The 57671-nt window shown below is 43.7% G+C and carries 51 protein-coding genes and 5 tRNA genes (1 of these 56 running past the window's edge); 33 read left to right on the forward strand and 23 right to left on the reverse strand.

The features are described 5' to 3' along the window. Positions 1-234: 234 nt before the first annotated feature. The 12 genes from murJ to FS373_RS00060 all read left to right on the forward strand — a co-directional run bounded on the left by murJ (position 235) and on the right by FS373_RS00060 (position 14312). A complete protein-coding gene (murJ, locus tag FS373_RS00005; protein ID WP_152828822.1) occupies positions 235-1794 on the forward strand; it encodes a murein biosynthesis integral membrane protein MurJ in 1560 nt (519 codons plus the stop codon). Positions 1795-1980: 186 nt separating this feature from the next. Then, positions 1981-2916 carry a bifunctional riboflavin kinase/FAD synthetase gene (ribF, locus tag FS373_RS00010; protein ID WP_144047678.1) on the forward strand — a complete coding sequence of 312 codons (936 nt, stop codon included), beginning with the start codon at positions 1981-1983 and terminating at the stop codon, positions 2914-2916. A 31-nt stretch (positions 2917-2947) separates the two neighbouring features. Beyond that, on the forward strand, positions 2948-5770 hold the full coding sequence (ileS, locus tag FS373_RS00015; protein ID WP_152828823.1) for an isoleucine--tRNA ligase: 2823 nt from the start codon (positions 2948-2950) through the stop codon (positions 5768-5770). Positions 5771-5909: 139 nt separating this feature from the next. Further along, complete coding sequence (gene lspA / locus FS373_RS00020) at positions 5910-6440, forward strand: signal peptidase II (RefSeq protein ID WP_144047676.1); 531 nt, start codon at positions 5910-5912, stop codon at positions 6438-6440. Between the two features lie 5 nt (positions 6441-6445). Next, positions 6446-6868 (forward strand): FKBP-type peptidyl-prolyl cis-trans isomerase, encoded by a 423-nt coding sequence (gene fkpB, locus FS373_RS00025; RefSeq protein WP_144047675.1) that lies wholly within the window; start codon positions 6446-6448, stop codon positions 6866-6868. Between the two features lie 3 nt (positions 6869-6871). Further along, a complete protein-coding gene (gene ispH, locus FS373_RS00030; protein ID WP_144047674.1) occupies positions 6872-7819 on the forward strand; it encodes a 4-hydroxy-3-methylbut-2-enyl diphosphate reductase in 948 nt (315 codons plus the stop codon). 242 nt (positions 7820-8061) lie between these two features. Continuing rightward, the gene (pilV, locus tag FS373_RS00035; RefSeq protein ID WP_144047673.1) at positions 8062-8628 is read left to right on the forward strand and encodes a type IV pilus modification protein PilV; all 567 of its coding nucleotides are present in this window, start codon (positions 8062-8064) and stop codon (positions 8626-8628) included. A gap of 13 nt (positions 8629-8641) precedes the next feature. Next, the gene (locus FS373_RS00040; protein ID WP_152828824.1) at positions 8642-9625 is read left to right on the forward strand and encodes a PilW family protein; all 984 of its coding nucleotides are present in this window, start codon (positions 8642-8644) and stop codon (positions 9623-9625) included. A gap of 8 nt (positions 9626-9633) precedes the next feature. Further along, entirely contained in the window at positions 9634-10065 is a 432-nt protein-coding gene (locus tag FS373_RS00045; protein WP_144047672.1) for a pilus assembly PilX family protein, read from the forward strand. A 2-nt stretch (positions 10066-10067) separates the two neighbouring features. Then, on the forward strand, positions 10068-13580 hold the full coding sequence (locus tag FS373_RS00050; RefSeq protein WP_152828825.1) for a pilus assembly protein: 3513 nt from the start codon (positions 10068-10070) through the stop codon (positions 13578-13580). A 28-nt stretch (positions 13581-13608) separates the two neighbouring features. Further along, positions 13609-13998 carry a type IV pilin protein gene (locus tag FS373_RS00055; RefSeq protein WP_144047671.1) on the forward strand — a complete coding sequence of 130 codons (390 nt, stop codon included), beginning with the start codon at positions 13609-13611 and terminating at the stop codon, positions 13996-13998. Continuing rightward, positions 13995-14312, forward strand: a complete 318-nt coding sequence (locus tag FS373_RS00060) for a TapY2 family type IVa secretion system protein (RefSeq protein WP_144047670.1) — start codon at positions 13995-13997, stop codon at positions 14310-14312. The genes FS373_RS00055 and FS373_RS00060 overlap by 4 nt, the downstream gene beginning before the upstream one ends. 2 nt (positions 14313-14314) lie before the next feature. On the opposite strand, the gene FS373_RS00065 is transcribed toward FS373_RS00060, so the two are convergent. Then, on the reverse strand, positions 14315-14821 hold the full coding sequence (locus tag FS373_RS00065; protein WP_144047669.1) for a GspH/FimT family pseudopilin: 507 nt from the start codon (positions 14819-14821) through the stop codon (positions 14315-14317). Between the two features lie 162 nt (positions 14822-14983). After that, positions 14984-15493 carry a GspH/FimT family pseudopilin gene (locus FS373_RS00070; RefSeq protein ID WP_144047668.1) on the reverse strand — a complete coding sequence of 170 codons (510 nt, stop codon included), beginning with the start codon at positions 15491-15493 and terminating at the stop codon, positions 14984-14986. A gap of 256 nt (positions 15494-15749) precedes the next feature. On the opposite strand from FS373_RS00070, the gene FS373_RS00075 reads away from it, so the two are divergent. After that, positions 15750-16088 (forward strand): P-II family nitrogen regulator, encoded by a 339-nt coding sequence (locus tag FS373_RS00075; RefSeq protein WP_144047667.1) that lies wholly within the window; start codon positions 15750-15752, stop codon positions 16086-16088. Positions 16089-16197: 109 nt separating this feature from the next. Here FS373_RS00075 and FS373_RS00080 read toward each other — a convergent pair whose 3' ends face one another. Continuing rightward, on the reverse strand, positions 16198-17211 hold the full coding sequence (locus FS373_RS00080; RefSeq protein ID WP_144047666.1) for a LacI family DNA-binding transcriptional regulator: 1014 nt from the start codon (positions 17209-17211) through the stop codon (positions 16198-16200). A gap of 433 nt (positions 17212-17644) precedes the next feature. Between FS373_RS00080 and FS373_RS00085 the strand changes: the two genes are divergently transcribed. From FS373_RS00085 to FS373_RS00095, 3 genes are all read left to right on the forward strand, one after another. Beyond that, positions 17645-20281 (forward strand): TonB-dependent receptor, encoded by a 2637-nt coding sequence (locus tag FS373_RS00085; protein WP_144047665.1) that lies wholly within the window; start codon positions 17645-17647, stop codon positions 20279-20281. 103 nt (positions 20282-20384) lie between these two features. Beyond that, positions 20385-21086 (forward strand): SapC family protein, encoded by a 702-nt coding sequence (locus FS373_RS00090; protein WP_144047664.1) that lies wholly within the window; start codon positions 20385-20387, stop codon positions 21084-21086. A 15-nt stretch (positions 21087-21101) separates the two neighbouring features. Further along, positions 21102-22655: a tryptophan halogenase family protein gene (locus FS373_RS00095; protein WP_144047663.1), complete on the forward strand. Its 1554-nt coding sequence runs from the start codon at positions 21102-21104 to the stop codon at positions 22653-22655. A gap of 46 nt (positions 22656-22701) precedes the next feature. Here the strand turns inward: FS373_RS00095 and FS373_RS00100 are convergent, their stop codons facing one another. Continuing rightward, positions 22702-24210 carry a tryptophan halogenase family protein gene (locus tag FS373_RS00100; RefSeq protein ID WP_144047662.1) on the reverse strand — a complete coding sequence of 503 codons (1509 nt, stop codon included), beginning with the start codon at positions 24208-24210 and terminating at the stop codon, positions 22702-22704. A gap of 12 nt (positions 24211-24222) precedes the next feature. Continuing rightward, positions 24223-25113 (reverse strand): sulfite exporter TauE/SafE family protein, encoded by an 891-nt coding sequence (locus FS373_RS00105; RefSeq protein WP_144047661.1) that lies wholly within the window; start codon positions 25111-25113, stop codon positions 24223-24225. A gap of 882 nt (positions 25114-25995) precedes the next feature. Between FS373_RS00105 and FS373_RS00110 the strand changes: the two genes are divergently transcribed. The 5 genes from FS373_RS00110 to nagP all read left to right on the forward strand — a co-directional run bounded on the left by FS373_RS00110 (position 25996) and on the right by nagP (position 33712). Then, the gene (locus tag FS373_RS00110) at positions 25996-28662 is read left to right on the forward strand and encodes a family 20 glycosylhydrolase (protein ID WP_152828826.1); all 2667 of its coding nucleotides are present in this window, start codon (positions 25996-25998) and stop codon (positions 28660-28662) included. A gap of 223 nt (positions 28663-28885) precedes the next feature. Beyond that, positions 28886-29788 (forward strand): N-acetylglucosamine kinase, encoded by a 903-nt coding sequence (gene nagK, locus FS373_RS00115; protein ID WP_144047659.1) that lies wholly within the window; start codon positions 28886-28888, stop codon positions 29786-29788. Further along, a complete protein-coding gene (gene nagA / locus FS373_RS00120; RefSeq protein WP_144047658.1) occupies positions 29785-30918 on the forward strand; it encodes an N-acetylglucosamine-6-phosphate deacetylase in 1134 nt (377 codons plus the stop codon). The genes nagK and nagA overlap by 4 nt, the downstream gene beginning before the upstream one ends. A gap of 122 nt (positions 30919-31040) precedes the next feature. After that, positions 31041-32177: a transmembrane glucosamine N-acetyltransferase NagX gene (nagX, locus tag FS373_RS00125; protein WP_144047657.1), complete on the forward strand. Its 1137-nt coding sequence runs from the start codon at positions 31041-31043 to the stop codon at positions 32175-32177. A gap of 227 nt (positions 32178-32404) precedes the next feature. Beyond that, entirely contained in the window at positions 32405-33712 is a 1308-nt protein-coding gene (gene nagP / locus FS373_RS00130; protein WP_407695610.1) for an N-acetylglucosamine MFS transporter NagP, read from the forward strand. Between the two features lie 343 nt (positions 33713-34055). Here the strand turns inward: nagP and FS373_RS00135 are convergent. The 5 genes from FS373_RS00135 to FS373_RS00155 all read right to left on the reverse strand — a co-directional run bounded on the left by FS373_RS00135 (position 34056) and on the right by FS373_RS00155 (position 35147). Further along, positions 34056-34155 (reverse strand) — tRNA-OTHER (locus FS373_RS00135). 193 nt (positions 34156-34348) lie between these two features. Then, positions 34349-34424, reverse strand: a tRNA-Thr gene (locus tag FS373_RS00140). A 36-nt stretch (positions 34425-34460) separates the two neighbouring features. After that, positions 34461-34536, reverse strand: a tRNA-Phe gene (locus FS373_RS00145). A 452-nt stretch (positions 34537-34988) separates the two neighbouring features. Next, positions 34989-35064: transfer RNA gene (locus tag FS373_RS00150), tRNA-Thr, on the reverse strand. 7 nt (positions 35065-35071) lie between these two features. After that, positions 35072-35147: transfer RNA gene (locus FS373_RS00155), tRNA-Phe, on the reverse strand. Positions 35148-35604: 457 nt separating this feature from the next. On the opposite strand from FS373_RS00155, the gene FS373_RS00160 reads away from it, so the two are divergent. Together FS373_RS00160 and FS373_RS00165 are read left to right on the forward strand one after the other, a co-directional pair. After that, positions 35605-36153, forward strand: a complete 549-nt coding sequence (locus tag FS373_RS00160; RefSeq protein WP_144047656.1) for a cytochrome b — start codon at positions 35605-35607, stop codon at positions 36151-36153. Between the two features lie 103 nt (positions 36154-36256). Beyond that, positions 36257-36847: a YceI family protein gene (locus FS373_RS00165; RefSeq protein ID WP_144047655.1), complete on the forward strand. Its 591-nt coding sequence runs from the start codon at positions 36257-36259 to the stop codon at positions 36845-36847. Between the two features lie 53 nt (positions 36848-36900). Here FS373_RS00165 and FS373_RS00170 read toward each other — a convergent pair whose 3' ends face one another. Both FS373_RS00170 and mutY read right to left on the reverse strand, forming a co-directional pair. Beyond that, positions 36901-37179 (reverse strand): oxidative damage protection protein, encoded by a 279-nt coding sequence (locus tag FS373_RS00170; RefSeq protein WP_144047654.1) that lies wholly within the window; start codon positions 37177-37179, stop codon positions 36901-36903. Between the two features lie 2 nt (positions 37180-37181). Continuing rightward, positions 37182-38267 (reverse strand): A/G-specific adenine glycosylase, encoded by a 1086-nt coding sequence (gene mutY, locus FS373_RS00175; protein WP_144047653.1) that lies wholly within the window; start codon positions 38265-38267, stop codon positions 37182-37184. A 298-nt stretch (positions 38268-38565) separates the two neighbouring features. Between mutY and trmB the strand changes: the two genes are divergently transcribed. From trmB to FS373_RS00200, 5 genes are all read left to right on the forward strand, one after another. Next, the gene (trmB, locus tag FS373_RS00180; protein ID WP_144047652.1) at positions 38566-39282 is read left to right on the forward strand and encodes a tRNA (guanosine(46)-N7)-methyltransferase TrmB; all 717 of its coding nucleotides are present in this window, start codon (positions 38566-38568) and stop codon (positions 39280-39282) included. Between the two features lie 82 nt (positions 39283-39364). Next, positions 39365-39688 (forward strand): YggL family protein, encoded by a 324-nt coding sequence (locus FS373_RS00185; protein ID WP_144047651.1) that lies wholly within the window; start codon positions 39365-39367, stop codon positions 39686-39688. Next, positions 39688-40602, forward strand: coding sequence for a glutaminase B (gene glsB, locus FS373_RS00190; RefSeq protein ID WP_144047650.1), 915 nt, complete (start codon positions 39688-39690; stop codon positions 40600-40602). Before FS373_RS00185 ends, glsB begins: the two co-directional genes overlap by 1 nt. 267 nt (positions 40603-40869) lie before the next feature. Then, on the forward strand, positions 40870-41703 hold the full coding sequence (locus FS373_RS00195) for a YggN family protein (RefSeq protein ID WP_144047649.1): 834 nt from the start codon (positions 40870-40872) through the stop codon (positions 41701-41703). A 404-nt stretch (positions 41704-42107) separates the two neighbouring features. After that, entirely contained in the window at positions 42108-43049 is a 942-nt protein-coding gene (locus tag FS373_RS00200) for a LysR family transcriptional regulator (RefSeq protein WP_144047648.1), read from the forward strand. Positions 43050-43641: 592 nt separating this feature from the next. On the opposite strand, the gene FS373_RS00205 is transcribed toward FS373_RS00200, so the two are convergent. The 7 genes from FS373_RS00205 to FS373_RS00235 form a co-directional block, all read right to left on the reverse strand. After that, positions 43642-45492, reverse strand: coding sequence for a DUF885 domain-containing protein (locus FS373_RS00205; protein ID WP_152828828.1), 1851 nt, complete (start codon positions 45490-45492; stop codon positions 43642-43644). A gap of 257 nt (positions 45493-45749) precedes the next feature. Next, positions 45750-46886, reverse strand: coding sequence for a radical SAM family heme chaperone HemW (gene hemW, locus FS373_RS00210; RefSeq protein ID WP_144047646.1), 1137 nt, complete (start codon positions 46884-46886; stop codon positions 45750-45752). A 302-nt stretch (positions 46887-47188) separates the two neighbouring features. Then, positions 47189-47791, reverse strand: a complete 603-nt coding sequence (rdgB, locus tag FS373_RS00215; RefSeq protein WP_152828829.1) for an RdgB/HAM1 family non-canonical purine NTP pyrophosphatase — start codon at positions 47789-47791, stop codon at positions 47189-47191. Between the two features lie 148 nt (positions 47792-47939). Further along, positions 47940-48374: a DUF4426 domain-containing protein gene (locus tag FS373_RS00220; protein WP_144047644.1), complete on the reverse strand. Its 435-nt coding sequence runs from the start codon at positions 48372-48374 to the stop codon at positions 47940-47942. Positions 48375-48546: 172 nt separating this feature from the next. Next, entirely contained in the window at positions 48547-49095 is a 549-nt protein-coding gene (locus FS373_RS00225; protein WP_144047643.1) for a YggT family protein, read from the reverse strand. Positions 49096-49154: 59 nt separating this feature from the next. Further along, the gene (proC, locus tag FS373_RS00230) at positions 49155-49973 is read right to left on the reverse strand and encodes a pyrroline-5-carboxylate reductase (RefSeq protein ID WP_144047642.1); all 819 of its coding nucleotides are present in this window, start codon (positions 49971-49973) and stop codon (positions 49155-49157) included. A gap of 129 nt (positions 49974-50102) precedes the next feature. Next, positions 50103-50798 carry a YggS family pyridoxal phosphate-dependent enzyme gene (locus tag FS373_RS00235; RefSeq protein ID WP_144047641.1) on the reverse strand — a complete coding sequence of 232 codons (696 nt, stop codon included), beginning with the start codon at positions 50796-50798 and terminating at the stop codon, positions 50103-50105. A gap of 36 nt (positions 50799-50834) precedes the next feature. Between FS373_RS00235 and FS373_RS00240 the strand changes: the two genes are divergently transcribed. The 3 genes from FS373_RS00240 (at position 50835) to FS373_RS00250 (ending at position 54280) form a co-directional block, all read left to right on the forward strand. Next, entirely contained in the window at positions 50835-51872 is a 1038-nt protein-coding gene (locus FS373_RS00240) for a type IV pilus twitching motility protein PilT (protein ID WP_144047640.1), read from the forward strand. Positions 51873-51895: 23 nt separating this feature from the next. Then, positions 51896-53008, forward strand: a complete 1113-nt coding sequence (locus FS373_RS00245; RefSeq protein ID WP_152828830.1) for a PilT/PilU family type 4a pilus ATPase — start codon at positions 51896-51898, stop codon at positions 53006-53008. A gap of 168 nt (positions 53009-53176) precedes the next feature. Continuing rightward, positions 53177-54280: a porin gene (locus FS373_RS00250; protein WP_144047639.1), complete on the forward strand. Its 1104-nt coding sequence runs from the start codon at positions 53177-53179 to the stop codon at positions 54278-54280. Between the two features lie 110 nt (positions 54281-54390). Here the strand turns inward: FS373_RS00250 and ruvX are convergent, their stop codons facing one another. The 4 genes from ruvX to FS373_RS00270 form a co-directional block, all read right to left on the reverse strand. Beyond that, positions 54391-54813 (reverse strand): Holliday junction resolvase RuvX, encoded by a 423-nt coding sequence (ruvX, locus tag FS373_RS00255; RefSeq protein WP_144047638.1) that lies wholly within the window; start codon positions 54811-54813, stop codon positions 54391-54393. A 42-nt stretch (positions 54814-54855) separates the two neighbouring features. Beyond that, positions 54856-55416, reverse strand: a complete 561-nt coding sequence (locus tag FS373_RS00260) for a YqgE/AlgH family protein (RefSeq protein WP_144047637.1) — start codon at positions 55414-55416, stop codon at positions 54856-54858. Positions 55417-55484: 68 nt separating this feature from the next. Next, on the reverse strand, positions 55485-55814 hold the full coding sequence (yciH, locus tag FS373_RS00265) for a stress response translation initiation inhibitor YciH (RefSeq protein WP_144047636.1): 330 nt from the start codon (positions 55812-55814) through the stop codon (positions 55485-55487). A gap of 202 nt (positions 55815-56016) precedes the next feature. Then, complete coding sequence (locus FS373_RS00270; protein WP_144047635.1) at positions 56017-56334, reverse strand: hypothetical protein; 318 nt, start codon at positions 56332-56334, stop codon at positions 56017-56019. Between the two features lie 193 nt (positions 56335-56527). Here FS373_RS00270 and FS373_RS00275 point away from each other — a divergent pair, with 193 nt between their 5' ends. Both FS373_RS00275 and FS373_RS00280 read left to right on the forward strand, forming a co-directional pair. After that, positions 56528-57088 carry a DUF4136 domain-containing protein gene (locus tag FS373_RS00275; protein ID WP_144047634.1) on the forward strand — a complete coding sequence of 187 codons (561 nt, stop codon included), beginning with the start codon at positions 56528-56530 and terminating at the stop codon, positions 57086-57088. Positions 57089-57305: 217 nt separating this feature from the next. Next, positions 57306-57671, forward strand: partial view of a DUF924 family protein gene (locus FS373_RS00280; protein ID WP_144047633.1) — the 5' portion only. Its footprint extends 108 nt past the window's final position; only the first 366 of its 474 coding nucleotides appear in the window; its start codon is at positions 57306-57308; its stop codon lies off the right edge, out of view.

Genomic DNA, 57671 nt, shown 5'->3' on the forward strand with positions numbered 1-57671 from the left:
AATAGGGTTAGATATTTTAAAGGTCGGGAATATGCCTCTTTTTTGTCATTTTGTCAATGACAATGATTGAATCTTTATCTTAAAGATAAATTAATCCAACCAGACTTGGCTATCTTCAACCTAACTCGTGTAATATGGTGCGCAATTCTAGCAGTAATTGTTAGCCAGTGACAGGGGGAAAATCAATTCTTGAGACTACTCGCCTGAAATGTACCGCTCAGATCAGGGGGTGTTTTGAGTAAAGCTTTATTTAAGTCAGGCATGATAGTGAGTGCTATGACGTTGATTTCTCGTGTGTTGGGTTTAGTCAGAGATGTGGTTATCGCCAATCTTATGGGTGCTGGAACCAGCGCTGATGTTTTTTTCTTCGCTAATAAAATTCCAAATTTTCTAAGACGTCTTTTCGCTGAAGGTGCTTTTGCTCAGGCATTCGTTCCGGTTTTAACTGAATATCAACAGAAACAGACTTCCGAAGAGATTAGAGACCTACTGTCTAAGGTCGCGGGGACATTAGGCGTTATCATTACTGTGGTTACGCTAGTTGGTGTTATCGCTTCTCCGGTATTAACGGCGCTTTTCGGTGGCGGCTGGTTTCTTGCCTGGATGAATGGAGAGCCTGATGGGGCTAAATTTGAGTTAGCATCCTTGATGTTGAAGATAACTTTTCCCTATCTCTGGTTTATTACCTTTACCGCCCTTGCTGGCTCTATTTTAAACAGCCGAGGGCGATTCGCCGTGTCGGCATTTACGCCGGTATTTTTAAATATCGCCATTATCGGTGCCGCTATCTTTCTCGCACCTCGTATGGAACAGGCCGAGATTGGACTGGCTATTGGTGTATTTGTTGGTGGTTTAATTCAGTTTTTGTTTCAAATCCCTTTTCTCTTAAAAGAAAAAGCCTTAGTCAAACCCAGCTGGGGTTGGAAACACCCTGGTGTGACTAAAATTCGTACCTTGATGATACCTGCACTCTTTGGTGTGTCTGTCTCTCAGATAAACCTGTTATTAGATACTTTCATTGCCAGCTTTCTGATGACGGGCTCTATCAGTTATCTCTATTATGCCGATCGCTTGCTCGAGTTCCCCCTAGGTTTGTTTGGTATCGCAATCGCAACGGTTATTTTGCCGGCTCTGTCTAAGAAGCATATCAATGCCGAAGGCAAGGGGTTTGAGTCCACCATGGATTGGGGGGTGAAAGCCATCTTATTTCTGGGGATGCCTGCCATGTGTGGTTTGATTGTGCTGGCTAAACCTATGTTGATGGTGTTGTTTATGCGTGGTGAGTTTACTCTGCATCATGTTGAAATGGCGTCATATAGCTTAGTGGCTTACGGCTGTGGCTTACTGAGCTTCATGTTGATTAAGGTGTTGGCGCCTGGTTACTATTCGAGGCAAGACACTAGGACACCGGTACGCTATGGCATCATAGCTATGGTCAGCAATATGGTGTTTAACCTGATCCTTGCTTTTCCCTTTGGTTATGTCGGTTTAGCCATGGCAACTTCGATGTCTGCACTACTCAATGCGGGTTTACTTTATCGTGGCCTGCATAAGGCTGGTGTCTATAGAGTGAGTAGGCAAACTGGTTTTTTCTTTATCAAGGCGCTGTTGTCTTGTGGTGTCATGGTCGGTTTACTGCTGTCCTTTCTTCCGTCCCAAGAAGTGTGGGTAGGACAGGTGTTTCATGAACGAGCCTCGACCTTGCTATTACTCATAGGGGGAGGTGGAGCTAGCTACCTTATCACTCTGGTGATTTTTGGAGTCAGGCCCTGGAAAATAAAAACTGGCTTGTAATTCTGTGAATTCATGTCAGACATTGAGTCCAGCGAGCCGTTAAATGCCTCCTTAATTTTGGAGGCATTTTACTCTTTGATTGTTTATTAAAATCGACATCAATTATCTCAGGGAAAGATCCTTGCTGATTATCCTCTTCAGCTGGTATATAATCCGCCCACTCAGGCCTGCTAGTTATGTAATGTAATGGAACTAATCCGCGGTATACACAATATTTTACCTGCACATCACGGTTGTGTTCTCACTATCGGCAATTTTGATGGCGTGCATCGAGGCCATGCTGAAGTCATCGCTAAGTTAGTCAAGAAGGCGAGACAGTTAAATGTCCCCGCAACCTTGATGACGTTTGAGCCTCAGCCGCAAGAGATGTTCAGAGGTGATAATGCGCCAGCTAGGCTCAGTACTCTCAGAGATAAAATTATTTTACTCGAAGAGTTGGGGATCGACAGGTTAGTATGCATTAACTTCAATGCTAATTTTGCTGATCTATCGGCGCAGGACTTTATCGACAAATTATTGGTTGAGTCCCTTGGGGTTAAGTACCTGGTCATAGGGGATGACTTTTGCTTCGGTAAGCAGCGCAAAGGTAACTTTAAGATGCTTCAATCGGCAGGAGAAAAACACCAGTTTGCCGTGGTGAGTACCCAAAGTTTCGTTTTAGGCGACAAACGAGTCAGCTCCACCGAGATTAGAAATCAGTTGGCGAAAGGCAACTTGGAACAAGCAAGGCGTCTACTCGGCCATCCTTTTACCTTGTGTGGTAAAGTTGCCCATGGGGAAAAACTCGGCAGGACTTTAGGCTTTCCTACTGCCAATATAGCGCTTAAACGTCAAGTGTCTCCAGTTAGGGGGGTATTTGCCGTTAAGATGTATTGGGATGACAGTGATATTTATGATGGCGTGGCCAATGTGGGTTTTAGACCGACAGTAAATGGTCAGGTCTGTCAGTTAGAAGTACACCTGTTTGATTTTGATGATGATCTTTATGGTCGTACCGTCGAAGTTGAGTTGGTTGCTAAGATTAGAGATGAACAGCCATTCAAATCATTGGATGCGCTGAAAAAACAAATTAACAATGACGCTGACAAAGCCAAGGCTCTGCTTGGCAATGATGCAGGCTAACTGCTTGGCTAAAATTAATGGTATAGGATCAATGAGCGACTATAAATCTACTTTGAATTTGCCGGAAACTGAGTTTCCGATGCGTGGTAATCTGGCTAATCGTGAGCCAGAGATGTTGAAATCCTGGGCAGCAGACGGGCTGTATCAAAAGATCCGTGATAGCCGTATTGGCCGTACACCATTTATTTTGCATGATGGTCCTCCTTATGCCAACGGCGATATTCATATCGGTCACTCAGTTAATAAGATCCTCAAAGATATTATTGTAAAATCTAAGACGCTATCCGGTTTCGATGCGCCTTATATTCCGGGCTGGGATTGTCATGGTCTACCTATCGAGCTAAAAGTTGAGCAGAAAGTGGGTAAGCCTGGTCATAAGGTTACCGCTAGCGAATTCCGCGAGAAGTGTCGTGAATATGCGGCTAAGCAAGTCGATGGTCAACGTGATGGTTTTATCCGTCTCGGGGTGTTTGCCGATTGGTATAAACCTTATCTGACTATGGATTTCGGTACCGAAGCCAACATAGTGCGCTCACTGTCTAAGGTGATCGAAAGTGGTCACTTGCATAAAGGTGTCAAGCCCGTGCATTGGTGTACCGATTGTGGTTCGGCACTAGCAGAAGCTGAAGTTGAATATGAAGATAAGAAGTCTCCGGCTATCGATGTTGCTTTTGTTGCAACAGATAAAGCAGCACTGCTGGCGAAGTTTGGTGACGTCGAGATTGAAACTGATGTCTCTATGGTTATCTGGACTACGACCCCTTGGACCTTACCTGCAAACCGCGCACTTTCAATCGCAGCGGATATTGACTATTCACTGGTTGAGTTTGTTAAAGACGATGCTACCAGAGTCATTATCTTAGCTGAGGCACTTGTAGAGTCTTGTATGGAGCGTTATGGGGTCGATTCTCATAAGGTATTAGCTCAAGTTAAAGGCCAAGAATTAGAGCTTTTACGCTTTAACCATCCTTTCTATGGCTTCGATGTGCCAGTTATCTTAGGCGACCATGTCACTGTCGATTCGGGTACGGGTATTGTTCATACTGCACCGGGTCACGGTCAAGACGATTTCATTATTGGTCTGAAATATGGTTTAGAAGTTGCTAATCCAGTCGGCGATAATGGCGTTTATAAGTCAGACACTGAAATTTTTGCTGGACAGCACGTATTTAAAGCCAATGCGAATGTGGTGACTCTTCTTGAAGAGAAGGGCGCCTTAATCAAGCACGAGAGTATTCTTCACAGTTATCCTCATTGTTGGAGACACAAGACTCCTATTATCTTTAGAGCGACACCTCAGTGGTTTATCTCTATGGACAACAAAGGCCTGAGAAAGCAAGCTTTGGGCGAAATCGAGAAGACTAAATGGATCCCTGATTGGGGTCAGAGCCGAATCGAGAAAATGGTAGAGAACCGTCCGGATTGGTGTATCTCGCGTCAGCGTACCTGGGGCGTTCCTATTACTTTGTTCGTTCACCGTGAAACCGAAGACTTGCATCCTGATAGCATCTCCTTGATGGAGCGCGTTGCTAACAAGATCGAACAGAAGGGCATTCAAGCCTGGTGGGATCTTGATGCGGCAGAGCTTCTGGGTGACGAAGCAGACCAATACCGTAAGGTGACTGACACCTTAGATGTCTGGTTTGACTCTGGTTCTTCATTCTCATCGGTCGTTGCTGCTCGCCCTGAATATCAGGGGCACGGTATAGATCTTTATCTGGAAGGCAGCGATCAGCATCGTGGCTGGTTTATGTCATCTTTGATGATATCGACTGCGATGAATGGTAAAGCGCCATATAAGCAAGTGCTTACTCATGGATTCACCGTCGACGGCAAAGGCCGTAAGATGTCAAAATCTGTGGGCAATGTGATTGCTCCGCAAACTATCACCAATAAGCTAGGTGCAGATATTTTACGCCTCTGGGTTGCTGGCACTGATTATAGCGGTGAGATGACGGTTTCTGATGAGATCCTCAAGCGTAGCGCCGATTCCTATCGTCGAATTCGTAATACTACGCGTTTCTTGTTAGCTAACATCAATGGTTTCGATCCGGTAAAAGACGCGGTAGCCATTGAAGATATGGTTGCCCTGGATCGTTGGGTGGTACGTCGCGCTGCAGCTTTGCAGGAGGAGTTGCTGGAAGCCTACGAGCAGTATAACTTCCACACCGTGACCCAGAAGCTAATGCAGTTCTGTTCGGTTGAGTTAGGTAGTTTCTATCTCGATATCATCAAGGATAGACAGTACACGGCTAAAGGCGATAGTCATGCACGTCGTAGTTGCCAGACTGCACTTTATTTGATTTCTGAGGCTATGGTACGTTGGATCGCACCTATTCTATCTTTCACAGCCGATGAGATCTGGAAGCTACTTCCTGGTGAGCGAGATGCTTATGTATTTACTCAAGAGTGGTTCGATGGACTTAAGTCGGTAACTCTAGAGTCAGATCTTAGTGATGGGTTGTGGGAGCAGTTGCTTAGCGTCCGTGGTGAAGTCAACAAGGTTATTGAGCAAGCCAGACGTGAAAAGCTGATCGGTGGTTCATTGGAAGCTGAGATCACCCTATATGCCGATGAAGCGTTATCTATAGCGCTAAACAGTCTGGGTGATGAGTTAAGATTCGTTCTGCTGACGTCTAAGACACAAGTACTTGCTTTATCAGCAGCGCCAAATGATGCGATTGAAACTGAGCTTGCATCGCTTAAACTTGGCTGGTCGAAGTCTGAAGCTGCAAAATGTGAGCGCTGCTGGCATCACAGGGAAGACGTTGCTCAGGTTGAAGCACATCCAACTCTTTGTACTCGTTGTGTTACTAACATCGAAGGCGAGGGTGAAGTTCGTCAGTTTGCCTAACTTGCTATGCTAAGAGCCTGATAAATGTGTCAGGCTTAATACTTTGATGGACAGTGGCTTGAGTATTTCAGCTGCATTATATATTTGAACTATGGAAAGTGACGCTGCTATGCGTCATTTTTTTTAAGAGGAAGGCCCTATGCCAACTAATTGGAAAGAGAGCGGTATACGCTGGTACTGGGTGGTTGTACTGGTATTTATTGCCGATCAAGTCTCTAAGCAATGGGTCTTAGCTAACTTTGATCTTTATGAGTCTGTACAGCTATTATCTGTGTTTAATTTTACCTATGTGCGTAACTATGGGGCAGCATTCAGTTTCTTGAGTGATGCCGGTGGTTGGCAGAAATGGTTATTTACCTTTATCGCAGTGGGCTTTAGCGCCTTGCTGACGTTCTGGTTGAGAAAACAGCCAGCGCAGATGTGGCGACTCAATCTTGCCTATACTTTAGTTATCGGTGGTGCCTTAGGTAATCTTATCGATCGCCTGCAACATGGATACGTGGTCGATTTCTTGGATTTTTATTGGAATAAGAGTCACTTTCCAGCGTTTAATATTGCAGATTCTGCAATTTGTGTCGGAGCTGCACTTATTATTGTGGACTCATTTATCTCAGATCGCCTCGAGAAACAGAAAAAAGCGCAAGATGAAAAAAGTGCTGCAAAGGAGTAATTGAATTGACTGATGTACGTTCTATTTTATGTCATATGAATATCGTGCTTGAAGATGGCTCTACCGCCGATAGCACCAAGGCTTCTGGTAAACCTGCGAGGCTTAATATCGGTGATGAAAGTTTAAGCCCGGCTTTTGAGGCACAGATAAACTCCTTGGAAGAGGGTGATAGCCATAGCTTCACCCTAGAAGCTGTCGATGCCTTTGGTGAGTCTAATCCAGATGCAATTCATTATATGGATAGAAGTAAGTTTCCCGGGGATATGGAACTCGAACCTGGTGTTATTGTGAGTTTCGGTGGGCCGGGTGGCAGTGAGATCCCTGGCATAGTTCGTGAAGTGGCTGGTGATTCGGTGACGGTCGATCTTAATCATCCTTTAGCGGGTCAGGTACTTACGTTTGAGCTAGAAGTGATACAGGTACTTTAGTGTATGAATAAAGCAAATAGTCTACAGATAAAACTTGCCAATCCCAGAGGCTTCTGTGCCGGTGTCGATAGAGCCATCAGCATAGTCGAGCGTGCACTCGAGCTGTTTTCTCCACCTATCTATGTTCGTCATGAAGTGGTGCATAACCGTTATGTGGTCGAGAATCTTAAAGAGCGCGGCGCCGTATTTGTCGAGGAACTGGATCAGGTCCCCGATGACAGTATTGTTATCTTTAGTGCACATGGTGTATCACAGGCTGTGAGAGCCGAAGCTAAGCGTCGCGGCCTTAAGGTGTTCGATGCGACTTGCCCTCTGGTAACTAAGGTTCATCTTCAGGTCACTCGGGCCAGTCGTAAAGGAGTCGAATGTATCCTTATTGGGCATGCCGGACACCCGGAGGTTGAAGGCACCATGGGTCAGTACGATAACCCTAAAGGGGGCGTATTGCTGGTCGAATCACCAGCAGATGTCGAGTCTCTTGTGGTTAAAAACCCAGATAATTTGTGTTTCGTCACTCAAACTACCCTGTCTATGGATGACACTGCTGGTGTCATAGCTGCGTTGCAGAAGCGATTCCCATCTATCGAAGGGCCGCGTAAAGATGATATCTGTTATGCCACACAAAATAGACAGGATGCGGTTCGTAACGTAGCCGATGATGTAGATCTGTTTATTGTTGTAGGGTCACAAAATAGTTCTAACTCGAATCGTCTAAGAGAGCTGGCTCAGAAGCGTGGCACAGAAGCGCATCTGGTAGACAATGCAGATGATATAAACGCGACTTGGTTCACTAATGTGACTAAAGTGGCGGTAACTGCGGGTGCATCGGCTCCTGAAGTACTGGTTAAGCAAGTTATTGATGCTATTGCCGAGTTAGCACCAAGCGTGATAACAGAAGTCGAGGGGCGCAAAGAAGATACCGTCTTTGCTGTGCCTGCGGAGCTGAGATAGAAACCACAGAAAAACTGATGGTTACCATAAAAAAGGAGGCTTAGGCCTCCTTTTTTATGGTCTGAAATTTACGTAGAGTCTAACAAGTAGCATTCTTAGACACTAATATTACTAGCGGGCAACATTCGACTAAACTATGATTAACCTATATCATAGTTTAGAATGCTAACTTACAGATTTATAACAGGTAAGTTATCAATTAAAGCGTCAAATATGTGGCGATTGAAGGGAGTTTGACGCTAATGAATCATAAATCCAACGGATTCTCACTTGTTGAAGTTTTAGTCTCATTAGTCATTCTCGTGATTGGCTTGATTGGTATTTTTAATTTACATCTGGTTGCCAAGAGAGGCAGCTTCGAATCTTTCCAACAGACACAAGCATCCTATTATGCCATCGATATTATCAATCGAATGAAGCTCAATAGAAGCCAGTTAGTTGGCTATGCAGGTACTTATGCCGGCAATCTGTCTGAACCCAGTCAGTCTTGTGATGTTGCTCTTAATGTTGGCGGTGGCAATGCAGGCATCACCTGTACGAATGTTCAGACTCGTGCATGGGATTTATACGGCTGGGAGCAGTCGATGAATGGGGTGGGTGAAACCAAAGGTACCCGCTCTATTGGTGGTTTGGACACTCCGACTGCCTGTATCCAGGTATCAGGTACTGGTGACGTATTAGTTGTGATGACCTGGAGAGGAATTCGTGCTGTTTCCGATGGTGCAGCCAACGCTGCAGATTTTGTTAAATCTTGCGGCACAGCAAACAAACGCAGAAGAGCCTATTCAATCAGTACGGTGATTATCTAGTTTGGTTAATTTTATGAGTAATAAATTAAAAGTTCAGCAAGGCTTATCTTTAGTGGAGTTGATGGTAGCTATGGTTATCTCACTGTTTTTAAGTGCTGGCCTGTTTTCAATGTTTAATATGTCGGCCACGAATGTGATAACGACCAGTCAATTTAATCAGTTGCAGGAGAATGGCCGCATTGCGCTGGCTTTGATGGAGCGTGATATTAGTCAGCTTGGTTTCATGGCGGATATGACAGGTACCGATTTTATTATAGGGACTAATACCCAGATCAATGCTGTTGCCATTCCCGCCGGCAATGATTGCATCGGGGGGGGGGCTAATAACGCGAGTCTGCCAAATAATAATCCGGCTCATTTTCGGCGACTTTGGGGGTATGAAGAAGGGGCTTCACTCGAGTCGTTTGCCTGTTTGACTGGGGTTTTGACTTCGACAGATGTTTTACAGATCAAACGATTAGTCGGCCCTTCTGTTGCAGTGCCTAATGATAATAATCGCTATTACATGGGGACTACTGCAAACCAGGCGGTAATTTTCAGCGGTGACCAAGTCACCCCGGCGATGAACAACGGTCGCTTCTGGGAGTATCAACATCATATTTACTATATACAGGAAGACGATGGAGTCCCGGTACTGCGACGCCGCGTGCTGAGAAATGGTGGTATGAAAACTTCGGGCAGTTACGAACAACTTGTGGAGGGGATCGAGAATATTCGAGTGCTCTATGGTTTCGATAACGATGGTGATGATACCGCCGATAGTTTTATGCCTGTACAAAATGTCACTAATTTAATGTGGGATAACGAGTTATTTCAACGTCTCGTAGCCCTGAGGATATTCATATTAGTCAGATCAGTCGATGAGGATCGAAATTTTACTAGCGAGTCCCGTTATCAGTTGGGTGACAAAATCATCGCTGCCGCTAATGACCATTATAGAAGAAAGGTGGTTTCAACCACCATAGTACTCGAAAATCCGGTATTGATAAGGAACTAGGGGAAATCATGAAGAAACAAGAAGGTATGGTACTTTTTTTCTCCTTGATAATACTGATCATCATGACCGTTATTGGCGTTGCACTCGCCGTTAATTCTAGCCAGTCGATGAAGATGGCTGGTGCCGGCTCAGAACGTGTCGAAGCCATGTCTGCTGCTCAAGGAGCACAAGATAGGGTGGTAGCAAATAACCAAGGGGCAACCATGGCTAACATAGCCGGCACTATGACAGTGGTTGACGCGGCTTTAGGGGTTACTAATACTCTAAGTCCCTTAGCTGATGGAGATGTTAACTGCCAGAGAAGCACAAAAGCTAGCTCGGCGAATCTAGTAAGTTGTAGACGGATAGAGGTTTCCAGCGTTGCAACATTTGGTAAGAAAAATTTGGGGCAATTGACCGTCGTCGCTGGCGTTGAACAGGAAGTATTAACCGGGAGTTAGTTATGTGGATTAAACGTTTTCTATGTGCCGTTATCGTGGGTTTAGGCATGATATCGGGAGTGACTCATGGAGATGATACTGAACTCTATGTATTTGAGTCATCAGCACGTTCCGGTGCAAGACCGCAGGTTCTGATAATCTTCGATAATTCTGGAAGCATGGATACGAGTGAGTATACGGAGACTTTTTACGATCGCGGAGAAACCGTCAATGATTCGACAAAACTCTATTACAGTAAAGGTGGTGTTGGGGTTCCGGAAGTCGATAGTAATAACTATATTCTCCAAAGTGTAAATGGTTGTAAAACGTCAAAAGTATATCTGGAATCTTATGGTTTTTTTACCGGTTTTATTAGGGAATATGGCTTTACAGGTGAAAATGGTACCTGGACAGAGTTACCCGATGAGCTAGGCAGTATAGTTTCACATGTGGATTGCTTCGAAGATTTCGAAGATGCTGCAGCTTTACAATTCAGCAATGCTACTGGGATTTTCGATGGTTTTCCTGTAGACAGTTTAGGTTCGAAATCTTCGCCAATTCCTTATACCAATGTAACTAGCAGTTCATCATCTTCAGATAAAACCGCAGCTCTTGATAAAGCATTTCTGACAAAGTTTGGTATAGGTAAATCTGTTACTTTTTACACACAAACTTATATTGATTGGTATCACAGCACGAAAAGTAAGCGCTGGACGACTCGAATGGAAATTGCCAAGCGAGTCATGGAAGACACTGTTGTCACGACACCCAGTGTTGATTTTGGATTATCGGTATTTAATTATAATACAGGTCGAACTAGTGATGGTGGGCGCATAATCTCAGGAATACAGAGACGAAATGCAGCCAGTAAAAAGACATTAGTTGAAACGATTAATAATTTAGATGCTGATACTTGGACACCGCTTTGTGAAACCTTGTATGAGGCCTATCGTTACTTTTCTGGGGGTAAGGTTAAGTTTGCTAAAGAAGCAGGAAGTTTAAATCCAGAACGAGATAGAAGTGTCGAGGATGGTAACTATTATATCTCTCCATTTGGTGAAACTCAGTGTTCGAATCGCTCTTATGTCGTTTATGTTACCGATGGTTCTCCTACTCGTGATTCGGCAGCGAATAGTCTTGTTAAGAATATGTCTGGTTATCGCTCAGCCGATAGGGAGGATGGTAGTTACCTTCCTGCACTTGCGAGTATATTAAATCGCAAGGATGTGAACACAAATTTAGAGGGTGATCAATTTGTTAGTACTTTTACCATCGGATTTAGTGATGGTGCCGATGACGCTGCTCCCATATTGAAGAAAACGGCAGACTTAGGCGGAGGTGCATACTTTGCTGCAAAGGATGCGACTCAATTGCAAAGTGCACTCTCACAAGTTTTCTCACAGATTTTAGAGGTCAATGCGAGCTTCACTTCACCTTCCATTGCAAGTAATAACTTCGATAGAACTCAAACATTTGATTCTGTTTACTACGCCATGTTCTTGCCCAATAAAGGACCTCGTTGGATGGGCAATATCAAGAAGTTTAGGGTGACAGGTAGTGGTGATATCGTCGATAAAAATGGTGCCCTTGCAATAGGTACAGACGGTAACCTTAAAGCATCCTCGTGCTCATATTGGACCCCAAATTCAGTCTGCTCAGGTTCTAGTGGAGGAGGTGATGGTAATGATGTCCGAGTCGGCGGAGCCGCACATACTTTGAGGGGGGCTGCTGTAAGGACACTTTATGGTAACTTAGGTACAGGTGGCTCGTTAAAATCACTCACAAAAAGTAATGCTTCCAGTGCTGCTGGCGGCGACAGTGCATTAGCTGCGTATATGGGAGTTAATAGCACTGAACTCAATAAGCTATTTGATTGGGCTAAAGGTAAAGATGTAGACGATGATGACAACGACAATAGCACCAGTGATATTCGTGACGATGTACTAGGTGATCCGCTGCACTCAAAGCCGTTGGCCATTAACTTCGGAAGCTCATCATCACCTGACCTGCGAATATTGGTGGGGACAAATCATGGCTTCTTACATATGTTTAAGGACTCGGGAGATTCAGTCGCTGAGTCATGGGCATTTATGCCCTATGAGTTGTTACCTAATTTAGTCGAATTACGAGCGAATGTTCCCACCGGAGTACACTCAGTCTATGGGATGGATAGCCCTCCAGTGGCCTATGTGAAAACGGGCTCAGGCGGAATAGAGAAGGCTTGGGTATTTACAGGGATGCGCCGTGGAGGCAAGTCTTACTATGCTATCGATATTACTAGTCCTGATTCTCCTAGTTATATGTGGAAAATTGATTCAGATAGTGCAGGCATGAGTGAGCTTGGTCAAACTTGGTCAGAACCTGTTATTACCCTTATCCCAGGCTGGCCAATAGGTAATACCGATCCGGAAACTGCTTCACCTGTACTTATTTTTGGTGCAGGTTATTCTCCTTCATCAAAAGATCCTGCTGCTGTCGGTTTACCTGATGCGCAAGGTCGCGGTGTATTTATTGTCGATGCTAAAACAGGAGTGTTAGTACACGCTTTTGGACCTACTTCAGACACCAAAATGACCCAGATGCCTGGGATTAGCGACAGTATCCCTAACTCTGTCGCTGTGTTAGATGCCAATGGTGACCGATTAACCGACAGAATATATGCGACCGATACAGGTGGTAATGTTTGGCGTATGGATCTGCCTAGCGGCAGCCCTAAAGACTCGACTAATCCATGGACAGTATTTAAGTTTGCCGACCTTGGCGGTGGAACTTTAGCCTCTGATAGACGATTTTTTTCAGAACCTGCAGTGGCACAAACGGTATTCACCAATCTGTCTGAAGTTGATGTGACTATTGGCGAAACCACGACTAAAACTAAAACATATCAGAATGTCGCTTATGATGCGGTAGTCGTTGGCACTGGTCATAGGCCTCATCCGACAGATACTTCGCGCTCAGATATGTTCTACATGCTTCAGGACCGACATGTCATATCCCGCTCATTCAACGGGGCACCCGGTAATGAAGTACCGGAAACACTGACTTTAGCTAATCTTTATAATGTGACATCAGCAGCCCCTTCCTCTGATGCTGATAATATCAGCTTCGGTTTAAAGCGAGGCTGGTATTATGGTTTTGGTGGTGTTGGTGAGAAGAGTCTGGCTGGTGCTTCAATCATTGAAGGCCGAGTTTTCTTTACTTCATATGTTCCCGGGGACACGGCTTCGAGTACTCAATGCCTAGTCTCTGGTGTAGGACGACTTTATGGGTTTGATCTTCATAAGGGGACTCGTTCCTATACTCATGAATATCTTGAAATGGGAGAGAGAGTGCCGGATACCCCTCAATTGGTTATTCCTCCGAACGGAAATGGAGATTCCTATATGTACCTGATTGGCATCGGTGCAGCCGGTGATGAGATGAAAAAAGCTGACGGTGGTGGTGGTGGTGGCGGTGATGGTTGCCCTCCAGGTGATGAAAAATGCGTGGGTGGTGGGTTAGGTGTGAACCGTATTTATTACCATATTAACGAGTAATGATTGCAATATGATGAGTGAAAATCGGATGAATAAAATTAAAGGTTTTAGTTTAATTGAGTTGATGATTGCAGTGGCTATTATGGGGATTTTAGCCGCTGTGATCTATCCAACTTATACAGACTTTGTCGCTAAGGGAGGCCGAGCCGATGGTTTAGCCGCGGTAATGCGAGTCGCCAACCTACAAGAGCAGTTTTATCTGGATAACAGGCAATATGCTACAGATATGAATGATCTAAACCTAGGTGCAGATCCCTATGTTATTGATAGTGGATTATATAGCGTAGATTCAACAGGAACGACTAGCTTTATCGTCGTAGCAACGGCTCAAGGGAAGCAGGCTAGTCGAGATAGCGCATGTATCACTATTCAGATTAATGATATCGGAGAAAAGTCACCTGCGGAGTGTTGGGAATGAATAAGTCACAGTTAACATATTTAATATTTTCTTTTATTGCATTTGCACTATTAGTTAACTCGTCATCTGTTAATGCGGATGATAAAAAAGCTGAAAAACTTGAATATAAGTGCTATTTGAAGACGACTAAGGGTTATGAAATTGCTTTCTATAGATGGGAGGTAAAGAATTTCACAAGGAACATGGCCAAATTGCCGTCAAGAAAGCTCCCGGGTAAGCGTATTTATATCAAGGACGTTGAAGAGTGTGTAGAGCTTGATGCTTCATTTACATTAGGCGCAGCTCAAAAGCTAGATGAAGAGACGGCAAGATAGGCTTAGTTACAGTTTAGGTTGGTTGCTGTGCTAAATCTTGCTGTTCCAGAGGCATTAATTTGCAGACCCATAGTTTCATCACTCACCTTACTACCGGGACAGTAGATAAATAAGCCTGCACTGGTGAGTCCATCGGTAGTGAAATTTATTGCGCTGGGGGCAAATGAAACAAAATCGCTAGAATTAAAAGGACCTACTACGGTCAACACCTCGTCGTTGCCATCGATTTGATTTGGGGCGCCGTTATCGAGAAATATTTTGAACCCTTTACTCCAGTCTGCGTTACAGCTTCCTGATACTATTGGGCACATGGTCACTCTAGAGCCGTAGCTAACGGCGTGGCTTCGCGCAAACTGTAAAGATTGATTAACCTTACGTATTTGGCTATCAGTTCGATAGCCTTCATACATAGCTTTTAAGGAGGGCGCGCCGACACCGACTAAGAGCATAGCAACCACGAGTGTCACCATAAGTTCAATTAAAGTAAATCCATTTTGTATCGGTCGCATAACTTTCTCTCCTCTCAATTACAGTATTAAGTATAAGCGAGAACAGGTCTATTTACAGCACGAAAAAACAACTATTTAAAGCCAATATATTGGCTGCAAAGGGTATTTTGACTGTTTCAGTTTGTTTGTATTATTACTTAAAACTTTATTGCTACTTAGCCATTACCTGCACTCGATGATAGCGGCTTTCGAGAAGCGGATTCTCCCTGATTGGTTAATGATTACTGCTTTCGAGTATTCACTTCTTGTCGACGATGGGCAATATTTTAAGGTACCGTTGGTGCCAGAAGCTAGGCCATCGGCTTGAAATCTGATGGCGCTACGGTTATAAGTGACAAAATCCTCATGGTAGAAACTGGCGGTTTTCATCAGGACTTCATCTTGACCATCTATGACATTACTGGCTCCAGAGTCAATGAAAACGGTAATGCCAATCGTCCAGTCGTCGCTACACTGGTTTTCTATTATGGGACAAACCGTGACGCGTACGCCGTAACTGATGGCGCTATTGCGTGCCATTTGGAGTGTCTGTTGAATGACTCGAATGGATGAGTCTGCTCGATAGTGTGCATAAAGGGAGTTGAAGTTTGGAACTGCAATACTGATTAAGGTTGTAGATATCACTAGAGTGGTCATGAGTTCGACGAGTGTAAAACCATTATTTTTTTTCATATTCAGTCCTTTGAATATAAGTTCGATACATTTGCTTTTAAAAGGCCCGTGTTGCGTCCTGCAATCACATAAAATCTATGGCCAATAGTGAAAGTATAGTTAGGTTAGAAGAAATGGTAAGGCAATTTTATTGTTTAGTGGAAAGGAAATTGCTTCCATGAGATTGATTGGTATATTAACTTTAGTGAGTTCCAAGCTCGTGATAAGCTGGATCAATAATACAGATAAGCAATTTCTACCCTATAAGGAGCATTTGATGAAAAAGGTCGAGGCAATTATTAAGCCATTTAAGCTGGACGATGTTCGTGAATCTCTCGCTGAGATCGGCATTACCGGCATGACCGTTCTTGAAGTCAAAGGCTTTGGCCGACAGAAAGGGCACACCGAACTGTATCGCGGTGCCGAGTACATGGTGGACTTTTTACCTAAGGTTAAAATAGAGCTAGTGATCCAAGATGAGCAGCTAGACCGAGCCATTGAAGTCATAGTGGATACGGCGCGTACAGGAAAGATTGGTGATGGTAAGATTTTTGTCACTGAGATTGAACGTGTGATTAGGATCCGTACTGGTGAAGAGAACGAAGAGGCGGTATAACTCTCTTTATAAGCATTGGTAGATATTTATAAAAACGGCGTTGAAGAGCTTCCTTCAACGCCGTTTTTGATCTTATTCCGATTGGAATTAATATTTTAGCGACTAAAATCTATGTCGCTTTCGAAGATGAGTCTCTAATCACTGGCTCTGGTATGAATATCTTCGCCTGTGCAGACTTTTGCGAGCGTCTTTTCGCAATTAAGAGTTCAGTCGCCATCTGGGCTATTTTTTGATTCGGTTGATGTACTGTCGTCAGTTTTGGCCAGGTCTGTCTAGAGAACGGACTATCTTCGAAACCAACGATAGAGATATCCTTAGGGATATCCAATCCTTCTAAGCGTGCGGCAAATAAAGCTCCAGCGGCTATTTCATCGTTACAAGCAACGATAGCGGTAGGTTTGTTTACCCTGTTGAGTAAAATCTTTGCACCGGATACACCTGATTCGAAAGAATATTCGCCTTCAATAATGTTTTGTTCATCTAGCTCCAGGTTATTATCCTTTAACGCTTGGGTATAACCAGATAAACGTGCTTTGGTAGATTCGTGGTGTTGATCACCACTTAAAAAGGCGATGTTCTTGTGACCTAAGTCAATCAGATGCTGTGTGATTGAAACGGCTCCATGTTTATCATTCACAAGTACGGCTAACCCAGTGTTGCTATCGATTTTCTCTCCGGCAATGATTCGCACATAATTGGCATCAATTTCGTCCAAGGCTTGGAGGATTTTTGGGTCTTCCGAAAGCGGAGGCGTCAAGACTAATCCTGCTAGTCTTGCGTGCTTCACCATAGTGGTCAATTCATTGCAAATGTTATCAGACTTCGCATTGCAAGGATGAATGAGTAGCTCGTATCCAAGTGCTTTGCATGAGGACAGGATGCCATTTTGCATATCAATAACATAATAAGCGTTGGGATTATCATAGATAAAACCAATGACATAAGACTTAGTCCCTGCTAAGTTTCTCGCCGCTAAATTAGGTTGATAATCCAGCTCTGCAATGGCTTTATTGACTTTATCTATGGTTGCTTGTTTTACAGATGGCTCGTTATTGGTGACTCGAGAAACTGTTTTAATTGAAACACCAGCATGCTTCGCTACGTCATTTATTGTGACTTTCATACAACTAAACACTCGTTTTATCAGTGTGTTATAGGTAAGTTCTAATACTTGTAAAGATGAATGTACGTCTTTTATAATCAGGTTTACAAAGAACTTTATTTCATTTTGTTACAGCCTATAGTGCGAACTTTTACTTTAATTAGCAATCGGCAAATGTAATTTATCTCTGATAAAAATAATTTTCTTATAACTAATAACAACAACTTTTATCCTTCAACCCCGCATGCAACAAAGGTTTTACAAATGGGTAGTTGGTCGACACCTGTGAAAAAAATGTACAGATGAACCGATTTCTGTCGCTTCTGGTTATTTTCTTGTGGCGCCGGTGTAAATAATTGTGTAATGTTTGTACTAGACATGACAGCGTTGTCATTCCCTAAGGGGATGGTTATGGATACTAAAAAATAAAATAAAGTTATGGAAGGGAAACGAGATGCGACCATCTAATTTTAAGAAAAGTGTACTAGCTACAAATATAGCGCTATTGCTCGGTACTGCAGTCTCTATGTCTGCAATCTCAGCAGAAGCTGATTCGGCTGTAACGGCTGACGACAACATTGAAAAAATCGAAGTACGTGGTATTCGTGCTTCGCAACAGGCCAATTTGAACGCCAAGCGTTTCTCTGATGGTACTGTTGATGCTATTACCGCTGAAGATATCGGTAAGTTCCCGGATAAAAACGTTGCTGAGTCTTTACAGCGCATTCCTGGTGTAACTATCCAGCGTCAGTTCGGTGAAGGTGCAGGTGTTTCAATACGAGGTGCTGGTCAAGATCTGACCTTAACTACACTTAATGGTCAGAATGTTGCGTCAACAGGTTGGTTTGTATTAGAGCCTGCGAAGCGTTCATTTAACTATGAGCTACTCCCTTCTGAGCTTGTTGGCGATATAGAAGTTTATAAATCATCTCAAGCTGATCTAGCCGAAGGTGGTATCGGTGGTACGGTAATTATTAATACTCGTAAACCGCTTGATATGGACTCTCTAACTTTTTATGCTTCCGCCGAAGGTCAATACCAGAGTGACTCAGATACGGTAGACCCCCAGTTTTCAGCTTTGGGTTCTTGGAAAAATGATGATGAAACATTTGGTGTTTTAGTTTCAGGTGTTTTGCAAGATCGTAGCTTACAGCGCCAGGGTAACGAAGCTTTTTGGGAGTGGGGAGCAGGTCCCGTTGCATTTGAGCAAGAGCGTAAACGCTCGGCTCTTACTGCTACTTTCCAATATGCTCCAACAGATTCGCTAAACTTTGTTTTCAACGCTATAGATATGCAGATGGAAGCAAATAACACCAACTATGCACTTTGGCTTACTCAAGGTGATACATCTTGGTCTGGTGCCCCTGGTTCTGGTGCGTGGGATGACACAACCTGGTTAGGCGGTTGTGGTCTATGTGGTGGTGATGCCCCAAGTGCAGATGGTTCTGGGACTCAAGTTGCTGGTCCTTTGAATGTCGCTTTTTGGCAGGCTCGTCCACGTGAAGCGACAATGAAGTCTCAAGTATTCGATTTAAAGATGGAATACTCAGGTGATAGCTATGAATTTAGCACACAGATAGGCACAACAACGTCATCTGGCGGTACAGACTTTGAAATGGTTGTAGATGACGGGACGGGTGGCACACCAATCCCAGGTGGTACCTATGACTTTACTGGTGGAAGCCAGACTTGGGATACTAATGGTTTCGACATCGCAGCTTACGATCCAGGGTCATTAACCATGGGGACAGGTTCAAACTTTAACCGCACCCCAAAGACTGATGATGAAAGCTACATTCAAGCTGATATTAAATTCGATGTTGATTTCGGTGTGATCAATGCGATTAAGACAGGTGTTAAATACGCACAGCACAATACAACTTCTCGTCGCTATGAGTATATTCAGGCTGAAGGATTTGATACTAGTATTGCAACAAGCAGTGTTGCTGCTGGAACTATCGATGTCGGAGCCGGTGACTATCAGATAGCAAAGTTTGATCCTGAAGCGCTAAAAGCGTGGGCTAAGTCTAGCATCATTGGCGAAAATGAAGATTTAGGTTCATATCGTGAAGTTGATGAAGATAATTATGCTGCATATGTGATGGCGAATTTTGGTACAGACGGCATGCGCGGTAACTTTGGTGTTCGTTATGCTGGGACTGAAGCAACTTCAACATATTATCAAAGTGGCAAGAAAGTTTCGGATGATGCAAGCTATGGTGAATGGTTACCAAGCTTAAACGTAGTTTTCGACCTTTCTGATGATGTGATAATGCGTGCTTCAGCAGCTCGAGTTATGGCACGTCCACAATATGATGATATGTATGTTAACCCGAATGTTTTAGGCGCTGATGATGACCTGCCTGATAATCAGTACTGGGTAGTAGGTAATATTGGTCTTAAGCCATACGTGGCTAATCAAATGGATTTAGGTATTGAGTGGTACTTCAACGAGGACTCTTTAGTGTCTGTAGGCCTATTCTGGAAAGATATTAAGAACTTCGTAACTATCAATGAATACCGTGCAGATAGTGCAGACATTCCATTCGAAGGAACATTACGACCTGATGAAGAAGCAGCTGGTTGGACTGTTCAAGAGAAACAAAATGGTGAGTCAGCGATTATCCAAGGTGCTGAATTTCAGTATCAACAAGATTACGGTAATGGTTTAGGTTCTATTGTTAACTATACCTACACTGATACAGAGACAGGTGAGAATACTTACACTGATATGAATCCTTTCTTGAGTGATAGCTCAGAACATTCATATAACGTGACAGGTTACTTTGAAAATGATCTTTTCCAAGTTCGTTTAGCCTATAACTGGCGTAGTGAGTACATGATCCGTGAGCAAGGTTCTTATGGAAATCGCTTACATGATGCATTTGGTAGCTTAGATTTAAGTGCTATCTGGCATGTAACTGATTATTTAGATATCAAACTTGATGGTAATAACCTACTTGAAGAAGGTTCGGTTCAGACTGGTAACAATAACTTCCAGACAAACCGTAGCGGTTTCACTGATGGTTTCCCTACATTTGAATATGAAATGGCTCGTCGCGTTACTTTAGGTGCGAGTGTAAGGTTCTAATCTAATTAGAATTAAGGTATAAAAAGGGAAGGGGGAGTTTAGCTCTCCCTTTTTTTTGTAAAAAATTCATTTTAAAAGAAGCCCTATCAAGGAGCCAAAGAAGATGCCTAATGAAATAACACTTTTAGAACCCAACAAGCATTCAGACGTTAAAGTTTCAAAACCCAACTATTCACAAGTTGCCAATCAACATATTCTCCCTATCACCCTTCATGAGTTCTCTAGAGCAGCAACTGAATACCCAATTGTTTTTGTTAAAAATAGTGAAACAGGTCAGTTCCAACCTGTCGTCATGCTAGGTCTCCAGCCTGAGCAAAATTTAAGTGTGGTTAATGGTGAGTGGATAGGAAGCTATATTCCTAACATTGTAAAAGATTACCCATTTGCTGTTGTGTTAAATGCAGAGCAGCCTGAGAAAATATGGATAGGGATCAAAGAGCAATCTGCTCAAGTAGGGACTGAAGTGGGTGAGCCCCTTTTTAATGCTGGTGAAGAAACACCTTTCTTCACTAAGCGTAGAGAAGAAATCGTACAACATTTCGAGCAAGAGCAGGCAACTCAAGCTATTTTGCAATTAATCGCCGAAAAGGGTTTATTCAGACAACAATCGTTGACTGTCAATATCAAAGGTGACCAACGTAATATAAATGGCTTATATATGATAGATGAAGCCAAACTTAATGACCTAAATGATGATGACTTTCTTGATTTGAAAAAAAGAGGCCTATTGGGACCCATCTATGGTCATTTAACGTCTTTGCATCAAGTCAATCGTTTAGCAAGAACTGAGGTTTCAAAAGGTTAATATAGGAGTCTATTAATGCCAGAAAAAAACAAGATCACTAAGGTATTAATTGTTGGTGGTGGAACTGCAGGCTGGTTAGCTGCGAATCATCTTGGTAAACGTTTTTCTGATCTAGATGGGCCTAACATTGAGGTGACTTTGATTGAGTCACCTAATATCCCTAATATTGGTGTAGGGGAAGGTACAGTGCCTATGATGCGTGAAACTTTACGTTATCTGGGAATCGATGAAGGTTATTTTGTCCAATCTTGTGATGCTACCTTTAAGCAGAGCATTAAATTTGTCGATTGGCTATACAACCCCAAAGAGAAAAGTCACTCGTATCACCATCTTTTTGATTATCCTGTGAGTCATGATTCTGCTTTTTATTGGCATAAAACATCTGCTTCGAGTCGTGATAGTTTTGCCAATTCTGTATCTGTGCAAGGTGTGTTAGCTGATGCAGGTTTTGGGCCTAGACTTGTCACTCAACCTCAGTTTCAAGGAGTCACTAGTTACGCTTATCATCTGGATGCACGTAAGTTTTCAGCGGTATTAAGGCTTAATGCCTTATCCAAATTTGGCGTATCCCACATTCTTGATGATGTGCTTGAGGTCACTCTATCTGATAATGGCGATATTTCTACTGTGTCAACGAGTCAGAATGGGGAGTTAGAGGCTGATTTATTTATCGATTGTACAGGGTTTAGTGCGCGGCTTATTGAAAAAGCTTGCAAGGTACCATTTGTCGATAAAGGGGACGTACTGTTTGTTGATTCTGCGCTAGCCGTTCAAGTTCCCTATGAAAAAACTGATGATGCAATTCCTTGCTTTACTTTATCGACAGCTAAAGAAGCTGGCTGGATTTGGGACATCGGCTTAACTGAGCGAAGAGGAGTTGGCTACGTCTATTCAAGTCGCCATAGCTCTAGGCAAGACGCTGAAAAAGTACTCTCAGAATATCTGGGCGGAAAAGTGAGTGAAGCTGAGTTTAGGCATATCCCCATGCGTATCGGTTATCGCGAGAAAGCTTGGCATCGTAATTGTGTTGCTATAGGTTTATCCGGTGGGTTTGTTGAGCCTTTAGAAGCGACGGGTTTACTTGTTTTTGATGTAACTTCAAGAATGCTAGCTGAGTGTATTCCTAATAAGTTGAGTAGTATGCCTTTAGTTGCTGAACGCTTTAATAAGCGGACTGCAGAGACTTGGAATAAGGTCATTGATTTTATTAAACTTCATTATGTGGTTTCTAAACGTAATGACACTGAGTTTTGGAGCGATAATCGCAAAGAAGCCTCTATACCAGATTCTCTGAAGCAAAAGCTTGCTCTATGGTCCTCTGAGCTGCCCAATCGTTATGATTTCACTTCGACTCTTGAGATTTTTAATCTAGAGAATTACCAGTATGTACTTTATGGGATGGACTTTGATACAGACTTAGGCTGTTCTGAAGTTTCAAAAGATGGCTTAGATAAATTCTTATCTGAACAGAATAAGATTGCTGAATTTATTCATCAAGCTAAAACTCAGCTTGAGCCTCATCGTGAGTTAATTGACAAAATTCATAAGTTTGGCATACAAAAAGTGTAAATATTAAGATGAAGGAGATATCTAGTGTCTCCTTCATCTTATTGTTTTATCTAGAGACCTGCTTTAAAAACTCAGAATGTAACATGGTTGATTTAACGGCTTGTTCTTGTTGTTGCGCTAACCTCTGTAAAATATTTTGAATTTCATATCCCGAAGCCGGTTGACTGAGGTCAGGTGTATGATCCATTCCATATAAGATAAAACGATAGTTTTCATCATTGAAAATGGTGCCATAGCCACCAGCCAAATCCATAAATTCACAGGTCTTGTTACGCCATAATTCAAGTTTTTCAGGTAAGCCCTTAGCATAGGCTGCTGTTTTAGCCGCCTGCTTCCAAAACTCAGTATCGTCCCGATCGCTGAGACAGTAGTGCAATATGATAAACTGCCTCAGGTCTTGGTATATCCCATTTAATGTCTTGTTATAGGAGTCTCGAACCGGTTGAGTCGGGGCATTTGAAGATAAATGGGTCGCTAATAAACGAGCTCCAAGATTGACAATATGTAGCCCTGTTGATTCAAGAGGCTCTATGAAACCACCGGATAAACCAATGCTTATGCAGTTACCTATCCAAAACTCTTTTCTACAGCCTATCTTCATATCAAGGTGGACAGTTCTTAGGATTTCTTGGCTATCACCAAGGTGTTCTAATAGCTCTGCTTCCGCTTCCTCTTTTGTTAGTCTGTTCCCATCATACACATAGCCAGTCCCTTGACGGTTTGAAAGATCTATTTCCCAGGCCCAGCCGTTAGTCAAAGCTGTTGCAAGGGTATAGGGTTTAGGGGGTTGGCCCAATAGAGGTTTTCTTTGGATTGCAACGGCTTTATTACAAGGGAGTTCTTGTTCAAATGATTGCCAATTATTTTCCCTTAATGATTCTATTAATAAGCCTTTGAAGCCCGTGCAATCAATGAAAATATCAGAGGTAAATTCTCCCTTATCTGTAATGATTGAAGTAATGGTTTCACCATTAGTTTTAACATGTTCCACATTAGCTTCAATATGCTCGACACCAGCTGCGCAAGCTTTCTTACGAAGGTACTTCCCCATTAATATCGCATCTAAATGGTAACCGTAAGGAACTATGCCTTGGTACTGAGGTGAAGTCGCTGCTTTAGGGCAGTTTGCGTTGCTTATTAGTTCAGATGAGATACTTGTTGCTTGCGCGTAGCTAACGCGTTTAGGAGACTGAATCCATGCTGTTGCATTATCTAATGGACCCGCAGGCCTTTGTTGCTCGAAAGGGTGGAAATACTCATGGGTTTGACCATCCTTAGGTTTCATCCAATTACGGAACATGATTCCGCTTTTCAACGTTGCGTTAGTTTCTCTTAGTAGCTCGTTCTCATCTAAGCCCATAGCGGCAAAGAAAAATCTGATACTGTGTACTGTCGCTTCACCTACACCAATTGTACCGACGTCTTTACTTTCTACTAGTCTAATCTTTACCCTTCCTCCAGATTGATTGTAGAGTCGCTGCAAATACATAGCAGTCATCCAGCCTGAACTACCGCCGCCAACAATTGTGATACTTTTAATTGCTTCTTTAGCCATGTATACCTCTTGTTAAATCAATAGCATTGCGATACCGGAAAGAATTATCCATCCAGCAAAAAATATTTTAAGTCCTTTCACCGGGAGGTGTAGTGCTAGCTTCTTTGCCAAAATGCCGCCTAGGATAGCGCCTGGCCCCGCGAATAAGACCACATTGAAATAGGCGTCACCTTGGTTAGATAGGTGTATTGGACTAACAGACCAGACTGTAAGCGCTGTGACGATTACGCCCAGAGCAATAGCTAAGGTTGGCGTTGTCTTTTTCAGGAGTAAGTAGATAACGATGACTTCGCCCACGCCTACTGACAGCCAAGCTGTTATTATTCCGCCAACATAAGCTAAAAGTGAAAGTTGCAGGACCTCATTTCGATTCAGTACACGATGCTGAGTTGTACTTGTTAGCGTTATGCTGCTTAAGAGAATCGCGAAACCTAGCACGATAGAGAACAAACTGAAGCCATGCTCAAGCGAAGTAGGTGCTTGAATCGCGAAAACTTGTGTGGTCCAGATCCCGGCTATGGAAAATGGAGAGCAAATACAGATTAGTTTAACAAGTTCTCTTCGCAGGCCTGATTGATTCTCTTTTTTAAAGTGAAACCACCAGGTTAGTGCACCAGCAGTCATGCCGAAGCATTGAATAGCGAAAGATGTCGATATGCTTTGTTCATTGCTGAAGTTGAGACTGCTAAAGACTGGGATAAAAATAACGCCTCCGCCAGCGCCTGTTGAATTAGCGAAGATAGCGCCTGTGATCCCAAGGAAGATGTAATGAAGGTAGTCACGGGTAAGTTCAACGGGATTAGAGAATTGAAATGCCCAAATAGACCAAAGACTAGCTAAACCTAGAAACAGAAATACTGGTTTAGAGATGACAATTGTTCTGCTTTTATTGTGCTCGCTCATGGTAGGTTCACTTTGTTATATTTTTTAGGTGCCTATTTATCACACTAACATCTGAGGTGATGTTATCAACTTTTGACAGCGTTGTCATATTTTGGTGTTTTGAATGAGGTGCTTTGAGAAAAACAAGCCATAGCGATATAGATCTCATCTGTGCTGAACAGAAAAAGTCATAAATCAATGTCAAAAAAATGTAGATATTCTGTTCGCTCTTGTGTATGTTTGTGAATGACAGCGTTGTCATCTGCTTGTGTGATGAGTTGTCTTGTAAGGTCTGCATGGATAGGAAGAGGTCTCCTGATTCATGTTTTTGGCAGATGTAATAGGGTAAAACTGAATTACATTTGTGTTTGAAATTTCAATAGTCTCTCCCCAGAAACTAGACTTGGCTAGGTGTTTTATCAGTATTTATGTGATGAATCACCTAGCTTTTTTTTATGTGGGTTTTGACCATTTGGAATAGTTTTTGAAGTTGTAAGCGAAAAAATCCAAACACTCTTGCTCATGCTAATAGAAAGATGATCCAGGTTTAAGGTGTATAAGAGAGGCGCTACAATTGATGAGAGAGTTTAACCTTGTAAACAGATAACTGAGGTTACTCAGATGACTTCCTTCAAGGCCCCACCTTCAATCTATCTCACATCTTTTAGAACTAGCCAGTTTGAGCTTAATGTTTGTCTAGGTTTGCGTCAGTGAGTATGAACTGACATTATTTAGTATTGACATAAAATCAACATATTGTAGTCCACAGTCTCAGATACAGCTTAGCGCCTTAAAGGTGAGATAGAGGTGTAAGTTCTGGTTATATCAAGGGGAAAGATTGCGGGTAAGCTAGCTCATTTCATCTTGAAATGAGAGGACATTGAATCATAGTAGAGGGATAGAATGAAATTGAAGTTGATCACTGCCGCAATAACACTGGTGCTAGCAACGAGTGCTTGCTCCGATGTAAAAACTGAAACGAATAAGCAAGTGTCTGCCGAGTCCAGTCAAGCTATGGCTAATAGCCTAGATCAAGCACAATTGAACACGCTTGGGGATACATTAGATATCAAGTATCGTTTAGTGACTAACTATCCAGAAGGATGTCCGACTTCCGGTGTCGATGGCCGTTGCTTCACGGCGCAGATAGATCTGACTTCAGCTGTCGACTTAGATAGCCAAGATTGGTCTATCTATTTCAGTCAGATGCGCCCCGTAAAGTCTGTGAGTTCAGCTGAGTTTACTATTACTCGAGTGAAAGGCGATCTACATAAGATAGCGCCAACCCCTGAGTTTAAAGGACTTAAGAAGGGTGTCACTAAGACAATAGAGTTTGAAGGTGAGCTATGGCAACTATCTGAAACCGATGCGATGCCAAATTATTATCTGGTATCAGGAGAGTTAGCGCCAGTTCTTATCAAGAGCACGGCAGTGACCCAGGACAGTGAAACCGGCATGGAGCTTCGTCCCTATGCCGTGTCCTTCACCGATGAAGGTAAACAGTATAAGCGAAGTGATACCGATAAAGTGAAGTGGGCAACACCTGAAATACTTTTTCAGGCTAACCAGGGAATAGATTTTGAGCCTGAATTGGTCACTAATACCATAATTCCTACGCCTCTGAAAGTTGAAGTCAGTTCAACCGATAAGCCAGTATCCCTAAAAAGCGGCATCAAGCTTGAGCTTAATGATGTTAAACGCCAAGCCATAGATGCTGCTGTTGCTCGTCTGAGCCGCATCGGTGTCGAAGAGTCATCGTTTGGTTTAGCTGTCAGCTTCTTACCACTGGAAATGAAGTCAACACCAGGCTCATACCTGTTAGATATCACCAAAAATAAAATCACTATTTCTGCGGCGGATGATGCAGGGTTTTCCTATGGCCTATCTTCACTGACCAGCCTTCTCGATAGTCATGACTTGGTTATTAACACCATGAAAGTCGAAGACTCTCCCCGTTATGATTTTCGCGGTATGCATATCGATGTGTCGAGAAACTTCCACAGCAAGCAGTTGGTGCTGGATATGTTAGATCAGATGGCGGCCTATAAACTGAATAAGCTTCATCTGCATATGGCCGACGATGAAGGTTGGCGTTTAGAGATAGACGGCTTACCTGAGCTTACCGATATCGGCAGCAAGCGATGTCATGACTTGAGTGAAACCAGATGTCTGTTACCTCAGCTTGGTAGTGGCCCGTTTGCCGATGCTAAGGTTAATGGCTATTACTCTAAAGCCGATTATATCGAGATCTTAAAATATGCCGGCGCCAGGCAGATTCAGGTCATTCCCTCAATGGATATGCCGGGACACTCAAGAGCCGCCATCAAGTCGATGGAAGCGCGTTACCGTAAGTTAGCTGCAACTGGCGATATAAAAGGTGCCGATGAGTTTCGCTTAATAGATCCCAAAGACACCACTGTTTATTCATCGATTCAATACTATGACGATAACACCCTTAACGTGTGTCTGGAGTCGACCTTTCACTTCGTCGATAAGGTTATCGATGAGATAGCTAAATTGCACCAACAAGCGGGCCAGCCTCTGTCTGTCTATCATATCGGTGCCGATGAAACTGCCGGTGCTTGGTTAGACTCACCTTTATGTAAAGCGTTTCTTGCCGACAATAAGCAAGGGGTAACTAGCAGCGATGAATTTGGTGCTTATTTTGTCGAGCGAGTATCGAATATCTTACATGATAAGGGGATAGAGCCTGCGGGTTGGAGTGATGGGATGAGCCATACTCGTCCTGAAAATATGCCCGAAGTCTCCCAAACTAATGTATGGGATGTTATCTCACATAATGGTTTTCGCCGCGCACACCAGCAAGCAAATTTAGGTTGGGATGCGGTATTGGGTATACCTGAGATGCTTTATTTTGACTTCCCCTATGAGGCAGATCCTAAAGAGCATGGATATTACTGGGCGAGTCGTAACACCAACGAGCGTAAGTTATATGGTTTTATGCCAGACAACTTGCCGGCTAATGCTGAGCAGTGGACCGATATTCAAGGTAAGCCCTTCGAAGCCGATGACACAGAGAAGCGAGATGAAGCTGGTAAGCTAGTCAGTGGCCCAATGAAGGAGGGGAGGTTATTTACCGGGCTTCAGGGCCAGATCTGGAGTGAAACGCTCAGAAGCGATTCAGTAGTTGAATACATGACCTTTCCACGTCTACTCATTTTGGCGGAGAAAGCCTGGCACAAGGCGAGCTGGGAAGTGCCTTATCAATATAAAGGGGCCGTCTATAATCAAACTAGTGGTTACTTTACCCAAGAGATGCGCAATGAGCAGGCGAGTCAGTGGGCTGTGTTAGCCAATACTCTGGGACAGAAAGAATTAGTTAAACTGGATAAGGCTGGCATCGAATACCGGGTACCGACTGTAGGGGCGCATATACATGACGGACAGCTGCTGACGAACCTTATCTACCCAGGTTTAACCGTCGAGTATCGAGTCAATGGTGGTGAATGGCTTGTTTATCATTCGCCAGTTGCTGTCGATGGCCAAGTAGAAGTTAGAGCCGTAGCAGCCGATGGTAAGAGGAAAGGGCGTTCCTTAATTGTCAGATAACATGGGGTTAACACTTGTGGCTGCGTTTTTCCAGTAAATGCAGCCAGTTTAATTCCCATCCGCTGTGGTGCTTTCAGCCGAGTGAAGGCTAATTTCTTCAGCTTAAACAAAATAAATGACAGCGCTGTCATTTATGTTGTAACATGAAGTTAACTTAGTCAGTGAGCAAGGCATCAGCGAATAACGCTAAGTCTTGGATAAAAAAACTGTGAATGAGGTCTGTATGAGTGTGAACCAGACGAAGGAGAAACCGTTGTTTATAGGTATTGATGGTGGCGGCAGTAAATGCAGGGCAACAATTTACTCTAGCGAAGATGGTGTAATTGGTACTGGTGTAGCTGGGCGTGCAAATCCACTTCACGGTTTATCACAGACATTTGATTCCATTCAGATGTCGACCGAGCTAGCGTTAAAAGATGCTGGAATGAGCTTAAGCGACAGTAAGGCACTCGTTGCTGGAGTCGGACTTGCTGGGGTGAATGTCCCCAGGCTTTATCAAGATATCGTCAACTGGCAACATCCCTTTGCCGATATGTTTGTTACGACGGATCTACATACCGCGTGTATCGGCGCCCACCGTGGCGGTGAAGGTGCGGTGATCATTACGGGAACAGGCTCTTGCGGCTATGCTCATGTGGATGATAAGCATCTGTATCTCGGTGGCCATGGTTTCGCTCTCGGCGATAAAGGCAGTGGTGCCTGGTTAGGATTAAAGGCAGCCGAGCAAGCTTTGTTACATCTCGATGGCTTCGCAGATAAAACCATACTGACCGAGCGTATCCTCAATCATTTCAAGGTTCATAACGCCATGGGCATAGTCGAAAACCTAGCCGGCCAAACTTCCAGTGTTTACGCCAAGCTAGCCAGAACCGTACTTGAATGTGCTAATGAGCAAGATCATGTTGCCAAAGAAATCGTTAAAGAGGGGGCTGCCTATATCAGTGAGCTCGCTCGTAAACTCTTCGAAGTGAATCCCCCGCGTTTTTCTATGATAGGTGGATTGGCAGAGCCTCTGGCTCCATGGTTAGATAAAGATGTCATCGTTAAGTTATCGCCAACGTTAGCTCCTCCTGAGCTTGGGGCGACCTATTTTGCGCGTCAAAAATTTAGGGTCAAGAAGACATGAAGCAGACAATAATCGCTAAGCGCGTATTCGATGGTGAGCAGTTTCATAATGACCTGCCTATCACTATAGAAGATGGTCATATTCTTGCCTTGAACAGTGTCGCTGGTGCAAAAGAGATAAGAGTCGATGGGACCTTGGTTCCTGGATTTATCGATGTTCAGGTGAATGGTGGTGGCGGTGCATTATTTAACGGCGAACCTTCAGTCGAGTGCATAGAAACCATAGGCAGCGCTCATGCAAAGTTTGGCACCACAGGTTTCTTACCGACATTAATTACCGACGATGTCGACGTCATGAGCCGAGCGGCGGATGCCGTAGCCGCCTCATTGATTAAAGGCAGCGCCGGGGTTTTAGGTGTGCATTTTGAAGGTCCACACCTGTCTATTCCAAAGAAAGGGGTTCATCCTCAATCTCATATTCGTGGTATATCCGACGCTGAGCTTGAGATCTTTAGCCGTGATGACTTAGGATTAAAAATGGTCACCTTAGCGCCCGAAAATGTGTCGCTGGATGTGATTAAAGCCTTAGTCGCTGCCGATGTCAGAGTATGCCTCGGTCATTCTAATGCCGATTATGAAACCGTAGTCGCGGCATTAGAGGCTGGGGCAACAGGCTTCACACATCTCTTTAATGCTATGTCCCCCTTCGGTTCCCGTGAGCCGGGTATGGTCGGAGCGGCAATCGAGAGCCGAGATGCCTGGTGTGGACTCATCGTCGACGGTCACCATGTGCATGCTGCCGCGGCTAGAGTGGCAATTTACGCTAAGCCAAGAGGCAAGGTGATGTTAGTCACAGATGCTATGCCACCTGTAGGTCTCGATGAGGAAACCAGTTTCGAACTCTTTGGCACTCAGGTCATACGTCAGGGTGATAGGTTAAATGCTGTGACGGGTGAGCTGGCCGGCTGTGTATTAGACATGGCAGGAGCGATTAGAAACACGGTCAAGATGCTAGGTTTACCCTTAGATGAAGCGATTCGTATGGGCTCTTTGTACCCAGCTGAGTACTTAGGTTTAGCCAAAAGGCAGGGGCAAATAAGTGTGGGCAGTCGAGCAGACCTAGTATTGTTAAACGATGAGCTGAAAGTACAGCAGACATTGATAGGCGGCACATCTGTCTTTAAGGCCTAGCATTATCCATTAATATAAAGCCCTAGCAATATGTCTGGGGCTTTATGTTATCTAGAGTTTGTCTATAAAAGCATAATAAAAAATAGAAATAATAATAAACGATAAAATATAGGGAAATCGTAATGGAAGCGAGTCTTGCTAAAGCACCTAAACGCAGGTTGATGTCGCTCGATGCTCTAAGGGGCTTCGATATGTTCTGGATTTTAGGCGGTGAAGCTCTCTTTGCCGGTTTGTTGACCTGGAGCAGTTGGCAAGGATGGAAATGGGCAGATGCTCAAATGCATCATAGCCAATGGCATGGTTTTACTTTCTACGATCTGATATTTCCTCTCTTTATCTTTCTCTCAGGTGTTGCGCTTGGTTTATCTCCTAAACGCTTAGATAAGCTACCTATTGCCCAGAGAATACCACTCTATAAGCATTCAGTGAAACGACTCTTCTTGTTACTCTTCTTTGGTGTGCTCTATAACCATGGTTGGGGTACCGGTGCACCAGTAGCCATAGATGAAGTGAGGTACGCCAGTGTTCTGGGTCGTATTGCATTCGCCTGGTTTTTTGCTGCCATGTTAGTCTGGCATACCAGCTTAAGAACCCAAATTTTTGTTACTTTAGGGATATTGATAGCTTATGGGCTGTTGCAGTTATTTGTTCCATTCCCTGGTGGGACAGCGGGGGTGTTTACCCCACAAGGGACGATCAACGCTTATGTTGATACACACTTTTTACCTGGGATCACTTATCAGAATAGACCTTTAGATCCCGAAGGGATCCTGTCAACGATCCCTGCAGTTGCCAATGCCATGATCGGAGTATTTGTCGGTCACTTTATTGTTAAGGAACACAAGAAAGGTGAGTGGACTAAAGTGGCTTACTTGTTACTTGTCGGTGCTGTTATTTTAGCCTTGGGCTGGTTGGTCAATCTGGTTATTCCTGTGAATAAAGATCTTTGGACCAGTTCCTTCGCGCTGGTAACCGCAGGATGGAGCATCATATTGTTAGCCGTTTTCTACGCTCTGGTTGATGTGCTTAAGTGGCAAAAAATTGCGTTTCCGTTTGTGGTTATTGGTTGTAATGCCATCATCATCTATCTGGCATCTAGTTTAGTTAATTGGAAGTACACGGCCCAGAGTCTGTTCGGTGGTGTGGTTAATTCCTTCCCGATTGCAGCTCAAGCCCTAATAGGTGTTATTGCTCTGCTGCTCGTACAGTGGCTGGTTCTATATTGGATGTATAAACGAAATATTTTCATTAAGGTTTAAGTTTTAACCAATATGATTCGATGGTTTTAGCCTGAAATTGGCGTCAACAGGTTTTGAACAAAAGGTAATGACAGCGTTGTCTTTTTGGTTGTTCTGTTTTAACATCGATGAAACAAAGTCTATTCTATCTATTTGATAGGTGACTTTTGACTGTAAATCTAGTGTATTAATAAGAAGTGATATCAGCTGTACCTGATATCTAAAATAAAATTATAAGAAGCAGGCTTATGGAAATGACAGTAAATAGTGAAAATAAACGTAGTAATTTTATTCCGATGGCAATTGTCGCCGGGCTATTTTTTATTTTAGGTTTCGCGACCTGGCTCAATGGTTCATTGATGCCTTATCTGAAGCAGATCCTTCAGTTAACCCCCCTTCAAGCGTCTCTTATCCTCTTCTCATTTTATATCGCGGTGACTTTTACAGCCTTACCTTCGGCTTGGCTGATAAGAAAGGTCGGATATAAAACCGGAATGGCGTTAGGCATGGGGATCATGATGATTGCTGGCCTGCTATTTATTCCTGCGGCTAAGACGCAAATCTTTGGCTTGTTCTTATTTGCCCAGCTTGTCATGGGAGCGGGGCAAACTTTGCTTCAAACCGCAGTTAACCCTTATGTTGTCCGCCTCGGTCCAGAGGAGTCGGCCGCAGCGCGAGTCAGTGTGATGGGAATATTGAACAAAGGCGCCGGCGTTATCGCACCATTAGTCTTCAGTGCCCTTATTCTTGATAGCTTCAGAGACCGAGTGGGGATGGAGCTCACTCCTGCACATATCGATGAGATGGCCAATAGCTTGGTATTTCCTTATCTAGGTATGGCCGTATTCATTGGTTTATTAGCCATTTTAGTTAAGAAGTCATCTCTCCCTGAACTGGAAAATGAAGAAGATGATGTGGAAGCCAGCGGTAAAGGCCATACGAGAGAAGCCTTATCTCATCCCAATTTAGCATTAGGTGTTGTAGCACTCTTCTTTTACGTTGCTGTGGAGGTGATAGCTGGTGACACTATTGGCATATTTGCACTATCACTTGGCATTGAAAGCTATGGTGTAATGACCTCATATACCATGATCTGTATGGTTGTCGGTTATATCATCGGCATCTTAACCATTCCTCGCTTTATCTCTCAGCCGAAGGCGTTAATGGTTTCAGCTATTTTAGGCATGGTGCTGACGCTAGGGATCTTGTTTGGTGACAATGAGTCTTATGCCATTGCAAACGCAGTATTAGTACCCTTTGGTGGCGCTCAGCTACCCGATACCTTATTGATGATTGCTCTACTTGGACTCGCCAATGCCATAGTATGGCCTGCTGTATGGCCGTTAGCACTCTCAGGTATGGGCAAGCTCACAAGTACTGGTTCAGCACTTCTAGTCATGGGTATTGCTGGTGGCGCATTCGGGCCACTGTTTTGGGGCTTAACCAGCTCGGCTACACCCTTAGGTATTCAAGGTGGCTATATGGTGATGTTCCCTTGTTACCTGTTTATCCTTTTCTATGCGGTGAAAGGCCATAAGATGAAAAGCTGGAAGTAATTGTTATTTGCTTTTCACATCCCCAAAAGGAGCCTTAAGGCTCCTTTTTTGTGCCCGGCATATTCATATGCAGCTATCGAGTTATATGGCTGTATGTAGCTTGTATAGAGTATCTAGGCTTTAGGGATAAGGCACCAGGATAAAAGCAGGGGAATATTAGATAGAAAGCTAAGCATGGACTCTCAGTAGAGTCAGGAACCTACTGCTGCGCGTATATTGCTGAGATTTAGCGCGTAAGTTAGTTACCCTACCAACTGAGCTATGCTGGCCTGAGCTGTAATTCGTTTCGAGAAGATAATTTCTAGGCATAAAAAAGCCACTCAAAGAGTGGCTTCGTCGTATATGGTGCCGGCACCAAGAGTCGGCTTTTTGTAAGATAGAGGGACCTACTGCTGCTCGTGTAAAGAGTAAGTCAGTTGCTCTACCAACTAAGCTATGCCGGCTTGAGCTTTTACCAGGGGAATTTCAGACACAAAAAAGCCACTAATTAAAGTGGCTTGCTTGTTCTTCTTAAGGAAGATGGTGCCGGCACCAAGAGTCGAAGCTCCGGTGGAAGTAACCTACTGATTCATCCGACAGAGTCATAAAATTTAGACATAAAAAAGCCCCGAACAATGTCGAGGCTTTTTTATTGTATGGTGCCGGCACCAAGAGTCGAACTCGGGACCTACTGATTACAAGTCAGTTGCTCTACCAACTGAGCTATGCCGGCTTATGCTTTAACAGTCATGGACTATTAATATAATGATGGTGCCCGAACCCGGAATCGAACCAGGGACACGAGGATTTTCAATCCTCTGCTCTACCGACTGAGCTATTCGGGCAACTAAACTAAGTGTTAGTCATCTACTTCAAATGAGTTTTAAACCAAGGCTTTAATGAGGAGTTTTAGTCCTGTCTCGTTTGGAGTGCGCGTATAATATAGCGATGTTATTAGCTGTGCAAGCAGTTTCTTGTCAAACGAGCTTAAGCTGTCAAAAACTATACAGTCAATCTTGTGAGGCCTGCGACCTAGCCTGAATAAAGCGATGTTCTTCTCCTGAGAGCGCTAAAAAGATCATTCAAGCCTTAGTTACCGAATGTAGCGAAATGTAGCAAAATGTAGCGAAGGGGACTCTTTGTTAACTAAAAGCTAACGGATGCTAATGGAAGGGACTGCAGCTCTTAGAATGAGTCAGTTAGTTGCGTTACCAACTGAGCTATGCTGGCTTGTTCATTAACTAATATATTTTAGACATAAAAAAGCCCCGAACAATGTCGAGGCTTTTTTATTATATGGTGCCGGCACCAAGAGTCGAACTCGGGACCTACTGATTACAAGTCAGTTGCTCTACCAACTGAGCTATGCCGGCTAAATGTTGGTGCCCGAACCCGGAATCGAACCAGGGACACGAGGATTTTCAATCCTCTGCTCTACCGACTGAGCTATTCGGGCAACTAAACTAAGTGTTAGTCATCTACTTCAAATGGCTTTTAAACATGAGTCTAAATAAGGCTGTTATACCTAGTTCGCTTGAAGTGGGCGTATCTTATAGCGCAGCCTTTCTACCTGCAAGTGCTATTTTGTCATAAACCTACCGTTCGGTTAGTTAGTGTGCAAACTAGGCCGGTATTTCTCCACACTGCAGTTCCTACTTCTATTCTATTTCACGCTCTAAAATTTCCCTAAAGCCCTGCAGAACACTCCCTTACCCCCTAAAATAAGATTCATTTACAAATGATTACCATTATTGATTGGCCTCTATAAGGTTTAAATGACTTAATAAAGAACAAAATAGATACAAGCTTCTAAAAAGTAGGAGTGTAGAGTCGATTTTTAGAGGTTTTAGTTTTAAAAATAGAACGTATTATGTGAGTCATAAGTTAATCAGCAGTTAATTATAAGGTCTGTCATGTTTCGTAATACAGAAAAATCCTATGGGGTCATAGCGATATTGGTTCATTGGATATCGGCAATGGCTGTTATAGGCCTGTTTGCTGCCGGGGTATGGATGGTTGAATTAACCTATTACAGTAGCTGGTATAAGACAGCGCCCGATCTACATAAAAGTGTCGGCATAGTCTTGTTTGTATTAACTATGGTAAGAATTGCCTGGAAGTTTGCTAATCCTAAGCCAGCACCATTAACGGAACATAAAAGTTGGGAAGTTAAAGCCGGGCATCTGGCCCATGGAGCTATCTATTTGTTATTGCTTTTAATCATGTGTAGTGGATATCTGATCTCTACAGCTGACGGACGAGGGATCGCCGTTTTCAATCTGTTTGAAGTTCCAGGAGTCGGTGAGTTGTTCGATAGCCAGGCCGATATTGCCGGTTTAGTTCATCAGTTTGCCGCATACAGTTTGATCGGACTTGTCGTCATACATATGTTAGGTGCATTTAAACACCACTTTTTTGATAAAGATTCAACACTGGTAAGAATGATCACGGTTTTAAAATAGAAGCTGATAAACAGATTATTTAAATAGAAAATTACAAACACAATCTTAATAAACAAAAGATTAGAAATAGAAAATCAGAAACAGATAAAAGGAAGATAGATTTATGAAAAAGACAATATTATCAAGAGCGATTTTAACCACGGCATTGGCAGGTTCTTTACTCTTGAGTGGTGCTGTATCGGCCACCGATTACGTCATCGACACTAAGGGGGCACATGCTTCAATAGACTTTAAGGTGAGTCACCTTGGTTATAGCTTCGTGGTGGGGCGTTTCAATGACTTTGAGGGCGATTTCAGTTTTGATGGCAAAAAATTAGCTGATGGTCATGTGAATGTGACGATTAAGACTGCCAGTCTAGATTCTAATCATGCCGAGCGAGACAAGCACTTGCGTAGCCCTGATTTCTTAAATACCGCCAAGTTCCCGGAGGCAAGCTTTAAGTCGAGCTCAATTGTTGATAAGGGCGAGGGGAATTTCTTGCTTAACGGTGATTTTACTCTCAACGGTGTGACTAAGCCTATTACGATACAAGCAAAAGCCATCGGTGAAGGGCAAGATCCTTGGGGCGGCTATCGTGCCGGTTTTACTGGTACCACTGAGTTTGCTTTGAAAGATTACAATATAAAGATGGACTTGGGTCCAGCATCATCCCATGTTCAGCTCGCTATTGTCGTAGAAGGTATCAGGCTGTAATCGCTCTTTGAACATCGGTAAACAAAAAGCGCCTTACGGCGCTTTTTCGGTGTTTATTCGTCGTCTTTTTCAGGTACGTAACCTTCAATCTCTACGGCTTTACCTTCAAACAAGAAGTTGATCATCTGCTCTTCAAGAAACTTACGGTCGTCAACATTCATCATGTTCAATTTCTTTTCATTGATCAGCATGGTCTGCTTTGATTGCCACAGTGTCCATGCTTCTTTGCTGACATTATCGAAAATACGCTTACCAAGCTCACCTGGGTATAGCTGAAATCCAAGGCCTTCCGATTCTTTTTTCAGATAGACGCAGTTAACGGTGCGAGCCATGATTACTCCTTAATTAATACAGAATTTAAGCTGGCGAGAATACGTTCAGTCGCCGCAGCTAAACCAACTTTTGGGGGATGGGGTAAGTTATACCAGAGTGAAGGCTTATCTTCCATGATCTGGTTATCGCTAAAGCCTTCGGCTGAGACCAGTATAGGGCTGATATCTAGATGGAAATGACTGAAAGTATGTCTAAATCCGGGTAATACTTCCTCTTCGGAAACAGTTAAGCCTTTTGTTATCAAGTAGTCATCAAGTTCTTCTCGTGTAGAAAACTGTGGGAAGCACCATAGTCCTCCCCATATCCCAGCTGGTGGCCTTTTTTCTAAGATGACTTCATCGCCCTTAGCTAGCACCAACATGTAGGCATTTTTTTCCGGTATCACCTTTTTAGGTTTCTTCCCCGGATAGTCTGATTGTCGACCAGTGAGCTGAGCCAGGCAATCGATAGCCACAGGGCAGTCACTACAAACAGGCCTTGAGCGAGAACAGATTGATGCGCCAATATCCATCATAGCTTGATTATATTTTTGAACATCTAAATCCGGGGTCAGTTTTTCAGTCAGATCCCAAAGTTTGTTTTCGACTTGTTTCTTTCCGGGCCAGCCATCGATGGCTCCATGACGTGCTAAGACTCTTTTCACGTTACCATCTAAGATGGCATGGTGCTGTGCAAGAGCTAGGGATAACACGGCGCCTGCAGTAGAGCGACCTATGCCTGGCAGCGACAGGACATCTTCAAAATCTCTGGGAAATTGTGAACCATGCTCATCACGAATGAGTTGAGCCGACTTATGTAAGTTACGTGCTCGCGCATAGTAGCCGAGGCCTGTCCAGTAGTGCAGCACTTCATCTTGAGGCGCATCGGCCAGTGAGTCTATGGTGGGAAAGCGTTCCATAAACTTAAGATAGTAGGGGATTACAGTACTGACTTGGGTCTGCTGTAGCATGATTTCCGACACCCAGACCTTGTAGGGCGTCTTGTCTTGTTGCCATGGAAGGTGTTTACGACCACATTTTTCATACCAAGTAATGATACGGGAAGAAAAAGAGGCGTGACTGGCATTGCTGATGGCGACAGAAGACATAGTGGTCATTGCTTTTTATTAGAGATCAAAATAAGAAAAGAGAAGTTTGAAACATGATTTTTATGCAGGCAGTCTATCTAGCAAGGCGTCTTTTAACAAGTCGAGTTTGCCGAGTATTGGTGATTTGGCCACTCATTTAGCTAAGCTCAAATGGAGTAAATTCACAGCATTTGAGAATCTTGGTATACTTTGCCGAATTATTGTTAATCCGATTAAGAGTAACTAAGGCTTGCACTGACTTACAATCTTTGGATAATGCCTTTCTTTTCTTATTAATCCTGCCAGACAGAGGGCGAAAATGAGCGACGTGACAACCGCGGAATTTAATGAAGAAGGTAAGTACCTTCGCAAAGTAAGAAGCTTTGTATTAAGAGAAGGCCGATTGACTAAAGGTCAGGCTGCCGCGATGGAACAGCAATGGCCATTAATGGGGCTAGATTACTCGCCAGAGCCTCTGGATCTGGTTCAGATATTTGGCCGAGAGGCTGATACCGTACTCGAGATAGGTTTTGGCATGGGCGCCTCTCTTGTTGAGATGGCTAAAGCCTCACCGGAGCTCAATTTCATCGGCATAGAAGTTCATAAACCCGGAGTGGGCGCTTGTTTATCCGATGCAGCACAAGCAGGTGTGACTAATCTACGCGTATTCCATCATGACGCTGTCGAAGTATTAGAAAACAGTATTGTTGCCGGCTCTCTGGCACGAGTGCAGCTTTTCTTCCCCGATCCTTGGCATAAGAAGCGTCATCATAAACGTCGTATCGTACAAACTGAGTTTGCGCAGCTGATCCGTCGCACGTTAAAAATTGGTGGCGTTTTTCATCTGGCAACTGATTGGGAAAACTATAGCGAGCATATGCTCGAGGTTATGGGCGCAGCTGAAGGTTATCAAAACCAATCGACTACAGGTGACGTGGTTCAGCGTCCAGAGCATCGTCCTCTGACTAAGTTTGAAGCCAGAGGTCACAGGTTAGGCCATGGTGTCTGGGATATCATGTTCGAGCGTATTGATTAAATTTGATGAGTATTAATTGAATCGAATCAATACTTGCAAATAAAATTATTTTTTAGGTTATTTAAATAAGGTGAGAATTACCATGGCAACACGCAGTCGTCGTTTACGAAAAAAATTACGTGTAGATGAATTTCAAGAGTTTGGTTTCGATGTTAACTGGACTTTCGATGAGTCTGTATCTGAAGAACAAATTGATACTATCGTGGACCAGTTTATCGAACAGGTGATAGAGCCCCGTCAACTAGGCTTCCACGGCGGTGGTCATAAGCAGTGGGAAGGTATCATAGCCACTCAATCCATTGGTAAGTGCAGCGAAGAAGATCGTACTGCCGTCACTGAGTTCTGGAAGGGACAAACGGCATCAGACGTTGTCGTTAGCGAGCTGTACGATATTTGGTGGAGTTAGTGCCCGAACTTGCACTACTCGAGCAGGTGGTCGATAAAGTTCGGCCCCTGTTAGGCCAAGGTAAAGTGGCTGACTATATTCCTGCTTTGGCAGGAGTTGATCCTAATAAAATTGGCATCGCTGTTACCAGTGTCGATGGTACAACGATAGGTGCCGGAGATTATCTGGAACCTTTTTCTATTCAAAGTATCTCCAAAGTATTTAGCCTGACATTGGCGTTAACTCTCTATGAAGAGCATGAGATCTGGTCTCGCGTCGGTAAAGAACCTTCGGGGCAGTCATTTAACTCCCTGGTTCAGGTTGAATTAGAGCATGGTCTCCCCAGAAATCCATTTATCAATGCAGGCGCTCTTGTCATTGCGGACCTGTTACAAGCGCGATTAGGGGCACCTAAGCACAGGATGCTTGAACTCATTCGTGGCCTGAGTGCTAATCCATCGCTTGTTTCAGATAAAATTGTGGCTGCTTCAGAGTTTGAACACAGCGCCAGAAATGCGGCTATTGCTTACTTGATGAAGTCCTTTGGTAACTTTAACAACGATGTGGATACGGTGCTTCAAAGCTATTTTCACTATTGTTCCATACGAATGAACTGTGCCGACCTGTCAAAAGCCATCTTGTATCTGGCCAACAAGGGCACATGTTTAGATGGTTCTCAATTGCTTTCTCCGGTACAGACCCGGCAGATGAATGCATTATTAGCCACTTCAGGCCTATACGATGGTGCCGGTGAATTTGCCTATCGAGTGGGTATGCCGGGTAAGAGTGGAGTTGGTGGCGGGATCATTGCCGTTATCCCTGGTGATATGGCCGTGTGTGTTTGGTCTCCCGAATTAGATCGCAATGGTAACTCTCTGGCAGGTACCGCCGCGCTCGAAGATTTGTGTCAAAGGCTGGGGCGTTCTATTTTCTAAGGCTAGTTTTCAATTTCTCATCTTGTCCTAAATCCATTTACTATAAATTTAATTTAGTGAATTGACCAACTACTGGTTTGATTCACTAAACTTCTGCTAATACATTTCCTTACTTAAACATTAATTCAATATTTATCAATTGATTAGGTGTTTTGGCACGGCTTGTGCTTTATTGTTTGGTATGAGAGTCATCGCCGATGTTAGAAAATAAATAGCAAAGAGTATTCAGCGATTGTCGAAAGAACATTTAAATTAAGGATAAATTTGATGAGAAAATTAGCGACTTCTATTGGGATCAGCGCGGTCTTATTTGCTAGTGGAACGATTACCTCTGCATCTGCTCACGAAGATCATTCATCGGCTTCATACTCGAGTGATAATCATCAGTGCGAGGTTACACTCAACTATGACATCACAGTAGAACCTAAGCTACTGGCGATAAGTGATGAAGGCAAAGAAGTGTATCGCATCGAGATGGGTAAGCTATATGTTGAAGGCAAGCAGGTGACATTGAATGCCAGACAGCAGCAACTCTTGACCCAGTATTCAGACCAAGTGTCGACTCAGGTTCCGGAAGTTATAGCCCTGGTTCATGACGCGGTGGGTATCGCATCGACTGCGGCGAGTATGGCATTAACCCCACTACTGGGTGATGCCGCGGGTGCTAAACTCGATGAGATGATGGATGGACTAGAGCAGAGAATCGAGAAGGTTGCCTATCAAAATGGCGATAAGTTCTACCTGGGGTCGACTCAATCTTCTTTAGAAGAGACTTTTGGTGAAGAGTTTGAGCAAGAAGTTGAGCAATTAGTCAAAAACTCCATCGGCACCATGATGATCAATTTAGGCAGCGAGATGCTTTCCGGTGACGGCGATTCATTTGAACAGAAAATGGAAGCTTTTGGCCAAAAAATGGAAAATGTTGGCCAAGACATAGAGCTGCAGATGGAAGCTCAAGCACAAGATCTTGAGGTGAGAGCGGATAAGATGTGTGATAACTTCCAAAACTTGATAGCCCTTGAGCAAAAATTAAGAATCGCAGTTCCTGAGTTGGAAAAATACCCACTCATCGATGCGCCTAAAGTGGAATTACTCGAATAGGCAGTTTATTCTGAGCTATGAAGTCATAGCTTGAAACCTTGGACCCTGTTGCACCCTCCCATATTCGCAACCCCCCTGTATTTGACTTGAATACAGGGGTTTTTTCTATGTGTCGCCTCTTCTTATTAATCGTTACTTGCTAGCATTTCAATCGAGTTTAGCCTTGCAGAATAAACATTATCGATTAGGCATTAGAATTAAAGCGCAAATCTTTGGTATACTTATAAAAAATAATAACAAACGGACCCTCAATTATTGAGTGGTTCATATATTTGACTCTACTCCCGTGTACTTCCTCTTAGTAAGTCACTGTTTTAATGGTTTCTTTTTTGTTTCTGTAAATTCAGTTTACTCATCTTTAGTGTAAGTATTATTAGTGTCGTAAACACCCTAAGGCGATTTACATGTTAGAACTATTGGAACCTATCGCAATTTTTACTCATGTTGCCAGAGCTGGCAGCTTTAGTGCCGCGGCAAGAAAGTTGGGGATTTCTAAATCCAAAGTGAGTACTCAAGTAGCCGATCTTGAACATAAATTGGGAGTTCAGTTAATTCAACGCACAACTCGTAGCCTGAGTTTAACTGAAGCTGGACAACTCCTGTACACACAAGGTGAAGAGTTACTTAGGGATGCTGATCAAGCCATTGCTAGTGTTCATAATCTAAATGATGCTACCCGAGGTGTGTTAAAGGTTGGGATATCCCAGTCATTCGGTACCATGCATATTATTCCCGCCTTGCCCGAGTTTATGAATACTCATCCCGAGTTAGAGTTACAAATTAGCTTGTTAGATCATAAAGTTGATGTCGTCAGCGAAGGATTAGATCTCCTTTTGACTATGTCAGAGCAACTGCCCTTAGGTATGGTTGCCAGACCTCTAATGAAGTGTCAGTTTTTGCTTGCCGCCTCTCCATCATATATAGAAAAACATGGTCAACTCGATCGCCCAGAGCAGTTAGTCGATCATAACTGTTTGGTTTATCATGGCGAGTGGCACGAGCATAGTGTTTGGCAGTTTAAGCAGGGTGAAGATTACTGTGAGATAGGTGTCTCGGGTAACTTCAGAGTAGACAATGCACCCGCTTTAAAATCTGCCGCCGTCAGTGGGCTTGGAATTGTTTATCTCGCCAGTTACCTGCTTGAGGATGAAGTTGAGAAGGGGACCTTAGTGCCTCTGCTTCAAGACTGGCAGCTTACTCATCATCTTCCCCTTCAAGCCGTATACCCAAGAAGAAAGCATTTGGCGCCTAAGGTCAGCGCTTTTATCGATTTCATTAAGGGACATATTGGTTCTCCGCCATATTGGGATGCCCCTTACACTGAGTTGTACGCGAAAAGAAAGTGATTTTTGATGTCATAACTTATTCAAAATCTGAATAAGTTTACTGGGTATTCAGGAAACATTGTTCTTAATTTAAAACTATCAGCCAACTACTCTGTGAATGGTTGGCTTTTTTGTTATATATCAAAAGCTTGGCGTATTACCTGGTCGGACATTTCTCTCGGTTAATTTACCCTCCTCTAATGAACGTGTCGTATTCTTCTTGCGGTTTGTTCTCAAATCAATACAATTGGTGACACTTGATACGGGATAATCTGAATCTTATAAGTTTATTAAGAATGACCCCTCTTACTAAACTTATACAGATTAGCGTTACTGCAGTTCCGAATCGATGCTGGCAGAGCTTTAACAACTAAAACAATGCTAGCCTTAAAACCATCATCCTAGTTTTGGTTTACCCCAGCCTAGTTGCTGGGGTACTTTTCAACTAGAAAGAGATTCGTCTCTTTGTACCCTACAAGCTTGCTACTGACTAACTATAAGTTAGGCCAAGCAGTACAGAGTCGACACAATAAAAAAGCCACATTTAATCAATGTGGCTTTTTTATTGTGTGTGAAAAAGTGGACTAGGTTGAAATAGCCCACTCATATAATATTAGCTTTTCTGAGACACCCAAAGATCAATCTGATCTTCGAGTATATCTAATGGCAAGGGCCCATTTTGCAGCACTAAGGTGTGGAATTCACGTATATCAAATTTATCACCCAAGGATTTTTTCGCTTTCTCTCTCAAGGCGAGAATTTTCAGCATGCCCACTTTGTAAGCCGTGGCTTGTGAAGGCATAACGATATGGCGTTCAACCATCTTAACTGCGTCTGATTTAGCATTGGGGGTATTATCGACATAGTAAGCAATAGACTGTTCACGGGTCCACTTCTTAGCGTGTATGCCTGTGTCTACCACTAGGCGACATGAGCGCCATAGTTCCATGGCGAGTCTACCAAAATCAGAGTAAGGGTCTGAATAGAGTCCCATCTCTTTTGGGAAGTACTCACTATACAGGCCCCAACCTTCGATATAGGCCGTGTAGCCACCAAACTTACGGAACTTAGGGACCCCTTCAAGTTCTTGCGCTATGGCTATCTGCATATGGTGACCCGGGGTGCCTTCATGATAAGCGAGGGCTTCCATCTGATACTTAGGCATGGCCTTCATATCGTATAAGTTAGCGTAATAGGTACCTGGTCTGGTTCCATCCGGTGAAGGCTGGTTATAGAAAGCCTTACCGGCAGATTTTTCTCTGAATGCCTCAACACGTTTTACTATCATAGGTGCTTTAGGTTTGACGTTAAACACCTCATCGAGTCGTGAAGACATGGTGTCTATGAGTACAATCGCATCATTTAAGTAAGCTTCACGTCCTTCATCTGTAGGGGGGTAATAGAACTGCTTGTCTTCGCGCATAAATTTAAAGAAGGCTTGCAGGTCACCTTCAAAGCCGACCTGCTTCATGATGTCACGCATCTCGCCATGGATACGGGCAACTTCGGCAATGCCAAGTTCATGGATCTGGTTTGCTGTTATGTCAGTCGTAGTAGTGCGAGCCAGTGCATTGTTGTAATAGGCTTCGCCTTGAGGGAACTTCCACGCACCGTCTCGTGTATCGGCTTTAGTCTCGAGTTCAGTGATATAACTGATCAAGTGAACATACGCTGGCTTAACTTTCGTTAGTAATGCTTGCTTAGCATCGCTTAGCAGCTGGTTCTTGTCATTCTCATCTATGTCTAAGCTGGCTAGCTTACGCTGGAAGTCGGCCCACAGGGCACTATCACTATCTTCACTCGAATCGAAAGGCTGGCCTGTGATAATATTTTTACTGTCTGACAGTACGTGTGGGAAGACAAACTTAGGCGCTATGATGCCTTTTTGCGCTCGAACTTCTAAAGAGTCTTCAAGCTGCTGCAGGTATTTAGGCACGCCATTGAGGCGACTGATATAAGCCTCTGCGTCGGAAATCTCTGTGATCTGATGCTGGTTGATTAAGAAGGACGCGACCATAGAGTGGCCACCATACATCTGATTCACAGGATAATTATGATAGCGCCATTGGTAATCGTTAACCTCTTGTTCGAGTTTTTGCTTTAGCAGTGTGTAGCTGAGATTGGTTTGGCTATCGAGTTTACTCTGATCTAATTTACTCAGTTGCTTAAGGTGTTTCTGTGACCGGGCTAAGTCTTGGGCATCGGTTTCTTCACCGCGATCGTCCCACTTACCATAATCGGTTTTAATGCCTAAATGTGTCTGGGAGATAGGGCTGGCCATTACATTTTCCATGAATATGGCTTCAAAAAGTGCATTGGCTTTTTCTGACTCGCTCTCGGCCTTATAGGCTACTGGCTCGCTAGGGCTAAGTAATGGAACTTGAGTTGTGGCTGCTATTGCGCTGCTGCCAATCAGGCTGGCTAATGTTAAGGCTAGTAAGCTAGTTTTAGTTTTTATAGGCATGAATTAGTCTTATTTTTATGGATTCTTAAAAAGTAACGCTAATCCTAATAAAGCTAATCGTTAATGTTTTGATCTAAGTGTTAGTAAATGTGTCAATTAGGGCTAATTCAAAGAGTTAACCCTTAAAAGTAGAATGTTTTTTAAATTACAGCGATCTAGGCAGCATTCTCAGCAAACCAAGCCTGAGTAAATAAGGCTGCCGTATCAGGCTCTGCTAGCTCAAGCCTGATACAAGAAGTTTGTTACCTTCGAACTGTTTAACAGAACTGGGATAAGAGTTCGTTAACGAACATCTTACCTTTGGCGGTTAATTCCCAGTGAGTCTCGTTTTCAATCAATAAAGTTTTGCTTTTAGCTTTTTCTATTCCTTGAGCGATCACCCGATGAGATAAGCCAGTTCTTTGTTCAAACTCGGCCTTAGGTATTGCGGACATAAGGCGGAATCGGTTCATCAGGTATTCCAGTGGACGTTCATCTTCTGTCACTTCTACTGTGTCGAAGGTGTACTCATCGGCCGCTAGATAGCCCTTAGGGTGTTTTATCTTTACTGTACGTAATATCTGGTTCTGTTCCAGAAGGGTCACCTTGCCGTGAGCACCACAGCCAATGCCTAAGTAATCGCCAAACTGCCAATAGTTGATATTATGTTGGCACTGAAATCCGGGTTTCGCGTATGCCGAAATTTCATACTGCTCGTAACCCAGATCTGCTAACTTTTTCTGCCCTTGCTCATAGATGTGCCACAGGGCTTCATCATCAGGCAATTGCGGGGGCTTAGAGTGAAACAAGGTGTTTTGCTCTATGGTCAGCTGATACCAGGACAGATGAGGCGGAGACAATTTAGCTGCCGTGTCGATATCAGCCATAGCTTCTTCGAAACTTTGATTTGGCAGCCCATGCATCAGATCCAAATTGAAACTGCGATAACCTGAGCTCTGGGCCTTCTGCGCCGCGACTTCAGCCTCATCTTTACCATGTATACGGCCTAATAGATTCAGCTTGTCTGTTGAGAAGCTCTGAACGCCGATAGATAGTCGGGTAACACCGGCTTTAGAATATGCTTCGAAGTCGTCATGCTCTAACGTACCAGGGTTGGCCTCCATGGTTATTTCTATCTGCTCACTGAAAGGGATCATCTCATTGACACCCGTGAGTAGCCTCTCGATTTGAGCCGCGTCGAACAGTGAAGGCGTGCCACCACCGATAAATATCGTGTGTATCTCGCGTCCCTGCACATAGTGAAGATCGTTTTTAAGATCGGCAAGTAAGGCGTCGACATATTCCTGCTGTGGCAGCTCACCATTCTGACCATGGGAGTTGAAATCACAATAGGGGCACTTCTGTACACACCAAGGAATATGAATGTACAGGCTTAATGGCGGCAGAGTTAGCATAGGGTTGTCTCACTATAAGCAGAAGTCATACCTGAGGCACTTCTGTCTAGAACAAGCCAAGGAAGACGAATGTACAGGCTTAATGGCGGCAGAGTTAGCATAGGGTTGTCTCACTATAAGCAGAAGTCATACCTGAGGCACTTCTGTCTAGAACAAGCCAAGGAAGACGAATGTACAGGCTTAATGGTGGCAGAGTTAACATCGGATAGCCTTACTAGATGCAGAAGTAATACCTGAGGCACTTCTGCTTAGATCAAACCTAAGTATATGAATATATAGACTCAAAGGTGGCAGAGTTAGCATTAAATAATCATACCTTTACGCTTCATGGCATCGATCAATAGCTTCATCGCCTTTCCTCTGTGACTGAGGCGATTCTTCTCTTCGCTATCTAGCTCTGCCGCGGAGCAGTTATGCTCATTAGGAATAAAGATAGGATCGTAACCATGACCGTTATCTCCGGCCGCTTCGAAGGCTATTTTTCCTTCCCATGATGCCTGAGCAATAATGGGGGTCGGATCTTTTGCGTGGCGCATATAAACCAAGATGCATTGAAAGCGGGCGGTCCTGCCTTCTAAATTAGTTTTTAGTGCGTCTAAGAGCTTAATGTAATTATCTTTCTCGCCAGCATTCTCTCCGCCGTATCTAGCCGAGTAGATTCCAGGTGCGCCATCGAGAAGATCAACTTCTAAACCCGAGTCATCGGCAATTGCCGCTAGTCCGGTGATTTCGGCTGCATGACGCGCTTTAATGATGGCGTTTTCAACGAACGTTGTTCCGGTTTCAGGGACCTCTTCTACATTGAATTGGCTCTGAGGAAGTACCTCTACATCATATGCTGAGAAAATTTCAGAAAACTCTTTGAGCTTGCCTTTGTTGCCACTGGCGAGAACGAACTTATCCATTAGAGACCTTGATGGGGTTTGGGTAATTGGCGCCATGATAGCTAAGGAGGAGGGGAAACGATAGCAGATATTGAAGCTATTTAAGGAGGGAGTAAGGAACTAAAAGCCGCTGCTTTTAGTTCCTGTGCTTAATGATAAACCTCAAAAGTTACTCGACATAAAACTTTTGTTTAAACTTCAATTGGGTATTGAGTTTCTTGTTATATTTTATGGCGACCTTAAAATTGATCTCTTGATCATCCCGGTAAGGGACTTCGGCGACATAATAAATAGCTTTTCCTTCGCGGATCTCTCTAAATTTTAGGTTTATGCGGGCATCGAGTAGGTTGTTGGCAATACCTGAGATCTCAACAGGCACAGGTGGATTGCCTTCTTGGCTAGTGTCTAACACTGAAATATTGATGATGCCAATGTAGCTACTGCGTTTGATACCATAGGATTTAGCTATGCTGGGGGTTAAAAATGTGCTGCTTAGGGCCACGTAGTGAATATCGTAATTGCCAACTTTTTGTTTCTGCTCTGCTGACACGTTGCCAACGAAGGCAAGGGTAAGTATGAGTACAGATAAAATAGCTCTAAACATGACGCTGCTCCTGCGGTAATGGACTGACTCGTTATGGTTATCATATATTTGAGTATAGGTGTTTAGCCCATGACTCGCTTCGTTCGATTTATCAACTTACAAAATTAACTGGGTGAATATAAAGGTTTAGCAGCAGGGAGTCCTGCTGCATAGATACCGCTAGCAGCATGACCTAGACGTTAGCCCAAAAAGGCACATATTGAGCTAGGAGCATATTGACAAAATTTAGAATGATCATCACCACCAATAAAGAGAGATCTAAGCCACCCATCTGCGGCAGGATACGGCGAATTGGTGACAGAAGTGGCTCGGTTAGTTGGCCCATAACCATTTCGATAGGGTTATGGCCTTGGCTCACCCAGCTTAAGATTGCACGGATAATCAACATCCAGAACAGCAAGACTCCGGCTTGCTTAAATACTGAAACCACAGCTATTAATAAGATTGTTGGTATATTAATCGCGGCGCCAGCGATGAGACTCAATACCACAAATTTTGCGACGACGACCATAAAAGCCAATACTACAGAGGCTGTATCAAAACCACCCATGGAAGGTAAAACACGACGCATAGGGGCAACGATAGGGTGTGTGGCTTTTACGATAAACTGACTAAAAGGGTTGTAGAAGTCGGCTTTAGCGAGTTGAAGCCAGATACGAATAATCACAACCATCAGATACAGATCGAAGACTGTGCTAACTAAGAAACTGAGTGCATTCATGTATTTTCTCTATTTATAGTAAATCAAAATTCTTGGTTAAATATCGGTTTAACGCTGGGCTAATATTGCTCGGCCATCTCTTGTGCCCGAGCCACGCAATCATCCATGGCTTGCTTGACTATGCCCCTTAAATTACCAGCTTCGAGAGCGGCGATAGCTTGCGCCGTAGTGCCTCCTTTTGAGGTCACATTTTCTCTAAGTTGTGCAGTCGTCAGCTCAGGGTTTTGTTTGACCATTTGAGCCGCGCCCAATGCTGCCTGTTGAACGAGTTGCCTTGCTTTGTGTTCATCCATTCCAGAAGCTTTCGCATTGTCGATCATCGCTTCCATGAAGAGGAAGAAATAAGCGGGTGAACTGCCGGATAATGCGATGACTTGGTCGAGTTCGGACTCACTATCAACCCAAACGACTTCACCGCCACTCAACATCAATTGTTCACAGAGCGCTTTCTGTTCAGATGAGATCTCATCTCCTGCGTATAAGCCCGTCATGCCGACACCAATTTGAGTCGGTGTATTAGGCATAGTACGAATAAGCTTTATCTCTTGTCCAAAATAATCGCCATAACGCTTGGCCGGAATGCCGGCTGCAATGGTTATGATGAGTTTATTTGTTAGGTCTAAAGTGCTTAATTGCTCGCAAACCCCTTGCATGAAATGGGGTTTTACACTGAGCACGATAACATCAGCTTGTTTCGCTGCGGCTAAATTATCATGCGATGTGGCGATATTCAGTGCTTTTTGTAACCCTGTTAATTTAGCTGCACTGGGGTTGGTTGCATGAATTAAGGAGGCCGGGTAGCCGTTGTTGACGAGCCCAGTCGTGATACTGCGAGTCATGTTTCCCGCACCTATAAAGCACAATTTTTTTTCGGCCATGATACTTCTCTATAGTTCTCTATACTTCAGCCTTTTTCGTTGAGGCCGTTATTTCAGGTGACAAAAACATTGCCATAAGTTCGTTTAAACTAATATTTGGGCTTGATAGGGTTAAAACAAGGCTAATATCTAGCGCTTTTCTCTTTCGCCGAAAATTGCACTACCAATTCTAACCATGGTTGAGCCTTGTTCAATTGCCTGTTCTAAATCATTACTCATTCCCATGGAAAGCGTGTCCACTTGAGGATAAAGTGATTTGAGTTCTAGATATAAAGCTTGTAGCTGCTGAAACTCATCTCTTTGTAACTTTTTATTCAATGTCGCAGTGGGGATGGCCATCAGACCCCGGAGGGTTAAATTCGGCATCTGATCGATTCTATTTGCCAAGGATTTAAGCGCTTCTGGTGTCGTTCCTGATTTACTGGTTTCGCCACTGATATTGATTTGGATGCAGATGTTCAGGGGAGACATCTCTTTCGGACGCTGCTCGTTGAGTCTGGATGCTATCTTTTCCCGGGAGACTGTGTGCATCCAATCGAAGTGACAGGCTATGATTCTAGTCTTATTCGATTGTAAGGGGCCGATGAAGTGCCATTCGATTTCGGGACAGCTCTGTTTCAGCGCATTAACTTTAGATTCGCCTTCCTGAACATAGTTTTCACCAAATCGTCTTTGGCCGGCAGCATAGGCGGCTACAATATCTGAATTGGGCTTAGTTTTACTGACGGCGAGTAATTGAATTTCATCGACATTTCGTGATGAAATTTGTGCCGCTTGTTCGATTCGATGCTGGGCGTTAGCCAGTCTGTCTGCTATTGTTGTCATGATGTAAGTTTTTTGATTGAATGGATATCCCATACTATGGAAATCACAGAGTTACTTGCCTTTAGTGTAAAGCACAAAGCGTCCGATCTACACCTTTCTGCTGGCGTTTCGCCTATGATACGTGTAGATGGCGAAGTCAGAAAGATCAATTTACCCGCTTTAGATCATCAAGGGGTGCATGGACTCGTCTATGACATCATGAATGATAAGCAACGTAAAGATTATGAAGAACATTTAGAGATAGATTTTTCGTTCGAGGTACCGAACTTAGCACGTTTTCGTGTCAATGCCTTCAACCAGGCGCGAGGAGCCGCTGCGGTATTTCGTACTATTCCCAGCGATATTCTGAGTCTGGAGCAGCTTGGCGCACCGGAGATCTTCAAGAAAATTTCCAGCTTCCCACGTGGCTTAGTCTTGGTTACCGGTCCAACAGGCTCGGGAAAGAGTACCACTCTGGCTGCCATGGTTGATTATATTAATGAAAGCCGCCACGAACACATTCTCACCATCGAAGACCCAATCGAATTTGTACATCAGAGTAAGCAATGTCTGATCAACCAGCGTGAGGTGCATCGTCATACTCATAGCTTCAACGCGGCCTTACGAAGCGCACTGCGTGAAGATCCCGATGTGATCTTAGTCGGTGAGATGCGAGATCTTGAAACCATCAGGCTGGCGATGACGGCGGCTGAGACCGGTCACCTGGTATTCGGTACTCTACATACCACCTCTGCGGCAAAAACCATTGACCGTGTGGTCGATGTTTTCCCCGAAGGTGAGAAGGGCATGGTTAGGACCATGCTATCAGAGTCGCTACAGGCAGTAATATCACAGACCTTGATCAAGAAAATCGGTGGAGGACGTGTGGCGGCCCATGAGATCATGATGGGGACTCCAGCGATCAGAAACCTTATTCGTGAGGATAAAGTGGCACAGATGTATTCTGCGATTCAGACAGGTATGTCACATGGTATGCAGACATTAGATCAGTGTCTGCAGAATTTGGTCAACCGCGGTCAGATCAGTCGTGAAGATGCTCAGCACAAGAGTGCTAATAAGCAGACACAATTCTAAAGGTTAATTGTTAAGGTTTTATTATGGATGTTCGTCCTTTCTTAAAAACTATGATAGATCGCAAGGCTTCGGATCTATTCATCACTGCGGGTTTCCCCCCGAGTGCCAAAATCGATGGTGAGCTAACACCATTGAGCGAAACTTCATTCTCACCGGCTCAATCACTGGATTTTGTCGAGTCTTTGATGAGTGATGAGCAGAAGAAAGAGTTTCATCAGACTCGTGAGTGTAATTTCGCATTTGCCTTGCAGGATTTAGGGCGTTTTCGTGTCAGTGCTTTTTGGCAGAGGGAAGCATCGGGTTGTGTTATGCGCCGCATCGAGACTCAAATCCCCGATGTCGATGATCTGAAACTCCCCGTGATCCTCAAAGATCTGGTGATGAGCAAACGTGGACTCATCATCATGGTGGGTGGAACTGGCACAGGTAAGTCAACATCCTTGGCTGCTTTGGTGGGTTACCGTAATGCTAACTCTCGCGGCCATATTCTGACTATCGAAGACCCGGTTGAATTTGTTCATGAGCATCGCAATTGTATCATCACCCAGCGAGAAGTCGGGATAGATACCGAGTCATTCGATGCCGCGCTTAAAAGCTCATTGCGCCAGGCGCCAGATGTGATCTTAATCGGTGAAATTCGAACTCAAGAGACCATGGAATTCGCCCTGGCGTTTGCCGAAACCGGGCACCTATGTATGGCGACCTTGCATGCAAACAATGCTAACCAGGCATTGGACCGTATCATGAACTTAGTGCCGGAGAGTAAGCATCAGCAGCTATTATTCGATCTCTCGTTGAACTTAAGGGGAATTGTAGCTCAACAGTTGGTGCCGACTATGGATGGTAAGGGACGACGTGCGGCCATCGAGATTTTGATTAATACACCCCGTATCAGTAGCTTGATAGCTAAAAATGAACTGCATTCACTCAAGGAGACTATGGCGAAGTCTAATGAGCAGGGAATGCAGACCTTCGATCAGGCCTTGCTGACTCTCTATACCGCGGGAGAGATTAGTTATGCCGATGCCTTACATCATGCAGATTCGCCTAATGATTTAAGGCTGATGATTAAGCTGCAAAGTTCAGAACAAGGGGGTTCTGGCTTTATGGAAGGGGTGACACTAGATTTAGACTAGTGACTCATTATTCGATAAGTCATCTAGTCGATAATTCACCAACTAAAAATCAAACAAGGTCAGAGGGGATTCTCTGGCTTTTTACTTTTATTTAATATGAGTTAGCGAAATTAGGATTCTCTGATTAAACTTGGAGAATAGTTTTCATGTCAACGACATAGGAGTGTCATGGCTGTGTTTAAACGATTAGCAATAGGGTGTTTATGTATCTGGGTTTCATTTTCGGCTAATGCGGTTCAAGTGACCGATGAGTTGGATCTGGGGGGAGCCGTACGGGTCAACTATGGCTGGAAAGATTACGCCAATGATTCTAAGCTGGAGTTCGAGCTGTTTCGTGTGGATGTCAACTATAAGGATGATGGCCTGTTTGCTTCGGCTCAGTATCGTTGGTATCAAGATATGGACGTCATTCATCACGCTTATGCGGGATACAGCTTCAATGAGGAGCAGAGTGTTCAGATTGGGGTGACTCAGGTTCCCTTTGGCTTGCTTCCCTATGGTGCCCACTCATTTTGGTTTAGTGCCAACTATTATCTCGGTTTTGAAGATGACTATGACGCAGGCATACACTGGAAATATGACGATAAAAATTGGCGTTTCGATCTTGCCTACTTCTTCAATGATGAATACGGTGATGGCGCCAGATATGACAGGTACTCCTTCGATGTAGCTATCACAGATGAGTCACCCTATGAAGAGTCGGGTCAGCTTAATGCACGCATAGAGCGAGACATAACCACAGAGAATACCAAACACAAGATTGGCGCTTCTTTACAATATTCCCAGTTAGATTATCTGCCGACAACAAATAATCAGGTAGCGGGTAAAGATACCGATGGATATGCCGCATCCTTTCACTGGCAAGTCGATTGGGCTAAGTGGCAAGGGCAGTTTCAGTACATGTATTATGAGTACGATATGCCTGATAGCAATCGTATCGCCTTATCGGCCTTCGCTTTTCCTTTTGAAATAGCCTCATCGGCCGATGTGCTTACCTTGAACGTATCACGTAGCATAGATGTGGATTGGGGACCTATTACCAATCTCAATTGTTACAACGATTTCAGTCAGGTGTTCGCATCGGGTGAAGGTTTAGAGGACTCTATGCAGAATGTCACAGGTTGTGCCATCACAGCAGGTAAGTTTTACTCTTATGTCGATTGGATTGCCGGTAACAATATGTGGTTTATCAATGGACCTGGAGTCGGTATCTCGGAAGGGCCGACCGAATGGAGTTCACGTTTGAATATCAATATCGGGCTTTATTTCTAAATGTCTAATATCTAGGCTTTGAATCGTAGCTTTGAAAAAATGGCCAGTGAAGATGATTTTTACTGGCCGTTTTTATTGCCATTTTATAGCTTTAATAAGAGATGTAAGCACTAGTCGTACATATTTTCGAAGTAACTTTCTATTATCAACACCGCCGACATGGCATCGACCTGTCCCTTAGTCAGTGCTTTAAAACCACCGAATTCAAACAGTCTGGCCTTGGCATCAGCAGTTGTCAGGCGTTCATCTTGCGTCGCAATCTTTACGCCGAATCTGCCGTTGATGCGATTAGCAAACTTCTTCGCTCTCAGGGTTATCTCTTGTTCAGTGCCATCCATATTTAAAGGTAGGCCCACGACCACTACATCTGGCTGCCATTCTTCGATAAGCATGCCAATCTCTTCCCACTTAGGAATGCCATCGACAGCTTTTATTGAACCGATTGGATTAGCTGTGCCTGTGAGTGATTGACCTATGGCGATGCCAATGCTTTTAGTGCCGTAATCAAAGCCTAATACCGTTATTGAACTCATGAAATACTTGTTCTCTTAAATGAAAAAATGTTGAGAGAGGGATTATGCATGTCCAGATTGATTAGACAGTTGCCATATATCGAAGCCTAAAGATTCCGTCGCTTTTTGCCAACGTTCCTCATGCTTAACATCGAAGAGTAATGCCGTACTTGCAGGAATTGATAGCCAGGTATTATCTGCCAGTTCTTGCTCCAGTTGATCTCGGCTCCAACCTGCATAACCTAAGGCGACGATAAACTGCTTTGGGGCGTCTTTACTGCCTAAGGCCGATAACACATCTCTTGAGGTTGTTAGCATTAACTCGTCTGTCAGTGATTGGCTATTGTTCCAAAAATCTTGAGGTGTGTGTAAGACAAAGCCTCTTTCGGGATTCACAGGGCCGCCGATAAGGACTCGGGCGCCAAGGGAGGAAACGAGTTCAGGCTCCTCATCGAGTTCCATCTGCTGCAATAGCTCATCGACTTCTATGCCTAAGGGTCTGTTGATCATGATCCCCATAGCGCCCTTCTCATCATGCTCACAAAGATAGATCACCGAACGCTCGAAAAAAGTGTCTTTGAGTGAGGGCATCGCGATTAAGAAGTGGTTTTGTAAACTTTCCATTAATAGGCTCCACGGAAAAGGGAATAGAGACTGGCAACTAGCCTTGATAATCTGGACTATATAGCCTGCTAACCGCCGGCTAGCTTTACTGTATATTTGAGTTTTTCCAGCAAAGTCTTGAGTTGCTCTCTATTGTCAGTTTGCACTTCAATATTGAACTCTTTTACCGTTCCACCACAGCCGCACTGTTTCTTTAATTTCTGGGACAGGGCTTTTAGCTCTTTCTCATTCAAGCCTAGGCCCTTGATGACAGAAACACCTTTGCCTTTACGCCCTTTACTGTCTTTATGGATACGCACGATACCATCTCCAGTTGGGATGTCTTTGAGCTCTACTTCGGGAGATATACGGCCTACATCTGTGCTGTAGACCAAGGATACGTTTGGATCTTTTCTCATGGGCGACTACTAAATAACTTGTGATAATTAGAGTTTAACAAACTGAATAATTTTATGGGAGCTTTATGCTTTATTAAGTCTGAGAGAAAGTTGCACTGAGCAAGAGAGAATTAGGAGATAGTTGAAACTAAGCAGGCTAGCAAACTCTAGCCTCGCTCATTTTCGACATTTTTGAGGAGGATACAGACTTTTATGAAACCAGTTATGCAGCCAGTACGACCCCAATGATGAGTGATATAGCTGTGAGGCACGCACAAGGAATAATAAACTTATGAAACTTTGAATGAGCAATGGCGCAAGAGGTTAAAACGAAGCCTATTGCCGCCGTTCCATAGCTGCCGTTATGTCCGTCTAATAATGTAAAGAGTATCCAGGCCAATACGATAACAGGTAAGATAAATAGACTGATATGTCCCTGGCTCTTTCTGGCTGAAACTTTCTCAGATTGCACCGACGCTTGTTCGGGAGCAAAAAGAAAGATAGCACTCGCGATCAAGAAGGCACCGATAAACCAAAACATAAGAGACTCCATTACTCAGGATTCAAAATTTCACACTAGAAATTAATTGATAATCATTATCATTAAGGTTCTATCTTAAGTCAAGCTGAACGATATACTAATTAGACTAAATTTGAGTTGTAGATCATGAAATTGCTATGTAAGCTGAAATTATAAAATGAATTTTACATGATGCATATCTGATGGAGTCAAAATGAAGAAGGTTATAGTTGGTTTGGTTGCACTGGCACTGAGTGCCTGTAGCACCCTAAAAACGAGTTCGGATTATGATCCTGCAGCAAATTTTGACGATGTAAAGACCTATGCCTGGATCGTTAAAAAGACGAAAGACACGACATATCACCTGGATGGTTTGATGGACCAGCGTATTCGTGCTGCAGTAGACAGCCAGCTAGCGGCGAAAGGCATAACCCTTACCGATGCAGCGACAGCCGATGTGTTAGTTAATTACCTGACTAAAGTTGATAAAAAAATCAACGTAGATACCTTCAACACTAATTATGGTTATAACCCATATTATGGCTCTAGATGGGGATATAGCGGTAGCATGAATACTCAGACTACGGTTCGTGAGTATGAAGTCGGTACCTTGATTTTAGATATGGTGAATCGTGAAAGCGGAAAGCTTATTTGGCGTGGCTCTGTTGCCGATACCATACGTGATCAGAGTACTCCTGAGGAGCGTGTTGAAGTGGTTAATCATGCTATCTCTGAGATGTTAGTAAATTATCCACCTAAGCCTGAAGCTAACTAGTATTCTTGGTGTGGTCTGTTTTATATATTAACTCGTTCTAATTGTGGAACAGGATGGAAGGCGCTCCAGCAGGAGCGCTTTTTTTTTAGCCAAATTCATCACCAATCTTGTGGTTTGTTAAATGTGTTTCTTACTAGACTAAAGTCCAACTTATCAATTTGTAATAGACTGCTATTCTCTGACTACATATCTGGCAGATACCAAGTGAGTGGTACAAGTGGATCAGTTTTTACAGCAATGGTTTGATGAATACGCTAAGGGACAAGGTGTTGAAATTGAGTCTCTTTGCCAACAGACTCGGTCTGAATGGCTTACTCTGTTACAAAGGGTCAAATCGGGTGACCTCGAAGATTGGAAGCGCTCTCCACCTGGGCGAATGTCACTCATCTTACTCATGGGACCTGTAGCGCACCTTTTAAATGATAAAGATGCAATTGACCTGCATCCAGAGGCTCGAGCTCTATGCATTGAAGGAGTCGAATTAGGCCTGGATACTCAGCTGGAGCCTGTTCAGCGTCGCTGCTTCTACGACCCGCTATTTTACTCCGGCAATAGCCAAGACCGTCAACTCTTGTTGTGCCTC

Source organism: Shewanella sp. YLB-07 (assembly GCF_009377275.1).

What these genes read in the sequence shown, in the direction of transcription:
- nagP (WP_407695610.1), top strand. Translation starts at nt 32,405, where the DNA reads ATGGAAATGACAGTAAATAGTGAAAATAAACGTAGTAATTTTATTCCG.
- FS373_RS00205 (WP_152828828.1), bottom strand. Translation starts at nt 45,492, where the DNA reads ATGCCTATAAAAACTAAAACTAGCTTACTAGCCTTAACATTAGCCAGC.
- FS373_RS00250 (WP_144047639.1), top strand. Translation starts at nt 53,177, where the DNA reads ATGGCTGTGTTTAAACGATTAGCAATAGGGTGTTTATGTATCTGGGTT.
- FS373_RS00090 (WP_144047664.1), top strand. Translation starts at nt 20,385, where the DNA reads ATGCCTAATGAAATAACACTTTTAGAACCCAACAAGCATTCAGACGTT.
- ribF (WP_144047678.1), top strand. Translation starts at nt 1,981, where the DNA reads ATGGAACTAATCCGCGGTATACACAATATTTTACCTGCACATCACGGT.
- trmB (WP_144047652.1), top strand. Translation starts at nt 38,566, where the DNA reads ATGAGCGACGTGACAACCGCGGAATTTAATGAAGAAGGTAAGTACCTT.
- nagX (WP_144047657.1), top strand. Translation starts at nt 31,041, where the DNA reads ATGGAAGCGAGTCTTGCTAAAGCACCTAAACGCAGGTTGATGTCGCTC.
- ileS (WP_152828823.1), top strand. Translation starts at nt 2,948, where the DNA reads ATGAGCGACTATAAATCTACTTTGAATTTGCCGGAAACTGAGTTTCCG.
- FS373_RS00055 (WP_144047671.1), top strand. Translation starts at nt 13,609, where the DNA reads ATGAATAAAATTAAAGGTTTTAGTTTAATTGAGTTGATGATTGCAGTG.
- FS373_RS00085 (WP_144047665.1), top strand. Translation starts at nt 17,645, where the DNA reads ATGCGACCATCTAATTTTAAGAAAAGTGTACTAGCTACAAATATAGCG.
- FS373_RS00245 (WP_152828830.1), top strand. Translation starts at nt 51,896, where the DNA reads ATGGATGTTCGTCCTTTCTTAAAAACTATGATAGATCGCAAGGCTTCG.
- FS373_RS00070 (WP_144047668.1), bottom strand. Translation starts at nt 15,493, where the DNA reads ATGAAAAAAAATAATGGTTTTACACTCGTCGAACTCATGACCACTCTA.
- FS373_RS00200 (WP_144047648.1), top strand. Translation starts at nt 42,108, where the DNA reads ATGTTAGAACTATTGGAACCTATCGCAATTTTTACTCATGTTGCCAGA.
- ispH (WP_144047674.1), top strand. Translation starts at nt 6,872, where the DNA reads ATGAATAAAGCAAATAGTCTACAGATAAAACTTGCCAATCCCAGAGGC.
- FS373_RS00105 (WP_144047661.1), bottom strand. Translation starts at nt 25,113, where the DNA reads ATGAGCGAGCACAATAAAAGCAGAACAATTGTCATCTCTAAACCAGTA.
- FS373_RS00050 (WP_152828825.1), top strand. Translation starts at nt 10,068, where the DNA reads ATGTGGATTAAACGTTTTCTATGTGCCGTTATCGTGGGTTTAGGCATG.
- yciH (WP_144047636.1), bottom strand. Translation starts at nt 55,814, where the DNA reads ATGAGAAAAGATCCAAACGTATCCTTGGTCTACAGCACAGATGTAGGC.
- nagA (WP_144047658.1), top strand. Translation starts at nt 29,785, where the DNA reads ATGAAGCAGACAATAATCGCTAAGCGCGTATTCGATGGTGAGCAGTTT.
- proC (WP_144047642.1), bottom strand. Translation starts at nt 49,973, where the DNA reads ATGGCCGAAAAAAAATTGTGCTTTATAGGTGCGGGAAACATGACTCGC.
- ruvX (WP_144047638.1), bottom strand. Translation starts at nt 54,813, where the DNA reads ATGAGTTCAATAACGGTATTAGGCTTTGATTACGGCACTAAAAGCATT.
- rdgB (WP_152828829.1), bottom strand. Translation starts at nt 47,791, where the DNA reads ATGGATAAGTTCGTTCTCGCCAGTGGCAACAAAGGCAAGCTCAAAGAG.
- FS373_RS00060 (WP_144047670.1), top strand. Translation starts at nt 13,995, where the DNA reads ATGAATAAGTCACAGTTAACATATTTAATATTTTCTTTTATTGCATTT.
- FS373_RS00075 (WP_144047667.1), top strand. Translation starts at nt 15,750, where the DNA reads ATGAAAAAGGTCGAGGCAATTATTAAGCCATTTAAGCTGGACGATGTT.
- FS373_RS00275 (WP_144047634.1), top strand. Translation starts at nt 56,528, where the DNA reads ATGAAGAAGGTTATAGTTGGTTTGGTTGCACTGGCACTGAGTGCCTGT.
- FS373_RS00235 (WP_144047641.1), bottom strand. Translation starts at nt 50,798, where the DNA reads ATGACAACAATAGCAGACAGACTGGCTAACGCCCAGCATCGAATCGAA.
- mutY (WP_144047653.1), bottom strand. Translation starts at nt 38,267, where the DNA reads ATGTCTTCTGTCGCCATCAGCAATGCCAGTCACGCCTCTTTTTCTTCC.
- nagK (WP_144047659.1), top strand. Translation starts at nt 28,886, where the DNA reads ATGAGTGTGAACCAGACGAAGGAGAAACCGTTGTTTATAGGTATTGAT.
- FS373_RS00260 (WP_144047637.1), bottom strand. Translation starts at nt 55,416, where the DNA reads ATGGAAAGTTTACAAAACCACTTCTTAATCGCGATGCCCTCACTCAAA.
- FS373_RS00040 (WP_152828824.1), top strand. Translation starts at nt 8,642, where the DNA reads ATGAGTAATAAATTAAAAGTTCAGCAAGGCTTATCTTTAGTGGAGTTG.
- pilV (WP_144047673.1), top strand. Translation starts at nt 8,062, where the DNA reads ATGAATCATAAATCCAACGGATTCTCACTTGTTGAAGTTTTAGTCTCA.
- FS373_RS00065 (WP_144047669.1), bottom strand. Translation starts at nt 14,821, where the DNA reads ATGCGACCGATACAAAATGGATTTACTTTAATTGAACTTATGGTGACA.
- FS373_RS00165 (WP_144047655.1), top strand. Translation starts at nt 36,257, where the DNA reads ATGAAAAAGACAATATTATCAAGAGCGATTTTAACCACGGCATTGGCA.
- FS373_RS00160 (WP_144047656.1), top strand. Translation starts at nt 35,605, where the DNA reads ATGTTTCGTAATACAGAAAAATCCTATGGGGTCATAGCGATATTGGTT.
- FS373_RS00220 (WP_144047644.1), bottom strand. Translation starts at nt 48,374, where the DNA reads ATGTTTAGAGCTATTTTATCTGTACTCATACTTACCCTTGCCTTCGTT.
- FS373_RS00185 (WP_144047651.1), top strand. Translation starts at nt 39,365, where the DNA reads ATGGCAACACGCAGTCGTCGTTTACGAAAAAAATTACGTGTAGATGAA.
- FS373_RS00100 (WP_144047662.1), bottom strand. Translation starts at nt 24,210, where the DNA reads ATGGCTAAAGAAGCAATTAAAAGTATCACAATTGTTGGCGGCGGTAGT.
- FS373_RS00080 (WP_144047666.1), bottom strand. Translation starts at nt 17,211, where the DNA reads ATGAAAGTCACAATAAATGACGTAGCGAAGCATGCTGGTGTTTCAATT.
- FS373_RS00240 (WP_144047640.1), top strand. Translation starts at nt 50,835, where the DNA reads ATGGAAATCACAGAGTTACTTGCCTTTAGTGTAAAGCACAAAGCGTCC.
- FS373_RS00195 (WP_144047649.1), top strand. Translation starts at nt 40,870, where the DNA reads ATGAGAAAATTAGCGACTTCTATTGGGATCAGCGCGGTCTTATTTGCT.
- hemW (WP_144047646.1), bottom strand. Translation starts at nt 46,886, where the DNA reads ATGCTAACTCTGCCGCCATTAAGCCTGTACATTCATATTCCTTGGTGT.
- FS373_RS00095 (WP_144047663.1), top strand. Translation starts at nt 21,102, where the DNA reads ATGCCAGAAAAAAACAAGATCACTAAGGTATTAATTGTTGGTGGTGGA.
- FS373_RS00225 (WP_144047643.1), bottom strand. Translation starts at nt 49,095, where the DNA reads ATGAATGCACTCAGTTTCTTAGTTAGCACAGTCTTCGATCTGTATCTG.
- FS373_RS00110 (WP_152828826.1), top strand. Translation starts at nt 25,996, where the DNA reads ATGAAATTGAAGTTGATCACTGCCGCAATAACACTGGTGCTAGCAACG.
- FS373_RS00170 (WP_144047654.1), bottom strand. Translation starts at nt 37,179, where the DNA reads ATGGCTCGCACCGTTAACTGCGTCTATCTGAAAAAAGAATCGGAAGGC.
- FS373_RS00270 (WP_144047635.1), bottom strand. Translation starts at nt 56,334, where the DNA reads ATGTTTTGGTTTATCGGTGCCTTCTTGATCGCGAGTGCTATCTTTCTT.
- lspA (WP_144047676.1), top strand. Translation starts at nt 5,910, where the DNA reads ATGCCAACTAATTGGAAAGAGAGCGGTATACGCTGGTACTGGGTGGTT.
- FS373_RS00045 (WP_144047672.1), top strand. Translation starts at nt 9,634, where the DNA reads ATGAAGAAACAAGAAGGTATGGTACTTTTTTTCTCCTTGATAATACTG.